The organism is Wujia chipingensis, assembly GCF_014337155.1.
GTDB classification, from domain to species: domain Bacteria; phylum Bacillota; class Clostridia; order Lachnospirales; family Lachnospiraceae; genus Coprococcus_C; species Coprococcus_C hominis.
The window spans coordinates 437672-495342 of the sequence record NZ_CP060632.1 but is presented as its reverse complement, the minus strand read 5'-3'; the positions used below and the strand labels follow the sequence as shown (position 1 = coordinate 495342).

Annotated in this window: 56 protein-coding genes, 2 tRNA genes and 1 riboswitch (2 of these 59 running past the window's edge); of the genes, 7 read left to right on the top strand and 51 right to left on the bottom strand. The window is 42.4% G+C overall.

The window, feature by feature from the left end:
• Window positions 1-1091, bottom strand: partial view of a metallophosphoesterase family protein gene (locus tag H9Q76_RS02435; RefSeq protein ID WP_249321504.1) — the 5' portion only. The gene continues 535 nt to the left of window position 1, outside the view; 1091 of the gene's 1626 nt are visible here — the first part of the coding sequence; the start codon lies at window positions 1089-1091; its stop codon lies beyond the left edge, outside the window.
• 268 nt (window positions 1092-1359) lie between these two features.
• On the opposite strand from H9Q76_RS02435, the gene H9Q76_RS02430 reads away from it, so the two are divergent.
• The 4 genes from H9Q76_RS02430 to H9Q76_RS02415 all read left to right on the top strand — a co-directional run bounded on the left by H9Q76_RS02430 (window position 1360) and on the right by H9Q76_RS02415 (window position 5941).
• Window positions 1360-2532, top strand: a complete 1173-nt coding sequence (locus H9Q76_RS02430; RefSeq protein WP_249321501.1) for a glycosyltransferase — start codon at window positions 1360-1362, stop codon at window positions 2530-2532.
• A gap of 36 nt (window positions 2533-2568) precedes the next feature.
• The gene (locus tag H9Q76_RS02425) at window positions 2569-3528 is read left to right on the top strand and encodes a glycosyltransferase family 2 protein (protein WP_249321499.1); all 960 of its coding nucleotides are present in this window, start codon (window positions 2569-2571) and stop codon (window positions 3526-3528) included.
• Window positions 3529-3624: 96 nt separating this feature from the next.
• Window positions 3625-5235, top strand: a complete 1611-nt coding sequence (locus H9Q76_RS02420; RefSeq protein ID WP_118671408.1) for a CTP synthase — start codon at window positions 3625-3627, stop codon at window positions 5233-5235.
• Window positions 5236-5368: 133 nt separating this feature from the next.
• A complete protein-coding gene (locus H9Q76_RS02415; protein WP_227573363.1) occupies window positions 5369-5941 on the top strand; it encodes a phosphatase PAP2 family protein in 573 nt (190 codons plus the stop codon).
• A gap of 55 nt (window positions 5942-5996) precedes the next feature.
• Here the strand turns inward: H9Q76_RS02415 and H9Q76_RS02410 are convergent, their stop codons facing one another.
• From H9Q76_RS02410 to H9Q76_RS02390, 5 genes are all read right to left on the bottom strand, one after another.
• Window positions 5997-6971, bottom strand: a complete 975-nt coding sequence (locus tag H9Q76_RS02410; RefSeq protein WP_242995502.1) for a glycosyltransferase family 2 protein — start codon at window positions 6969-6971, stop codon at window positions 5997-5999.
• A gap of 57 nt (window positions 6972-7028) precedes the next feature.
• A complete protein-coding gene (locus H9Q76_RS02405) occupies window positions 7029-8054 on the bottom strand; it encodes a branched-chain amino acid aminotransferase (RefSeq protein WP_117781301.1) in 1026 nt (341 codons plus the stop codon).
• Between the two features lie 127 nt (window positions 8055-8181).
• Window positions 8182-8562, bottom strand: coding sequence for a RidA family protein (locus H9Q76_RS02400; protein WP_117781302.1), 381 nt, complete (start codon window positions 8560-8562; stop codon window positions 8182-8184).
• 109 nt (window positions 8563-8671) lie between these two features.
• A complete protein-coding gene (locus tag H9Q76_RS02395; RefSeq protein WP_021984624.1) occupies window positions 8672-9511 on the bottom strand; it encodes a CvfB family protein in 840 nt (279 codons plus the stop codon).
• Window positions 9512-9553: 42 nt separating this feature from the next.
• The gene (locus H9Q76_RS02390) at window positions 9554-9904 is read right to left on the bottom strand and encodes a hypothetical protein (protein ID WP_021984625.1); all 351 of its coding nucleotides are present in this window, start codon (window positions 9902-9904) and stop codon (window positions 9554-9556) included.
• A 262-nt stretch (window positions 9905-10166) separates the two neighbouring features.
• Here H9Q76_RS02390 and H9Q76_RS02385 point away from each other — a divergent pair.
• Window positions 10167-10239: transfer RNA gene (locus tag H9Q76_RS02385), tRNA-Gln, on the top strand.
• Window positions 10240-10671: 432 nt separating this feature from the next.
• On the opposite strand, the gene H9Q76_RS02380 is transcribed toward H9Q76_RS02385, so the two are convergent.
• The 9 genes from H9Q76_RS02380 to rpmG all read right to left on the bottom strand — a co-directional run bounded on the left by H9Q76_RS02380 (window position 10672) and on the right by rpmG (window position 15269).
• Window positions 10672-10745 (bottom strand) — tRNA-Arg (locus H9Q76_RS02380).
• Window positions 10746-10906: 161 nt separating this feature from the next.
• Window positions 10907-11632, bottom strand: coding sequence for a 4'-phosphopantetheinyl transferase family protein (locus tag H9Q76_RS02375; RefSeq protein ID WP_182432453.1), 726 nt, complete (start codon window positions 11630-11632; stop codon window positions 10907-10909).
• A 1-nt stretch (window position 11633) separates the two neighbouring features.
• The gene (locus H9Q76_RS02370; protein ID WP_021984626.1) at window positions 11634-12689 is read right to left on the bottom strand and encodes a hypothetical protein; all 1056 of its coding nucleotides are present in this window, start codon (window positions 12687-12689) and stop codon (window positions 11634-11636) included.
• 18 nt (window positions 12690-12707) lie between these two features.
• Window positions 12708-12953 carry an acyl carrier protein gene (locus tag H9Q76_RS02365; protein WP_021984627.1) on the bottom strand — a complete coding sequence of 82 codons (246 nt, stop codon included), beginning with the start codon at window positions 12951-12953 and terminating at the stop codon, window positions 12708-12710.
• 149 nt (window positions 12954-13102) lie between these two features.
• Entirely contained in the window at window positions 13103-13792 is a 690-nt protein-coding gene (gene rplA, locus H9Q76_RS02360) for a 50S ribosomal protein L1 (protein WP_021984628.1), read from the bottom strand.
• A gap of 55 nt (window positions 13793-13847) precedes the next feature.
• Window positions 13848-14273 (bottom strand): 50S ribosomal protein L11, encoded by a 426-nt coding sequence (gene rplK, locus H9Q76_RS02355; protein WP_021984629.1) that lies wholly within the window; start codon window positions 14271-14273, stop codon window positions 13848-13850.
• 21 nt (window positions 14274-14294) lie between these two features.
• Window positions 14295-14882 carry a transcription termination/antitermination protein NusG gene (gene nusG / locus H9Q76_RS02350; protein WP_021984630.1) on the bottom strand — a complete coding sequence of 196 codons (588 nt, stop codon included), beginning with the start codon at window positions 14880-14882 and terminating at the stop codon, window positions 14295-14297.
• A 12-nt stretch (window positions 14883-14894) separates the two neighbouring features.
• Entirely contained in the window at window positions 14895-15104 is a 210-nt protein-coding gene (gene secE / locus H9Q76_RS02345; protein ID WP_021984631.1) for a preprotein translocase subunit SecE, read from the bottom strand.
• 15 nt (window positions 15105-15119) lie between these two features.
• The gene (gene rpmG / locus H9Q76_RS02340) at window positions 15120-15269 is read right to left on the bottom strand and encodes a 50S ribosomal protein L33 (protein WP_021984632.1); all 150 of its coding nucleotides are present in this window, start codon (window positions 15267-15269) and stop codon (window positions 15120-15122) included.
• A gap of 204 nt (window positions 15270-15473) precedes the next feature.
• Between rpmG and fliD the strand changes: the two genes are divergently transcribed.
• Window positions 15474-16733: a flagellar filament capping protein FliD gene (fliD, locus tag H9Q76_RS02335; protein ID WP_021984633.1), complete on the top strand. Its 1260-nt coding sequence runs from the start codon at window positions 15474-15476 to the stop codon at window positions 16731-16733.
• 6 nt (window positions 16734-16739) lie between these two features.
• Here the strand turns inward: fliD and H9Q76_RS02330 are convergent, their stop codons facing one another.
• The 29 genes from H9Q76_RS02330 to H9Q76_RS02190 form a co-directional block, all read right to left on the bottom strand.
• Window positions 16740-17543, bottom strand: coding sequence for a TraX family protein (locus H9Q76_RS02330; protein WP_249321497.1), 804 nt, complete (start codon window positions 17541-17543; stop codon window positions 16740-16742).
• Window positions 17544-17601: 58 nt separating this feature from the next.
• Window positions 17602-18249, bottom strand: coding sequence for an HAD family hydrolase (locus H9Q76_RS02325; RefSeq protein WP_118374446.1), 648 nt, complete (start codon window positions 18247-18249; stop codon window positions 17602-17604).
• A gap of 122 nt (window positions 18250-18371) precedes the next feature.
• On the bottom strand, window positions 18372-19724 hold the full coding sequence (locus tag H9Q76_RS02320; RefSeq protein ID WP_249321879.1) for an MATE family efflux transporter: 1353 nt from the start codon (window positions 19722-19724) through the stop codon (window positions 18372-18374).
• Between the two features lie 57 nt (window positions 19725-19781).
• Window positions 19782-20369, bottom strand: coding sequence for an HD domain-containing protein (locus H9Q76_RS02315; protein WP_117781304.1), 588 nt, complete (start codon window positions 20367-20369; stop codon window positions 19782-19784).
• 75 nt (window positions 20370-20444) lie between these two features.
• Entirely contained in the window at window positions 20445-20756 is a 312-nt protein-coding gene (locus H9Q76_RS02310) for a DUF308 domain-containing protein (RefSeq protein ID WP_021984638.1), read from the bottom strand.
• 121 nt (window positions 20757-20877) lie between these two features.
• Window positions 20878-21915: a sensor histidine kinase gene (locus tag H9Q76_RS02305; RefSeq protein ID WP_249321494.1), complete on the bottom strand. Its 1038-nt coding sequence runs from the start codon at window positions 21913-21915 to the stop codon at window positions 20878-20880.
• A gap of 57 nt (window positions 21916-21972) precedes the next feature.
• Window positions 21973-22662 carry a response regulator transcription factor gene (locus H9Q76_RS02300; protein ID WP_118735054.1) on the bottom strand — a complete coding sequence of 230 codons (690 nt, stop codon included), beginning with the start codon at window positions 22660-22662 and terminating at the stop codon, window positions 21973-21975.
• Window positions 22663-22767: 105 nt separating this feature from the next.
• Window positions 22768-24048 (bottom strand): ABC transporter permease, encoded by a 1281-nt coding sequence (locus tag H9Q76_RS02295; RefSeq protein ID WP_249321491.1) that lies wholly within the window; start codon window positions 24046-24048, stop codon window positions 22768-22770.
• Between the two features lie 226 nt (window positions 24049-24274).
• Entirely contained in the window at window positions 24275-25231 is a 957-nt protein-coding gene (locus H9Q76_RS02290; RefSeq protein WP_118546128.1) for a COG1361 S-layer family protein, read from the bottom strand.
• A 109-nt stretch (window positions 25232-25340) separates the two neighbouring features.
• A complete protein-coding gene (locus tag H9Q76_RS02285; RefSeq protein ID WP_021984643.1) occupies window positions 25341-26009 on the bottom strand; it encodes an ABC transporter ATP-binding protein in 669 nt (222 codons plus the stop codon).
• Window positions 26010-26040: 31 nt separating this feature from the next.
• On the bottom strand, window positions 26041-26361 hold the full coding sequence (locus H9Q76_RS02280; protein ID WP_249321488.1) for a hypothetical protein: 321 nt from the start codon (window positions 26359-26361) through the stop codon (window positions 26041-26043).
• Between the two features lie 34 nt (window positions 26362-26395).
• The gene (locus H9Q76_RS02275) at window positions 26396-28618 is read right to left on the bottom strand and encodes an ABC transporter permease (RefSeq protein ID WP_249321486.1); all 2223 of its coding nucleotides are present in this window, start codon (window positions 28616-28618) and stop codon (window positions 26396-26398) included.
• A 480-nt stretch (window positions 28619-29098) separates the two neighbouring features.
• Entirely contained in the window at window positions 29099-30580 is a 1482-nt protein-coding gene (locus tag H9Q76_RS02270) for a hypothetical protein (protein WP_249321483.1), read from the bottom strand.
• 48 nt (window positions 30581-30628) lie between these two features.
• Window positions 30629-31114: a sigma-70 family RNA polymerase sigma factor gene (locus H9Q76_RS02265; RefSeq protein ID WP_021984646.1), complete on the bottom strand. Its 486-nt coding sequence runs from the start codon at window positions 31112-31114 to the stop codon at window positions 30629-30631.
• A gap of 86 nt (window positions 31115-31200) precedes the next feature.
• Window positions 31201-32397, bottom strand: coding sequence for a cation:proton antiporter (locus tag H9Q76_RS02260; protein WP_021984647.1), 1197 nt, complete (start codon window positions 32395-32397; stop codon window positions 31201-31203).
• A 47-nt stretch (window positions 32398-32444) separates the two neighbouring features.
• Window positions 32445-32516: riboswitch (Fluoride riboswitch) on the bottom strand.
• Window positions 32517-32563: 47 nt separating this feature from the next.
• Window positions 32564-32944 carry a hypothetical protein gene (locus H9Q76_RS02255; RefSeq protein ID WP_195541493.1) on the bottom strand — a complete coding sequence of 127 codons (381 nt, stop codon included), beginning with the start codon at window positions 32942-32944 and terminating at the stop codon, window positions 32564-32566.
• Window positions 32945-33052: 108 nt separating this feature from the next.
• Window positions 33053-34462: an MATE family efflux transporter gene (locus H9Q76_RS02250; RefSeq protein ID WP_249321480.1), complete on the bottom strand. Its 1410-nt coding sequence runs from the start codon at window positions 34460-34462 to the stop codon at window positions 33053-33055.
• 41 nt (window positions 34463-34503) lie between these two features.
• Window positions 34504-34944 carry a MarR family winged helix-turn-helix transcriptional regulator gene (locus tag H9Q76_RS02245; RefSeq protein ID WP_249321478.1) on the bottom strand — a complete coding sequence of 147 codons (441 nt, stop codon included), beginning with the start codon at window positions 34942-34944 and terminating at the stop codon, window positions 34504-34506.
• A 133-nt stretch (window positions 34945-35077) separates the two neighbouring features.
• Complete coding sequence (rbr, locus tag H9Q76_RS02240; RefSeq protein ID WP_249321475.1) at window positions 35078-35617, bottom strand: rubrerythrin; 540 nt, start codon at window positions 35615-35617, stop codon at window positions 35078-35080.
• Between the two features lie 440 nt (window positions 35618-36057).
• On the bottom strand, window positions 36058-37050 hold the full coding sequence (locus tag H9Q76_RS02235) for a helix-turn-helix domain-containing protein (protein WP_118374747.1): 993 nt from the start codon (window positions 37048-37050) through the stop codon (window positions 36058-36060).
• A gap of 420 nt (window positions 37051-37470) precedes the next feature.
• Window positions 37471-38235, bottom strand: coding sequence for an ABC transporter ATP-binding protein (locus H9Q76_RS02230; protein WP_249321472.1), 765 nt, complete (start codon window positions 38233-38235; stop codon window positions 37471-37473).
• 39 nt (window positions 38236-38274) lie between these two features.
• Window positions 38275-40638 carry an ABC transporter permease gene (locus H9Q76_RS02225; RefSeq protein ID WP_249321470.1) on the bottom strand — a complete coding sequence of 788 codons (2364 nt, stop codon included), beginning with the start codon at window positions 40636-40638 and terminating at the stop codon, window positions 38275-38277.
• An 85-nt stretch (window positions 40639-40723) separates the two neighbouring features.
• Window positions 40724-41872 carry a sensor histidine kinase gene (locus tag H9Q76_RS02220; RefSeq protein WP_249321469.1) on the bottom strand — a complete coding sequence of 383 codons (1149 nt, stop codon included), beginning with the start codon at window positions 41870-41872 and terminating at the stop codon, window positions 40724-40726.
• Between the two features lie 67 nt (window positions 41873-41939).
• Window positions 41940-42602, bottom strand: coding sequence for a response regulator transcription factor (locus H9Q76_RS02215; protein WP_249321467.1), 663 nt, complete (start codon window positions 42600-42602; stop codon window positions 41940-41942).
• 8 nt (window positions 42603-42610) lie between these two features.
• On the bottom strand, window positions 42611-43489 hold the full coding sequence (locus H9Q76_RS02210) for a DUF4097 family beta strand repeat-containing protein (protein WP_249321465.1): 879 nt from the start codon (window positions 43487-43489) through the stop codon (window positions 42611-42613).
• Window positions 43490-43492: 3 nt separating this feature from the next.
• On the bottom strand, window positions 43493-44086 hold the full coding sequence (locus H9Q76_RS02205) for a DUF1700 domain-containing protein (RefSeq protein WP_249321463.1): 594 nt from the start codon (window positions 44084-44086) through the stop codon (window positions 43493-43495).
• Window positions 44079-44414 (bottom strand): PadR family transcriptional regulator, encoded by a 336-nt coding sequence (locus tag H9Q76_RS02200; protein ID WP_021984661.1) that lies wholly within the window; start codon window positions 44412-44414, stop codon window positions 44079-44081. Before H9Q76_RS02200 ends, H9Q76_RS02205 begins: the two co-directional genes overlap by 8 nt.
• 126 nt (window positions 44415-44540) lie before the next feature.
• The gene (locus H9Q76_RS02195) at window positions 44541-45299 is read right to left on the bottom strand and encodes a hypothetical protein (RefSeq protein WP_118374753.1); all 759 of its coding nucleotides are present in this window, start codon (window positions 45297-45299) and stop codon (window positions 44541-44543) included.
• Between the two features lie 20 nt (window positions 45300-45319).
• Window positions 45320-47002, bottom strand: a complete 1683-nt coding sequence (locus H9Q76_RS02190; protein ID WP_118374754.1) for a methyl-accepting chemotaxis protein — start codon at window positions 47000-47002, stop codon at window positions 45320-45322.
• A gap of 426 nt (window positions 47003-47428) precedes the next feature.
• Here H9Q76_RS02190 and H9Q76_RS02185 point away from each other — a divergent pair, with 426 nt between their 5' ends.
• On the top strand, window positions 47429-47671 hold the full coding sequence (locus H9Q76_RS02185) for a hypothetical protein (protein WP_117781324.1): 243 nt from the start codon (window positions 47429-47431) through the stop codon (window positions 47669-47671).
• A gap of 52 nt (window positions 47672-47723) precedes the next feature.
• Here the strand turns inward: H9Q76_RS02185 and H9Q76_RS02180 are convergent, their stop codons facing one another.
• From H9Q76_RS02180 to H9Q76_RS02150, 7 genes are all read right to left on the bottom strand, one after another.
• On the bottom strand, window positions 47724-50378 hold the full coding sequence (locus tag H9Q76_RS02180) for a TrlF family AAA-like ATPase (RefSeq protein ID WP_188332055.1): 2655 nt from the start codon (window positions 50376-50378) through the stop codon (window positions 47724-47726).
• A gap of 78 nt (window positions 50379-50456) precedes the next feature.
• Window positions 50457-51608: a PIN domain-containing protein gene (locus H9Q76_RS02175; protein ID WP_118546146.1), complete on the bottom strand. Its 1152-nt coding sequence runs from the start codon at window positions 51606-51608 to the stop codon at window positions 50457-50459.
• A gap of 26 nt (window positions 51609-51634) precedes the next feature.
• A complete protein-coding gene (locus H9Q76_RS02170) occupies window positions 51635-54178 on the bottom strand; it encodes a BpuSI family type II restriction endonuclease (protein WP_249321460.1) in 2544 nt (847 codons plus the stop codon).
• Window positions 54178-55275 (bottom strand): DNA cytosine methyltransferase, encoded by a 1098-nt coding sequence (locus H9Q76_RS02165; RefSeq protein ID WP_118546150.1) that lies wholly within the window; start codon window positions 55273-55275, stop codon window positions 54178-54180. The genes H9Q76_RS02170 and H9Q76_RS02165 overlap by 1 nt, the downstream gene beginning before the upstream one ends.
• Window positions 55275-56729: an Eco57I restriction-modification methylase domain-containing protein gene (locus H9Q76_RS02160; RefSeq protein ID WP_118546152.1), complete on the bottom strand. Its 1455-nt coding sequence runs from the start codon at window positions 56727-56729 to the stop codon at window positions 55275-55277. Before H9Q76_RS02160 ends, H9Q76_RS02165 begins: the two co-directional genes overlap by 1 nt.
• 21 nt (window positions 56730-56750) lie before the next feature.
• Entirely contained in the window at window positions 56751-56942 is a 192-nt protein-coding gene (locus tag H9Q76_RS02155; protein ID WP_117781424.1) for a helix-turn-helix domain-containing protein, read from the bottom strand.
• Between the two features lie 191 nt (window positions 56943-57133).
• Window positions 57134-57671, bottom strand: partial view of a plasmid recombination protein gene (locus tag H9Q76_RS02150; protein ID WP_118546154.1) — the 3' end only. Its footprint extends 836 nt past the window's final position; 538 of the gene's 1374 nt are visible here — the last part of the coding sequence; its start codon lies beyond the right edge, outside the window; its stop codon occupies window positions 57134-57136.

Sequence of the window (57671 nt, the reverse complement as noted above, 5' to 3'; positions counted from 1 at the left end):
TTCGTCGTTCCCGTCTGATCCGGACACGCCAGAAGCTTTTCCTCAAGTTCCGCCTGTTCCTGCTCATTTGCGGCAATTTCCTGCTGCAAGGATTGCAGTCCCGCCTTTAACTGTGACTGCTGCTCCGCCCACGCCTCTGCAACCTGTGTCGGTGTGTATGTGGATAATGCCTGTTTTCCCGTCAGCTCCTGCAAGCTTGCCAACATGCCGTCCGCATATTTCTTCTTTGCCATCTGTGCCTGCTCCGTCTGCTTCTGGTCAAACGTCTGCAGACATTTACCAAATGCATTCTCCCGGTTAAGTTCCTGCAACAGCTCATAATCAAACTCCGCTTTTTCTTCCTTCTTCTCCTCGAATCTGCGCATCGCGATTGGAACAAATTTCACACTCGTCAACTGCTTGTCGATATATCCATAGATAAACCCATGTTCTCCGGTTTCGTCCTCATTGATCGGCTCCAAACTTCCCGGATAATATACATGTTGCTTCTCAAATGCCAGATATTGATGCTTATGTCCAAGCCCGATATACCCGAAATTCTTTCCTCCAAAATCTTCCACATCAAACGGGCAAACCCTTGCACTTCCTCCATGTCCAAGAAAGATATTGACTGCCCGGAGATTTCTGGCATATACACTGTCAAAATCATTTCGTTCATTCTGCGCGCTATACTGGCAGATTCCGTAGACATCAACATTATATTTTGCAAAATGCAGACTATCCATAATCCCTTCCGCATAGGAATTCCGTTCCGCACGTTCCCCTTCTGGCACATGATTATGGATTTCTTCACAATTCAGCAGATACATCCGTGATACAAATTCATAGTTCCAAAGAACACTGTCCCTGGCAAGATAATCGCACTCTCCCGTGACATACAGGATATCGGTCTTCGGCAGACGTGCCAGCTGCGTATCAACAAACATGATATCTTCCTTCGTTGGCACATGATCAAACAAATCTCCGGTAATAAAGATCATATCCACCGGATGCAGTTCCATGTAGTCAATAAAATTTAAAAATCCGTCATACAGATACGGTGTTTCTCTTCTCGTCCCCAGATGAACATCTGCAATATGTGCAAATTTCATAGTATTTCTCCTTGTATAACATAACTATTGTAATTTCATTTGTTGATCCAATCTAAAAGTATAGCATATTTTTTTATTTTGCTCGCAGTTATTTTATACATTATTTCCACGACGCACACTGTGCACATTATTCCGATGTCTTGCATTGTATTGAATTGTATTGAATTACATTTTGTAGTATAATTTATATTGATTACGGAAATCTGTATCACGGATTTTCCCATACGACTACAATGAGATTATAAGAACACAAACAGGACATTAGTATATGGAAAAACATGCCTTATTGATTGCGAATTCCGCATCAATGATCGACCATTTTAATAAAGATAATATCCGCATCTTACAGGATATGGGCTACACGATCTCCGTTGCCGCGAATTTTCAAGAAGGAAATTCAAGCACGGTGGAACGCATCCATGCGTTCGCAAGCGAGCTTGCTGCACAGGATATCGAGATCATCGATCTGCCGATTCCGCGGAAGATCACAGAGCTTGGAAAAGCGTTTAAGTCCATCCGGATTCTGAAACGCTATATGCGGAACCACCCTTGCCAGATCGTGCATACACAAACACCATTTGGCGGTGTCGTCGGTCGGCTTGCCGCGAAGAAATTCCGTAAAGATGGCACAAAAGTAATCTACTTTGTCCACGGTTTTCACTTCTTCCGTGGTGCGGGTATCAAGAATTATCTGCTTTATTACAATGTTGAAAAATGGCTGTCCCATGTAACAGATTGTCTGATTACCTTAAATCAGGAGGATTATCAGGCGGCGAAACGACGGTTTCATCACCCAAACGTCCATTATGTACCAGGCGTTGGCGTGGATACGGATACGATTGCTTCCATCTGTGTTGATAAAGCGGATGTATGCAGACGATTCGTTCTGCCATCCGACAAGAAGATTATACTGACGGTTGCGGAATTGATTCCACGTAAGAACGTAGAGACTTCAATCCGCGCATTTGCCAAGTCCAACCGTGATGATGCAATCCTTGCGATCTGCGGCAAAGGCATTCTCGAACCATCGTTAAAGGAACTAGCGCAGAAACAGCAGGTTGGTGACCGTGTATTTTTCGCGGGCTATCATACGGATGTGCTGGATCTGTATCACTGCGCGGATTTGTTTTTATTTACAAGCTTTCAGGAGGGATTATCCGTCGCTGTCATGCAGGCGATGGCTGCCGGACTTCCAATCATCGCTTCGGATATCCGCGGAAACCGCGATCTGCTTGCCTCAGAGCCACATACACGCAGCAAGCATTACCTGCTTCCAACGAAGGACGCAGACGCATATGCAGCAAAAATCAATAAAATTCTCAATGATCCGGCACTTGCACAGGCACTTGGTGAAGAAAACCAGACAAACTGCAGGAAATATTTTGATATTTCGCTTGTACACAAGCTTATGACTACGATTTATACAGAGTTGACCGATTAACGGTCTACGACATTGCATTTATAAAAGGAGACTATTATGTATACAGTTCAGGTTCTGCTATCTACTTACAATGGCGAAGCTTACTTGAAAGAACAATTAGACAGTATCTTGAATCAGAAAAATGTTGCCGTGAAGCTCTTCGTCCGCGACGACGGTTCTTCCGATGGCACCGTGGATATCCTGCGCGCCTATGCCGCGCTCCACGATAACATTTGTTACCTATGTGGCGAAAACTGCGGCGTGGTCGCTTCTTTCTTTCGTCTGTTCGAATTATCTGACCCGGATGTGGATTTCTATGCCCTCTCCGATCAGGACGATGTGTGGGACGAAGACAAGCTTTCCACCGCCTGCCAGAAGCTTGAACAGATGCGCAAATCAAAATCCCCAAAGAAAAAGAAGAATGATTCCCAGATCCGTACATTTGCCACACCACTTCTCTACTGTTGTGATGCCTGGAACACGGACGATGCACTGAACCTGCTTCCGGAATCTATGCAGACCGCAGGCAAAGAACTGATTCCGGACTTTCGGAACGCATTGATTGAGAACATCGCCCGCGGTGCAAGCATTGTATTTAATCAGGCACTTATGTCTTATATCCGAATCAGTATGCCACAGGATATCTACATGCACGACTGGTGGCTCTATCTAGTTGCGTCCTGTTTCGGCGAAGTTTACTACGACAGCGCCGCTCATTATAAGTACCGCCAGCATGCAGGAAATACGCTTGGTGCAGCAGCTCCTTCCGGCTGTTCCAAATTCTTCCGCCGCCTGAAGCAGAGCCGTACAAATGGCGGTCACATCTCCAGACAGGCAAAAGCCTTTGAACGAATCTACCATGTGCCAGAGGAGAAACAACAGTTTTTGAACATTGTAACGAAGTATCAGGACGTGAAATCCTACCGCAAAATGGGAAAATCCGGCAAATATTTGTTCCGGCAGAATAAAAAGGATAACCGCGTCTTTCAGCTTATGTTTTATTCTAACCATTTGTAATTGACTTCGTTTTCCTTTTCGTTTATAATGATTTTTGAATTTTTCTAAAGCAAAAAGAATGATAATATAAAAATCAAACGGAAAGAGGAATGAGCTATGGCAGTAAAGTACATTTTTGTCACTGGCGGCGTTGTATCCGGTCTCGGTAAAGGAATTACCGCGGCATCACTTGGACGTCTGTTGAAAGCGCGCGGATACAAAGTGATCAGCCAGAAATTTGATCCATATGTCAATATGGACCCGGGAACCATGAACCCAATTCAGCATGGCGAAGTATTTGTAACAGATGACGGTGCAGAAACCGATCTGGATCTTGGACACTACGAGCGTTTTATCGATGAGAGTCTGAACAAGGGTTCTAACGTGACAACAGGAAAGGTTTACTGGAGCATCCTGAACAAGGAGCGCCGTGGCGATTTCGGCGGTCATACGGTTCAGATCATCCCTCATATTACAAATGAAATCAAAGATCGTTTCTATCGTAATCCAGATGCAAAAGACGATGAGATTGCGATCATCGAAGTTGGCGGTACTGTCGGCGATATCGAGAGCCAGCCGTACATGGAAGCCATTCGTCAGTTTCAGTTGGATGTCGGACATGAGAATTGCATCATGATCCACGTCACACTGATTCCTTACTTAAAATCATCCGGCGAACTGAAGACAAAGCCGACACAGGCAAGTGTAAAAACTTGTCAGTCACTTGGTATCCAGCCAGATATCCTGGTTTGCCGTTCCGACCTTCCGTTAGACAAAGCAATTAAAGATAAGATTGCCAGTTTCTGTAACGTTCCTAGCGAATGTGTCATCCAGAATCTGGACGTGGATGTATTATATGAAGTGGTACTTGCTATGGAGCACGAGAAGCTTGCCGATGCGGCCTGCAAATGCCTCCATATCCCATGTCCAAAGCCAGATCTTGACGACTGGATCGCCATGGTTGACAACTGGAAGCATCCGCAGAAGAAGGTACGTGTCGCTTTAGTTGGAAAATATGTCAGCCTGCACGACGCTTACATCTCTGTTGTAGAATCCCTGAAGCATGCCGGTGTCGCACATCGTGCGGATGTTGAGATCAAGTGGGTAGATTCCGAACTTGTAACAAAGGAAAATGTTGCAGAGATCCTAGGTGATGTATCCGGTATCTTAGTTCCAGGTGGTTTCGGCGACCGTGGTATCGAGGGTATGATCGAGGCAATTACCTATGCACGGGAGAACAAGATTCCATACCTTGGCTTATGTCTTGGTATGCAGCTTACCATCGTGGAATTCGTAAGAAATGTTGTCGGCTATCCGGATGCGAACAGCTCCGAGTTCAACCCTAGTTCCAGCCATCAGGTCATCCATATCATGCCTGACCAGAATGGTGTCACAGACTTAGGCGGAACACTAAGACTTGGTTCTTATCCTTGTGTACTTGATAAGAGTTCAAAAGCATACCAGTTATATGGTACGGACCACATCAACGAACGTCACAGACATCGTTATGAGGTAAACAACGATTATAGAAAGGTTCTGACCGATCACGGCATGCTCCTGTCTGGTTTATCTCCAGATGGTCATATCGTAGAAATGATCGAGCTTCCAGATCACCCTTGGTTTATCGGAACACAGGCGCATCCAGAGTTTAAGAGTCGTCCTAACAAAGCTCATCCATTATTCTTAGGATTTGTTGGCGCTGCGATTGCACATTCTGAGGAAGCATGATATACTAACTCCTGTCGGCAAACAGATTTGTGACACAAAAGAAAAAGAAAGGTTTTCACACCCCCTTATGAAGGCAGGAAAATTCATCAGAAAATATAACCACATATGGACACTACTCTACATCGTTTTCTACATGCCATGGTTTATGTGGCTGGAAAAGACAGTAACTACGGATTTTCATCTTGTATCGATGCCAATCGACTACAAGATTCCGTTCTGTGAATATTTTATTATTCCGTATTTTATGTGGTTTTTGTTCGTCCCGGCGATTGTCGGCTATGAATTTTTCTATTCCAAGAAAGAATATTATCAATGCTGTGCGTATCTGTTCAGCGGCATGACGATTTTCCTGATCATCTGCACCATCTGGCACAATGGTCTGGATCTGCGGCAGGATATCTCCTACAACAATAACCTGTGTGCAAAACTCGTCAAGATGCTGTATAAGACAGACACAAGCACGAACGTATTCCCAAGTCTGCACGTATTTAACACACTTGGTTGTCTCGTTGCCCTGTACAGGAGCAAGGGCATGAAAGATAAAACATGGATCAAGGTAATCGCAACAATCATCGGCATCCTGATCATCTTATCTACCATGTTTTTGAAGCAGCATTCCGTATGGGATGTCATCGGTGCATTTGCGCTGGCAGCAATCCTCTATCCGATTGTCTATGTAATCCCTTGGGGCAGAAAGAAACAATGATAAATAAAAAATTCCGAAGTCTGATATAAACAAACTTCGGAATTTTTTTATTTGTCTAATTAAATCCAAACAACTTCTGGAACAGACGATATCCGGTTCTTGCAAACCATCTGCCCGTTGGTCCGTGCAGATTGAATGTGATTCCAAACAACGTTGTTCGAAGCTCCTTGTATAATTCTGCATCCGTATCCTTCAGATACTTCCACAGCTCTTTTTTCTTCTTATACAGCTCCTTGTCCTTCGATACAACACAGATACTCGATGCAACACACATCATCATATCTAAGTACTGGAACAGGAAACGGTACATCTGTGGAGGGAGTTCTTTTCGGTTCTCACTGAAAAACTGGATCAGCGTCCGATTGACAAGCATCTGCTGATCGATCCGCTTCATCATCGTCTTTTCATTGACCGACTGTCCTTCTCTGCCAATATAATAGTGATACAAGTCGACATTTAAGTACATCAGCTTCTTCACATGGATCATCGGTTCAAAGATATAGAGATTATCCACATAAAATGTATGCTTCGGAAGTTGCAGTCCGCAGTCCTTCAGCAGCTGTGTCCGGTAAATCACCGAATGCATCAATACATACTGAAACTTGTTGAACCGAATCCGGCTGTCTTCCCAGCTTATGATCCGTTTCTCCGGCAAAGCACCATGATAACGCATGACACGCTTCTTCCGGCGTTCCACCTTATCATAGATATAGTTGGAGAGCAGGACATCTAAATCCTTCTCATCTTCCACAAGCTTCTTCAAGACCTTCAACACCTGCTTATAGGCTTCTTTATCAAGCCAGTCATCACTGTCAACGACCTTGAAATAGACTCCGGTTGCATGAGCGATACCGGTATTCACCGCATCGCCATGCCCACCATTTTCTTTATGAATTGCCTTTACGATCGTCGGATATTTCTCCGCATAGGCATCTGCGATCTTCGCGGTGTCGTCTGTAGATCCATCATCCACAATCAGTATTTCTACCAGTTCGCCACCAAGCAATGCGTGATCCACGCACTTCTTCATATAGTCCTGCGAATTATAGCAGGGAATTGTGATGGTTAATATTTTTTTATTCATAAATTATTTGATTACCTTAATCCAGCCTTCTGGTGCCTCGATACGTCCCATCTGGATACCTGTCAGAGCGTCATACAGCTTCTTTGTATATGGTCCCATCTCTTCCATTCCACTTGGGAAGCAGATTTCCTTGCCGTGGTCGTTAATCTTTCCAACTGGAGAGATAACTGCAGCTGTACCACACAGACCACACTCTGCGAAATCCTTAACCTCATCGAAGTAAACCTCTCTGTGCTCCACCTTCATGCCAAGGTACTTCTCCGCAACTACCATCAATGAACGACGTGTGATAGAAGGAAGGATACTGTCTGACTTTGGTGTTACCAATGTGCCATCCTTTGTAACGAAGATGAAGTTTGCTCCACCTGTCTCCTCTACCTTTGTACGTGTTGCAGCATCCAGATACATATTCTCAGCGAAGCCCTGATTATGTGCATCTACGATTGGATATAAGCTCATAGCGTAGTTCAATCCAGCCTTGATATGACCTGTTCCATGAGGTGCTGCACGGTCATAATCACTGACACGGATTACGATTGGCTTTGCACCGCCCTTGAAGTAAGGACCAACTGGTGTACAGAATACACGGAACTGATACTCATCCGCTGGCTTTACACCGATAACCGGGTTGCTGCCGAACATATATGGACGGATGTACAGGGTTGCACCGGAACCATATGGTGGTACCCAGTCAATATTCGCCTCTACTGTCTTTACGACTGCATCAACCCACTTATCCTCCGGATATACAGGCATCTCCAGACGCTTGCAGGAATCTGCCATACGGGATGCATTTAAGTCAGGACGGAAAATCACGATCTGTCCCTTCTCTGTTGTATATGCTTTCAAACCTTCAAAACAGGTCTGTGCATACTGAAGAACTCCGGCACACTCACTCAGATTAACTGTTGCATCCTCGGTCAGTACACCATCATCCCATGCACCGTTCTTATAGTTTGATACGAAACGCTTGTCTGTCTGCACATAGCCAAAGCCGAGTGAAGACCAATCAATATTTTTGCTCATGATTTATTACTTCCTTTCCCTCATGCGTATTATCTGCCCTTTATTTTACCACTCATATGTAATTATGCAAGCAGAAAATAACATAATCGAGCGTTTTCACTTGTTTTTACTGTTCAATATACTTATTATATTATTTTTTGATTGCGATTGCTTCGATTTCAATCTTCACATCCTTTGGAAGTCTTGCAACCTCCACACACGAACGTGCCGGACAGTCTTTCTCAAAGAACGTTGCATATACTTCATTCACTGCCGCAAAATCATTCATATCTTTAATAAATACCGTCGTCTTTACCACATGCTCCGCATCGCTGCCTGCCTCATTCAACAACGCAATCAGGTTTCCGATTGCCTGCTTCGCCTGTGCCTTAACATCGCCTGTCTCAAGCTCGCCCGTTTCTGGAATGATTGGAATCATACCTGATGTATAAATCATATCTCCAACTGCAATCGCCTGTGAATATGGTCCGATTGCGGCTGGTGCCTTTGGTGTCTGAATCACTGTCTTCATAATATAAGTACCTCCTTTGTGGTGTTGCCCCCTCACATTCGTTCGGCGGCATGTCGTCGGCGCATCCTGAATATGTGCTTCGCACATATGCGCCTCCTATAAATGTTATCTAATCAACGAGTTCGATTGTCTTCTCCGTAATGCGGATCTTTCCCTCTTTTAAGAGACGTCCACAGGCGCGCTTAAACGCGTTTTTACTGAGTCCGAACTCCTTCTTGATTATATCCTTATCTGCCTTATCTGTAAACGGCAAAACGCCCTTATAACTCTTTATAACGGCATATACCATCTCACTGTCCTCTTCCATCTGCGCATACGCAAGCTTCCGCAACGCGAGATCTGCCTTTCCATCCGGACGGATCTTTACGATTCTGCCATGTACTTCATCGCCGACCCTCACTGGCGCATACAATTCACTTGTATAGATGAGTCCCGGATATTTGTCGTCAATTGCCACAAATGCACCAAAATCCTTCTTGAACTCATACACGGTTCCAACGAAATCCTGTCCTTCTTCGTAGCCTTCGATTGGCTGCAATTCTTTTCCTATCTTCATTGACACTGCCAGACGTCCGGATTTATCCACATACATCCGCACCAGATAGGACTTCCCAGCCTCCACCTTCGCCGTCTGTTCTTTAAATGGAAGCAGCACGTCACGTTCCAGCCCGCAGTCCATAAATGCACCTAAGCTTGTCACGCTCTTTACCTGCAGCTTCTTTACCTCACCGACTGTGATCAATGGTGTATTCGTTGTCGCAATGATTCGGTCCTGTGAATCACGGTAAATAAAGACGCGCAGGGATGCACCGGCTTTCACACCCTCCGGCACCTGTTTTCTCGGAAGCAGCACCGTCTCTGCCGTCGAGCTGTCCTCTTCACCAAGGTATATACCAAAGTCTTTCGAGCGAATGACTTTCAGATCATTCCATTTTCCAATTTCTATCATTTTTTCCTACTTTCTAAAAAATAGACCACAAACATGCGTGGTCTATTTTTTCTTGTCCTTATTCAACTTCAAAACTTTATTCTTTATAAATGATGCCTCTGTATCATCCGCTTTCTGGAAGCCCAGATTTTCCAATACATCCTGTGAATTGGTAAGTGAGAACACAGACATGCCCTTCTCATTCATCTTTTCCTTATAGCCATTGAATACATCCACAATCGCATACGTATCCTTTGTTCTGCGATCCGGACTTGCAATCACGTTTCGGATGCACCATGAATTAAACTCACTGCCCTTCTCTGGCACCTGTACATCGTCGCCCTTGACTTTCTTCACATATATGCTTTCTGTATCACAAATGGCCCACGGAACCACATATATTACGCTGCTCATAATTACTTCCTTTCAAATGGTTGTTCACTACGCAATCGATTTACATAAATCTTTGTTTTCTCCTAGCGTTCAACGTAAGCAATCATATAGTATTTGTTTCCGTTTGTCAAACAATTATTTATCCAATTCCTGACAAGTAGGCGGAATTGTAGTATGTTTCAACTTTTTGTAATTTTTTTTCAAAAAAGGCTTGCAATTTCAAAAGACATGTAATATAATACCATCTTGTGAGACACAAAAGAGTCTCCAAACTTCATAATGATGGGCTATCGCCAAATGGTAAGGCACTGGACTCTGACTCCAGCATTTTCCAGGTTCGAATCCTGGTAGCCCAGCTTATAAGACGGTCGAGGTTCGATCGTCTTTTTTATTTTGAATTGCGAGCCCCATTTATCCTACGGATAATATATGCAACAGAATCCTCCGCAGACGCGCTCTCGCTCGGTTCAATACATAACGGTACTAAATTCGCAGCAGCAAAATTGCTGCCGCTCATTAAGTGCCGATGTATTTCAACGGTCTGCTTGAGTATTTGTTGCATATATCATCCGTATCTACACTTTGGTTGCTCGCATATTAACTATAAAATTAAAGATTGAATCTCTCGTCTTATCTGCCTTATTATATTATATATAGCACTGCACACTCACATTCCGCTTCGCTCCATGTTCGTGTCGCGCTGGCGCGCTATACGCGTGCATGCAGGTGTGCAGTGCTTGTAGGAACGCGCAAAAAAGCTTCCCGATTGCTCGAGAAGCTTTAAGTTATGCGGCCGAGAAGATTCGAACTCCCGACACCTTGGTCCGTAGCCAAGTGCTCTATCCAGCTGAGCTACGACCGCATCTGTGTTGTGTCTCACAACAGATGATATTCTATCGTAGTTTCAACTAAATGTCAAGCGATTTCTTAACAAAATTGAATTCAAATTTCAAATTTCAAAATCCTCAAAAGTCCAAACGTACAAACCCGGATGTCTCCATAAGATCGGCATAACCGACCATCTCAAAAACGGATGCAGGAATCCAGCCTGTATTCCACGGTACAATCCCCCTCCGCACACACAGAAATCCAATAATCATCCATCCGAAGCATAAAATACCGGTACGATGTACCAATGACGGTTTTCTGCACCGGATCGATTTCAAAGGAATTGAGCGGCACACTGATTCCATCGCCTGTAAGCTTCAGATATGCCTCTTTCATCGTCCATAGATAGAAGAACCGCTCTGCACACAAACTGTCATCCGGCTCGAACCCCGATTTCTCCGCCACCTCACCAGGCGCACCTGCCGTCTCCTGAGATACCACCTCTTTTTGTCCGGATACATAAGCATACTCCCGCTCGGTAAAGCAACGTCTGGCAACACGCAGATTATCCTTTTCCCGGATCTGCTCGATATCGACCCCCAGGGGCACATCACCGTGCGCCAGCACGACATAATCACCCGCATGGGAGAGATTGAAATAAAACGCTGGATGTCCCTGTACCGTTGGCTTTCCATTCTCGTTTTTTTCAAGCACCAATGCCTGCGGGGAGATACCAAGCTTTTCTTCTACAAGTGTCTGCAACAATAAACCTGCTACGATCGATGTATATGCTGGTTCCCGCCTACGAAAAGCCAATACCCGGGACTTTCGTTCCGGGTATAAGCGTTCGACCAATTCATCAAAATGTTGTTCTAAGTATTCACGATTTACTTTTACAACCGATACATGAATCTTTGTCATATTATTTATCTTCCAGTTCTGCAAGAATACGGAAGAGAATGCTGATTTCCTTCTCCTTTGCTGCATCGAGGTATGTCTTGAATCTGACTGAAGACTCAATCTCACCTGTGATAGAGATACGGACAAGCAGGTTACGAGCGGTCAGCATATTACGAACAACCGTCTGGTACTCATTGATCGTATCCTCGTTGTATTTCAGGAATCCGTGATTCATCAGATACTTAATACGCTCTAACATCAAAACCTTATGGTCATACATTACATGCAATGCACGGATATCGAAATCTGGCTCCTCTGCATGCAGCTGCTTCTCGATCTGTGCAAGCACCTTGTCATAAACCTTGATACCAAATGTTGTATCATCAAAACGGTTACGAAGCATACGGAAATGATCCTTTGTATCCTGAGAATTCAGGTACTCACTGATTGTCTGCTTAATCAGCTCTATATCCACTTCATAGATTGGATGCTCGGTGTTCTTCATAACAACATACAATCCACGGCCACCCTTGTGATCATCCTTAAATACATGGTCATCCTGCTCTGTGATAACTTCATAGCCACGCTCCAGATCAGAGAAGCTGACTGTGTTATATGAATAATGATCCTGGAATGTGAAGTCTCCTACATAGAATACTTCCTCGTCACGGTTGTATCCATAGATGAATAACTCATGAGGGAACTTGTAATCTACCTCTGCATCACACAAAATCTTTGCCTCATCAAATACGCCATATACATATCCATTCAGGTCGATAGTCTTGATAATGAAATCAATGATGTTTCCACAATAGCTCTGAATCTGCTCTTTCGTAAGAAGTGAGAACATCAGGTATGGACACTGCTTCAATGCGCTGCTTCCTGGCATCATATCTGCGAGAAGCATATCATCGCCTGTGAAGATCTCCTGAATGTTGTAGCAACGAAGCTGAATGTAGTTGCTGAAAATCCATTTCTTTGCATTCTCATCATCTGAGAGAATGGAAAACAGTGTTGCATGCCACTGCCAAGATGTAATCATTGGATATGTTACTGGTAATTTTTTCATATCTGCCATTTTACTGTTCCTCCCAATCTATGCTAATTTTTCCGCTATCACTGCTGCAATATCGCTGAACGAATCGTAATCGCTGAGTGCAAGCTCATAATCGGTAAATGAAATATCAAACTTGCTTTCTGCTGCTACGAGCAGGCGAATCAAAGATACGGAATTCACGCCATATTCGTTTACCATATTTGCATGCATATCTACCTCATCCAATTCCGGTAACACATCATGAATCACTTCCGTAAGTTTCGTTACAATCTGTTCCTTTTCCATTGTCTGTACCCCCTTGGTATAAATTACTTTCTCGATGTCTCAAGTACTTTAATTTTACTATTATTGCGTCTGAAAAGCAAGAAAAAAAGAGTGCGCATGCACTCCGTGTCGGAATCCATTCACACTCTTTTCTCTGTTACGGCTAAATCTTAGTACTTTGTAACGTTCAGCTTTACGCCAGGACCCATTGTAGAAGCTACTACTAAGCTCTTAATGTACTGTCCCTTTGCTGCTGCAGGCTTAGCCTTAACAACTGCATCTATTAAAGTCTGGAAGTTGTCTGTTAACTGCTCCTCTGTGAAAGAAGCCTTTCCAATTGGCACGTGGATAATGTTTGACTTATCAAGTCTGTACTCAATCTTACCAGCCTTAATATCGTTGATTGCCTTTGTTACGTCCATAGTAACTGTACCAGCCTTTGGATTTGGCATCAAGCCCTTTGGTCCAAGGACACGTCCAAGACGTCCAACAACACCCATCATATCTGGTGTAGCAACAACAACATCAAAATCCAACCAGCCTTCGTTCTGGATCTTTGGTACAAGCTCATCTCCACCTGCGTAATCAGCGCCTGCTGCAAGAGCCTCGTCTACCTTGTTACCCTTAGCAAATACGAGAACCTTTACAGTCTTACCTGTTCCGTGAGGAAGAACAACTGCACCACGAACCTGCTGGTCTGCATGACGACCATCTACGCCCAAACGGAAGTGAGCTTCGATTGTCTCATCAAACTTTGCGCTAGCTGTTTTCTTAACGAGTGCAACAGCCTCTTCTAAGTCATATGTTTTTGTCTTTTCAATAAGCTTTGCAGCTTCTGAATATCTCTTACCTGTTTTCATTCAAATAAACCTCCTGTAGTTTTTGCGGGAGCGACCCTCCTACGATTATTTCTTATTAGTCCTCAACTTCGATTCCCATAGAACGAGCTGTACCAGCGATCATGCTCATAGCAGCCTCAAGGCTTGCTGCATTCAGGTCTGGCATCTTCAGCTCAGCGATCTCCTGAACCTTAGCCTTAGAAATCTTTGCAACCTTTGTCTTGTTCGGTGCTGCAGATGCTGACTTAAGGCCGCACGCCTTCTTAAGCAGTACTGCTGCCGGTGGAGTCTTAGTTACAAAGCTGAAACTCTTATCTGCATAAACTGTGATAACAACAGGGATGATCATATCGCCCTGATCAGCAGTTCTTGCGTTAAACTCCTTTGTGAACTGTACAATGTTTACACCGTGCTGTCCAAGTGCAGGACCAACAGGTGGTGCAGGTGTTGCCTTTCCTGCAGGAATCTGTAATTTAATATATCCTTCTACTTTCTTAGCCATTATAGCTACCTCCTAAACCTCTTACATCTTCTGGATATCTCCAAATCCAATCTCAACAGATGTAGCACGTCCGAAAATGTCAACGTCAATGGTTACGGTTCTCTTGCTCTCGTTAATTGCCTTAACAACAGCAACATTGCCTTCCCAAGCTCCGGTAATAACCTTGATCTGATCGCCAACTTCCACATCAATGTGAACCACTGGTGCCTCAGTCACGATACCCATCGCACGCATCTCGCGCTCTGTCAAAGGAACCGGCTTGGATTCCGGACCTACAAATCCTGTAACACCCCGTGTGTTACGAACTACATACCATGTAACATCGTTCATATACATATGAACCAGAACATAACCCGGAAACAACTTTCTCTGAACTGTCTTTTTCGCGCCTGTCTTTGTTGTCTCAATTACCTCCTGAACCGGTACGGTTACCTCAAGGATTTGCTCTTGAAGCTTTCTGTTTTCAACAGTCTTCTCGATATCATTTTTCACCTTGTTCTCATAACCTGAGTAGGTATGAGCTACATACCATCTTGCCTCACCATCGGTCGGAATTCCGCTTTCTGGTGTTCCAGATGTTGCAGCTTCGTTTTCGAATAGTTCTGACATACATTCACCTACCTAACCAACAATATAAGTTAAACCGATCTGTAACAGGTAATCCACACCTGCAATGATAAATCCGAGAATTACGGAAATCACGATTACAGCCGCAGACTGTCTCACGAGCTTGTCCTTTGTCGGCCAAGTGATCTTGCCGAACTCTGCTTTCAGCTCCTGAAACCAGCTTCTCTTCAAGGAAGGTGAAGAAGTCTCTTCTTTTTTTGACATAGACTACTCCTCCGATTACTTTGTTTCCTTGTGCATCGTGTGCTTCTTACAGAACTTACAATACTTCTTTGTTTCCATTCTGTCTGGATGCGTTTTCTTATCCTTTGTCATATTGTAATTACGCTGTTTACAATCCTGACATGCCAATGTAATTTTTACACGCACAACTGTCCACCTCCATATTTATTTTTTCACAGATGACATCTTAGAATCCTCTTTTTTCGTGCAAAAAAAAAGGACCTCTTCCATCGCAAGCTTTAGAATAACAAAACCTGCATATAAAGTCAAGGAAAAAGTTGAATTTTTACGATATTTATAATATATTTAATTATAACAAAACCATTATATTGGGAAAGGAGGCCTTCTTATATGAATATATCACAAGTGTACAATTATTTAAACCATGATCTTGTACCGAAGCGTCGCACACGCACGCACAAGGCTTCCGAACTCAAAGCGGTTTACAACAGTATTTCCAAATACAATCAGTCATCCCCGCTCTATCTGGTTTCCCTCTCGGAATCGAGACAGGAGCATATGATTGATATCAAGGAACAGGCGCTAACCCTGCGTGACATCACCGACCAATTGGCGAATCCAGACAGTGAGCTTTACACAAAGAAGCAGATCTTCACAGATAATCCAGATGCGGTATCTGGTTCTTTCCGTGCACATGCGTCTGGCGAACTCCCGGATCATATGACTCTGCAGATCGACCAGCTTGCCAACGAGCAGGTAAATGTCGGCACTTACCTTGATTCCGACGGCACGGCACTTGCACCGGGCAGCTACAGCTTCTCCATGCAGACGATACATGGCAATCTCCCATTTACATTGTCTGTCTCCGGTGCTGATACAAACCTGTCTTTGCAGGAACAGCTTGCCGATCAGATCAACCGCAGGCATATTGATGTACGCGCTTCTATTATAAAGGAAGGAAATACGAGTGCACTTATGCTCGCTTCTGCGGATACAGGTACGCCAGAGACCGTTTCTTCCTTATATTTTACATTTGATAAAAAACAGGGTGCCGAAGTAGTTGATACTTTCGGACTCAATCAGATACAGACCTATCCGGAAAATGCGCGATTTTACATCAACGATCTGGTGCATTCCTCAACCTCCAATCATATCTCGATCAATCAGGTTGCGGAATTTGATTTTCATAAGGTCACAGATACACCAGTAAATGTGCAGTTCACACCGGACAAAAGTCTGCTTGTCGATCAGATGACAAATTTCACTGATGCATACAATCAGTTAGTTACCCTCTCCGAGGAGGGCGAGCCAACCTCGATTGGAAGCCGCAACCTCTATCACGATATCTCTGGTATTGTCACACGTCATGAGGAACAGCTTGCCTCCATCGGCATTACCATTGGCGAGGATCATCGCATGCAGTTTGATGTTGCACAGGCAAACGGCATTTCGTACGATACATTAAATACACTGTTTGGAGAAAATTCCAGCCTTCGGGCAGATATTGGAAAGACAGTGAATCGTCTGACCTTAGATCCGCTCGCTTACATCGACCGCCTGATTGTGACATATCCGAACGCAAAAGAAAAACAGACCGCAACCTATACGCAGTCTGTTTACAGTGGTCTGATGTATAACAATTATGCATAATATTTTCTATTTAAAAAGCAGCACGCAGATGCCAGCAAGAATCAGCAAATGCAGCGGATAGAATATGTAAAATACCCATTTTAATTTCAACCCGCGTTTTTCATTGTAAAAATGGACAATGCCTGCATCCACAAGTGCGCATAATTCTGTCATATTTAATACTGATAATACAACACAAGGAGCTGCCATCCGCAGTTCCTTTTTTTGATTCCGGAATCCATATGCCGTACAGATCGCCAGAACGCCGACTGCACCATAATCTGTATGCAGCGCATATGCAAGCGCCGCCCCAAACGCAACCACACCAACGATCAGAATTGTTTTCAGAATCGTATCCATTTGCAGGGTACGCAAGCCCTCCAACGCGGTCAGTACAATCATACCGATTGCCAATGTGAAGAATACATTCTGGCTGGTAAATTCCAATACATGCCCTTTCAAGACGCTATTCGTCGACAGATTCACTGCCAGATCAAACGGAATCTCAGAAATGATCGCAAAAAGCAACAGTCGTCCAATATAGAGAAACCGGTTATGTGTATACTGAAATCCCTCTAGCAACAGAAAAATAAAAATGGGAAATGCCAATCTGCCAATGCCACGCAGAACATAATACAGGATAACCATCCCTGTCATACGCACATTTCCAAATGCATCAAAATTATCCGAATTGCGCTGGACAAGCTGTAACACAATGGTTGCCCCAATGTGATCAATCAGCATTGTGATTATAGCAATGATCTTGAGCGTACTGCCTGTAATTCCCGTGCGTATATCCTCTGTTTTTTCTGCCTGCATCGTCTGTTCCAATCTACCAGTCTCCCTCTTCTTTCATTGTGCGCACATTCGTCATCCTGTTCTGTGGCAGTTACGCTTTCATCTCCTGAAACACTCTGGCAGCCACTTCCGGAAGGTCACTGAACTTCTCGATTTCTGCAACTTCTGTATTGATCGTTCCAAATCCATATTTTGCGTGAATGAAAGTCGCCCCCGCCTGCATTGTCGCATCATAATCGCCCTGGATATCCCCGACATAGATGGTCTGCTCCAGACCATTTCGCTCCATCACAAGACGGATGTTATCCCCCTTGCTCTTCTCGTTATTTCCATAACATTCAATATCTTCAAAATACTGTCCAAAATTATAATAGTCCAGAAATGCCTCGATATAGCCACTCTGGCAGTTACTTACGATATACAGATGATACTGTTCTTTGAGCTTTTTTAATGTATCCTCCAGATCTGGAAACAGTTTCCCACCATTTCTGCGGAGATACTCGTTCTCCCAGTCACAGCATTTCTCCAGAAGTACCTGCTGCGCCTCTTTATCAAGCTCTGGAAATACAATCTGTGCGATCACATCCATTGTCTTTCCCATCACAGATTTTACATCCGCTTCTGTGATATCCATGTCTTTCTTATACTCATTGTGAATCACCTGTGTCCATGACTTTGCGACACCATCCGCAGAATCCCACAATGTGCCATCCATGTCAAATATGATACCCTGTTTCATCGTAAGTCTCCTTTATATTAAAATTTATACCTTATTTATTCCCAGAATTATTTTCTGCATACAACATGTACCATCCGCATGATCTGCATCATCAAATACCGCATGCCAAATATGTTTGTGCGTTACTGTGCCATGCTCTGTGTCTTCAACCGCCTGCTTATCCTACGACGCACAATCACAAAGCAAACCACGTGTGCGCAGATCGTGATGATCCAGCTTACCGGATAGGTCAGATACAGCGACTGCGGTGTATGGAACTGCTCGTATATGCGGAAAAATGTAAATATCCACAACAGTCGGAGTCCGCACGCACCAATCAGAGATACGATCGTCGGCATCACGGAATACCCAAGTCCGCGCAGTGAGCCAACCATGACATCCATAATACCACACAGCGCATAAACTGTACATATAATCCTCAGACGATTCATACCAGCCGCTTTCACAACCGCACTTCTCGTATAAAATCCAAGCAGATCCGGTCCGAAGAATACCGCCAGATTGCCAAGCACCAGACCGGTCACAATGACACATGCCTGTGCCGTAAATAAAATCTTATTCACACGCTCGTATTTGCCCGCGCCGACATTCTGACTCGTGAAGCTGATCGTACCCTGATAAAATGAGTTCATCGATACATACACAAAGCCCTCGATATTGCTAGCCGCAGAATTCCCGGCAACGACCGTCGATCCAAAAGAATTGACGGACGACTGGATAATGACATTTGATATCGCAAAAATCACGCCCTGCAGACTCGCCGGGAGTCCGATCCGCAGAATCTCTGCAAACCGCTTCGGATGAATGCGAAGCTTTGATGGCGTCAGACGGATACTGCCCTTCTCCTTCATCATACAGCGGATGACCAGACTGGCAGAGATCGTCTCAGAAATAACCGTCGCCAGTGCAACACCTGCCACGCTCATACGGAACACGATTACAAAAAGCAGGTTCAGTCCAATATTGATAACACCTGCCGCCGACAGGTAGTAAAGTGGTCGTTTCGTATCTCCGACCGCACGCAGGATGGCACTGCCGAAGTTATATACCATCATGGATGTCATACCTATAAAATAAATGCGCAGATACGTTGTCGCAAGCGGAAGTACATCCTCTGGTGTCTGCATCCAGATCAGAATCTGTCTCGCTCCGATACAACCGATCACAGTCAGAATGATGCCGCTGAAAACACTCAAAAGCATCGCCGTATGTACGGTATCGCTGACATCTTCCTCTGCCTTCGCACCATAGAACCGCGCCACCAGTACATTTGCACCAATTGACAGTCCTAGGAAAAAGTTCGTCAACAGATTGATGAGCGCTGTGTTGCTTCCGACTGCTGCAAGCGCCGTATCCCCTGCAAAGTTTCCAACAACGATGATATCAGCTGCATTGAATAAAAGCTGCAGCACGCTCGAACACATCAGTGGCAGCGTGAACGCCAGCAGCTTCGGCAGGATGGCACCGTTGCACATATCAATCTCATATTTTTTCTTACTTTTCGTCTCTCCGGACACGATGTTTCGCCTCCATTACTGTAGATTTCCATTCTCAATATTCGGCTTAAGGAAATTCTCGTATGCATAATCCCACAACGTCTTCGAACCTTCCGGCGTGATCTCGTTGCGCTTCATTACCTGTTCCGCACGCACGCCCCGGTCTTTCCAGTCAAATCCACCTGTACTTGCAGTGAGCATCATCGGCTGCAGGTTATCCATCGCGCGTGCAAACTTCGCTTCCGGCGTCTCCTTCGCCTCGAACTCCAGCCAGATATCATACAGTTTCTTCGCCTGATCCGCTGGAAGCAGATTGTAGATGCGGTCTGCCGCTTTCTTCTCCCGCGCTTCCTGCGTCTTCTTGCCTTCCTCATCATAGGCGTAAGTGTCTCCCGCATCGATTTCCACCAGATCGTGGATTAAGAGCATCGTGACTGTCCGCAGCACGTCAATCTTCTCATTTGCATATTCGGAAAGCAGAATCGTCATAATTGCCATATGCCATGCGTGTTCTGCATCATTTTCCCGACGCTTTCCATCAGTTAACTTCGTCATCCGGGTAATGAATTTCTCCTTGTCGATCTCCCGGATGAAATCCATCTGTTTGTCTAATCGTTCGTTCATTTTACGTTCACTCCATTTTTATATAAATGAAAAACATGGCTGGACTTTCGCTCCCTCCATGTTTTTATTTTTGCTTTATGATTCTTTGGTTCTTCCGCTTGTGAACAGCACAACTGCTGCAATCAGATCAATAATACCCTCTGCCAGATAAAACCAATGATGTCCCTGAATATTCGGGATGATATGTATCACGCTCATCAACGCCAGATACGCGCCGGTCACATAATTCATATATGGCACGCCCTTGATGATCAGAAATGCAAGCACACCACTGATCAGCAGCGTCACAATATTTCCAACCGAAAATCCCAATATCAGATTGACAATTCCTTTTACGATCATGTATGCCCCGATCAGAGACATCCATTTTCCACCTGTCTGTTCCATATCTACACCTCATTTATTTGCTTTTCAACAATACTTCTCTATGAGTGTAACACTTTGATTGGAATAACTCAAATGTTTTCTGTTAAATCTGTCTATGCTTACCACATCCCCACAAATATATTTATGTATGCACAAACGTCAAGATAAACTGCGTATAGCTTCCAAACTCGCTTCGTACCGAGATCTTACCACCCATGCCCTCGACGATGGATTTCGTCAGGGAAAGACCGATTCCGACACTGTTCGGATTGACCGCTTTGTTGATACGATAGAAACGTTTGAAAATATTTTTCAGTTCAGACTCCGCGATGCCGCAGCCCTCATCCTTCACATAAATGCGCGTGTACATCGGATTGTCTTCCGTCCAGATATGGATCGTCGTCTGCTCGCTGGAATAGTCTGATGCATTTTTCAGCAAATTAATGATTGCTTCCGTCAGCCAGTCTCCATCGCAGACAAGCATCTGTTTCTCGTCGATCTGCACATCAATCTGCTGCCCGCGTTTCTCCGTCAGATATGCGACGCTCTCCTTCGCCTGCGCCACAATCGCATATAGACTGCACGGATGCTTCTCAAACTGAATTGCCCCCGCCTCAATTCGTGCAAGCTTCAGCATGGACAGCACCATCCATTCCATACGGCTGACCTGATTTTTTGATTCCAAAAGCATCTGCTTCTGTTTGTCAACATCTGGCACGCGTCCATCATACAGCAGATCTAAAAATACCGTGAGCGACGCAAGCGGTGTTTTCAGCTGATGGGAAATATCCGACATGATATCCCTCAGAAAGATCTTCTCCTCTTGCTCCTTGCGGTTACTCTCCTTTAACGCCTGCACCAGCTTGTACAGATTCGTATATAATTCTCCAAGTTCGCCCTGCTTATATGGTTCTGCCGGAACCTGTTCCGGTGCTTCGAGAATCTGGTTCATAATATCTACGATTGCCCGTAGCTCCCGGCTCATAGTACCGATTGAACGACGCCCTGCCACGTAAGCACTTCCAAGCAGCAGACAGCCAAGCAACAATGTCACCCACAACTGCCAGCCACGCAGCCACAAAACCAATGCAGCAAAAACAGCGTAGACAAGGTACGCAATTCCGCCGTATATGAAAAATCGTTTATGAAATTGTTGTAGTTCGTAACTTTTTGCCTGCATATTTATATTTTTACAATCGCTTCTGAACCGATAACCCACGTTATTTGTGCATCGCTATCACTTCCGGAACCGGTACCCCATTCCACGCACAGTCTCAATATAAGCTCCATCTTCCCCTAATTTCTGTCGAAGCCGTTTGATATAGACCGAAAGTGTATTGTCCTCGAAAAACTCTCCATCAATATCATAGAGCTGTTCCATGATTGCACTCCGACTGATCACCTGTCCACGATGCTGCAATAAAAATCGCAGCAACCGCAGCTCGCTCGTCGTACAATCAAGTTTCTCTCCATGCTGTGTGAGAACAAATGCTTCCCCATCGAAGATTGTATTTCCAAACGTCACAACACGATTGCTATTTTCTTGGCTCGTCTGCCGTGCCTGCGTATAACGCCGAATATTCACTGCTACCCGCGCCAGCAATTCCTTCACGCGATACGGTTTCGTCACATAATCATCCGCCCCAAGCTCCAGCCCTTGAACAATATTTGCTTCCTCTGCAACCGCTGTCAGAAATATAATCGGGACATCGCTGTTCTTCTCCCGAAGTTCCTTGCAAAACTCAAATCCAGTTCCATCCGGCAGCATCACATCCAACAGCACAAGGTCGATGCTATCGTCGAATTTCTCACGCGCCTGTGCCAGATTTCCTGCGGTTGTCACCGCATAGCCTTCCGAAGTAAGCGCATATTCCGTTCCCATTGCGAGGGCAAAATCGTCCTCCACCATCAATATCTTATGTGCCATAATCCCAGATTCCTTCTATATTACTTGGTATTCTTACGCTTATTATACCATCAATATGAAAAAGACGCACCACCATTTCAGATGATACGTCACATCTCTTATTTATCAATCTCTCCGCATCGCTGTAAGCGGTGAAAGCTTTGCCGCCCATCGTGATGGGAAATAACCTGCAATTGTTCCAAGCAGCATCGCCATTCCGACTGCTGATAATGCAAGCTTTGGCGTAATCACAGCAATCTTCGTACCTGCTTCTAAAAGCAATGCAGATACTGCGATTCGGTTGATAATCTTCCCAAAAAGCAGTGACAATACCACGCCACACGCACCACCAACAAGTCCGTAGATACCTGCTTCCAGCAAGATCATTGCCATCAATTCCCGCTTCTCACAGCCGAGTACCTTCAAGGTTCCAATCTCCGCAACCCGGTCATAAACAGCGGTTGTCATTGTGTTGCTGATACCGATTGCCGCAACAAGGAACGAAATAAGTCCGATGCCACCCAGCAACAACTCCAGCATTCGTACTGTACGCATCGCTGTATCACGGTACTCCTTCATATTCGTTGTCTGATATCCCATATCCTGTAATTTCTTGACAACAAACTCAACGTCTTCCATCTTACCGACTTCGACAACCACGCTTGAATACACCCACGAGGTGTATGCATTTCCGTTCTTGTCGAGTGGCTGTCCAAGCACATTTCCCTGGGCTGCATGTTTCTTCAGATATGCGCGCAGCACATCAATATCGCAATAAATGCTCTGCGACTGCTCACTGAACTCGTCTGCGTCCCCCTGCATCACTCCCGCGATCGTCAGCCGATCTGTGATTTCATTTTCATCAAGTCCCAGTGAAACCTTCGCCTTCTCGCCAATCCATGCGTTCAGGTCTCCATTTCCATCCTGGTAGCTGGTCATGGTGTTATCATGGAAGAACATATATCCCATCCCATTTCCGATCACCATCTCCGGCTTTCTGGCATGCTCCGACAGGCTGGACGTATCAGTCAGTGCGATTGCGGATAACTGCTCTGCGGGGATGCCAACCAGATTCGTATAGGCGGTGTATTGTCCAACTTGAATATTCGCGAATACTTCATAGCGCGGATAGACATTCGCAACCTTGTCAAGCTTTGCAAGTTTCTCTATGGTATGGTCCGTCAGGAGCATTTTCTTGTTCCGGTTGTTCTCCGGTGTCTGCACAGTGATCTGACGAATCGAGGCATCGTCGCCATAGCCTTGCAGGAGTTCCCGCTTCACGCCCATTCCGAGCGACAGCAGAGAGACAACTGCTACCACACCGATCATCACGCCAAGGAGAGTCAGGATGGTTCGCACCCTTCTACGCTTGATATTTTGAATTGTTAAATGCATGATAAATTTCATGGATTCCTCCTTTTCGCAAATCCATATAGTTTATCGTGAGTTGTTCAGAAATACAATTCTATGCAGACACACTCTCGCTCACTTCATCACGCAATGGTACTAAACTCACGTCAAACAAGTTTGCCGTTCGCTAAGTGCCAGCGTGCTTCAATGGTCTGCTTTAGAATATGTATTTCTGAACAACTCAATTTACACTTTTGGGGATTTGCGATTTCTCCATTTCACCTTATCGTGAACGTTTTTTGTTAATAGTTACACCCACGAATACACCGACTGCAAGCACGCAGGCGCAAATCAGGAGAATCTGCCATGTGACAGGTCCGGTCTTCTCCGGTGCTTCCTTCAAGACCTCCAGATCTTCGTAATCGACCGTCTCAATGTAGAAGGATACATCCACTTTTTCTTCGTGCTTATTGCCATTCCGGTCTTCGTAGGTCACAATGATCCAATCCTCCGGTTTTGCCATCTCTTCAAAATCAGTTACCATGACTGCCTTTGCCAGAAGATCTACGTTGCCGCTTTTTCCTGTGTCAATATTGCCGATGTATGTCTCCTGCTTCTCCACGTGTTTTCCTTCCACGCGGGCATTTACATTGTAGAGCATGCCCTCGCCGAGGTTGTTGACCTGCGCGGTAATCTCCACCTCGTCACCGACCTTCGCATCATCTGTCATAACATCTGTCACAGATATGCGCTGCTTCAGATATACTGGCAGATACAACGTATCCTCCATCTCAAATGCCTCGCCGGAAGTATTCTCGTACCCCATCTTCACAGAAAGCTTGTACGTCTTCTCTGCAAGTCCCGCTGCCGCCTGCATGGAAAATGTCTGCTCACTGGTTTCATTTCCAGCAATCTCTGCCACATAAGCACTTCCTGTTCCAGTAACCGGGATGATCTCGCCACCTTCCGAAGCGACTGTCACTTTCATATTTTTGACTTTGTTCTTGGAAGTATTCAGAATCTCCAGAGTCAGATTAAAATTATCTCCGGAATAGATCGTCGCGGCTGATACTTTGTAACCGGAAACCAATACCTTCGGTGTCGCCGCCTGTGCGGAATACGGACATACAGTTGCAGCTACACTCAAAACCACCAGAATAGCAAGGATAATCTCTCTTAAATGGTGATTTCTTCTTTGATGTTTGCTTTGTTGATTTTTCCATCCTGACTTATTTGCCATCATTTTCTCTCCTTTAATTCTGCCCTGTTTTTCCCTGTCTTTTAGGCATCTCACAAAGTTCTCTTCACCTATCTAAGTCCGTCTTTCTAACAACCTATCGTTTTCCTGCTCACTCCTCGGTCAGCTTACCATCTGTGATCCGCACGATGCGGTCTGCCTCTCTGGCAAGATCGATGTTATGTGTGATCAGCACAAGGGTCTGATTCAGCTTCTTTACAGAGTCCTGCAGCAGCGCCATAACTTCATTTCCATTTGTAGAATCAAGTGCTCCGGTCGGCTCATCGGCAAGAATCAGAGACGGGCGGTTTGCAAGTGCCCGCGCGATTGCCGCGCGCTGTTGCTGTCCGCCGGACAACTGGTTTGGCAGATGCTTCCGTCTGTCTTTCAAACCAAGCATCTCAATGACATGGTCGATGTACTCCCGATCCGGTTTCTTATGATCCAACAGAATCGGCATCTGAATATTCTCCTCCACAGTCAGAACTGGAATCAGATGATACGACTGAAATACAAATCCGATTTTTCTCCGGCGGAACACCGACATTTCCTCATCCTTCAATGTTGTGATATCCCGGTCGTCCACGATTACTTTTCCATTCGTAACCGTGTCGACACCGCCCATGACATGCAGCAGTGTGGACTTGCCGGAGCCAGACGCTCCGACCACTGCCAGACTTTCTCCTTTTTGCACGGTCAGATTCACATCATCGAGCGCCCAAACCCGTGTGTCTCCGCTTCCATATATCTTCGTGACATGTTCCATCTTTACAATATCCATGTTGATTTCCCTCCTGATATCTTTATTTTTGTTATTTTATTTCTTTCTGTTGGAGCAATTCTTCTTTTTTCTGTTTCTTTACTCCTACCTGTTTTTCTCTTCTTTTCTTCCTGTTGGAGCAAATATCCTGTTTTTCAGCTTTTCCCCCAATCCAGCCTGCTTCTTTCTTCTTCCCGTTGGGGCAAATATTCTGTTTTTCAGCTTTTTCCCCCAATCCAGCTTGCTTCTTTCTTCTTCCTGTTGGAGCAAATATTCTGTTTTTCAACTTTTCCCCCAATTCAGCTTGCTTCTTCCTTCTGCCCGTTGGAGTAAATATTCTTTTTTTCAGCTTTTTGCCCCAATTCAGTTCCAATCCAGCCCCAACCCGGCTTCAATCCAACCCCAAATCAATCTCCGGTTGCATTCAGATCATCCGCGATCCGGTTTGACATCCGCTTCATCGGTATATAGATGGACCCACACATCACAAGTACCGAAAGTACAAATCCAATCACTGCTCCGATAATCGGGAATGTAAGCTTCACCATGAACAGCACCAGCGCTGCTTTCGCAAGCGGCATCATAACCGCAAAGCCCAGCACATCGCCAACGATATTCGCACAGATAACGGAGATCACACCTTCGAGCATTACCATCTTCCGAAGCTCCCGCACCGATACACCGATTGCGCGAAGCTGTGCGAATTCCTGCCGACGCAGATAAAGATTGCTCGCTGTCGTATTGATGATATTCAGAGAACTCACACATAAAATCACAATCACAAATGCAAGAATATATTTGATTGCGCTGATGGATGTACTAAACAATGCCCCGGAATAAATGGCATCCGGATACGAGTAATCTCCCATTGAGTTATCCAGCACGTTCACCAGCTTCGATGTCAGCGAAGCGGAGATATTGTCCGAACGAAGCTTACATTTCACACCTGTGGAATCCGATTTTTCAAGTCCGGTCATCCGGAAATAATTTGCCAGTGGTACAATACACTTTACAAATCCTTTTGTCTGCAATTTGTCCTTATCTATCCGGACAATGCCCTGAATCTCATATGTTTTCTTCTCATTTCCCCATTTCAGCTCGATCGTGTCACCAAGCTTATAATCCGTCGCCGGATATTCCACCGTTGATGCAATCAGATCAATCGCATCATAGGATTCATCATCCATGCCTTCATCCAACGTTGCTTCCACATTCTGTACAAGCACAATTCCGTTCTCATCGACATCCAGCGTTCCTTCGACCAGATACGATGCATATTCCTGATACTCGTCCTCTCCGTATCCAATCACGCTCACACGGTCCACCGGTGATGCACTGTCTTTATATTTCTCACCTGTTTCCAACCGTTCAACGATCTGCCCCTCCAACGTTTCCTGCCGGAAATCCTCTGTGAAATGTGTCCGGAATTCTTCGAAGTCCGCAGCCTTCATAGTCGCTGCATATACTGCTTTCACGTCCTTCACTTCTTTGTTCTGTGCAATGTCTGTGAGTGTCTCTTCGTTTGGGAGTACTGATTTCACTGCATCTATGGTCTCTTCATCATTTGCCTCGTTGAAGAAATACACCTGATACTCTCCGTAAGAAGGTGCAATCTGCTTCTGCATCTGTACAAACGAAGTGAAGATTGTCGCGATCGTGATAAATGCCGCGATTGATAACGCAAATGTTGCAATCGTCTTTAAGAACCGACGCTTGTTGCTCATCAGATTCTTGTATGCATAATCGCCCTGCACGCCGAAGATCTTTCCGAAAATGCTTTGCTTACGTGCCTTAACCTTCCGTGTTCCGCTTGTCTGCCCGCGCACCGCCTCGATCGGTGAAATCTTCTTTACGAGTTTTCCATTCTCATCCATAACGAAGAACAGATCTCCGATAAAGACAATCAACACATACAGAAATGGAAGCACATGCGGGAGAACCTTGATATTCATGGATAAGCCAACCAGATATGCAATTGGAAATCCGATTACGATTCCGCCAAGGATTCCAAGCAGTTCCTGCATGCATCCCATTCGGAATATCACACTTTTTAACTGTCCCTGTGTTGCTCCGATACAACGCAGGATTCCATAATCTTTGATCTGTTCCATCGTATTCAACTGGATCGTTGTCCGGATAATTCCAACTCCGATGACTGCGATCACGAACGACAAAAGCAGGAACATCAGAAGAATAATGTATGTATCATTTCCGGTGTCGCCCTGCAGATAGTAGGATGCGAGCTGTTGGTTTAATTGCGCCTTCACACCGTAGGTCTGCTCGATCGTTTCCATATTCGCGTCCAACCGGTAAGGATTTTTCACATTAATGTAGATTGCATTTTCAATATAGGAGTTCGAATAATAATCGTAGTATTTTCCACGATACGCCGTCTTCACGAAGTCCTGTTTGAGCAATGCCGGGACATCCTGATTTTGCTCCGGCAAAAGCACGATCTCGTAATCTGCCTGCTTGCGAAGTGCATCGCGGGTATTGATGAAGTTACTGAAATACAAGGTTAATATCACGAACAGAATTCCTGACGCTAAAGCGACACCTAAGATGGTCAGGATGGTTCGCTTCTTCTGAAACTTTAGATATTTGATTGAAAGTTTGGTGTAGTTTTCCATATCGCTCCCCCGTAGTTTGTATTTATTCAAATAATTGCAAAACATAAAATTTATTAACATATATTTTTATCTGGTTCATTCTATATACAATGTATTGGAGCTAAGAAGTTCTAAATGTTCTAATCTACATATTCGCAAGCTACGCCACCACCGCCAATTCGCCATCCATGGCTCAGTGTCGGTTTGTTTGGACATCGTGTCCAAACATGGCTTGCATATTTATAGAACATTAAGAACTTCTAAACTCCAAACATATCGTATATGTAGAATGAATCCAGATAAAAATATATGACCCAAGTAATTGTATATGTTTTGCAATTATCTGATGAATATATCTACACTATATCAGACATATATTACGGGGGCGTGACAAACTAAGTGACAGTTTTGTCACTTTCAAGCTTTATAACAAAAACGCTGTATACATTCCTGCATACAGCGTTTTCAACTTCCACATATTTTTCCGTATAACAATTCAAACTACTGACGAATATCTACATATCCATACAGCAATGCCGATTGACGAAATTGTGTATAGTCGCCATTTCCAGAGAAAAGATCAAGATACAGATATGGCAGTTCGTCCTCCGTTACAAGGAATGCCAACGTGACCGTTCTTGTTTCACCCGGCTGAACCCGGATCAGATGATTTTTCTCCTCTGCACTTTTTCCGTTATAGTAATAAAGCGGTACATTGGAAATACGATAATTCTGTCCATAGTAACTATCATAATCCACATCATCCTTCGCATAGACGTCAACCGTTTCATAGCCATCTCCGGTTTCCTTCGCCCAGAGCAGGCCGCATTGGAACATGGTATCTCCGGTCTGTTGGTCACTCGTGTTCGTATACGCAACCTCGATATAAAGGATCTTTTCCTTTACTTCCTTCGTCTCTACAACCTCATCTAATTGATCTATACCATTCCCACATTTCTCATAGGCGATCACATTGTTGAGCAACTTTCCTTCCGCATCCGTTTTGACCGGATCGAGCGCATAGGCTGCATCAATCGCATCCGGGGAATCCAGTAATTCCACCTTGGATACCTTTGCCGTCAGGGAAGACTGCGGTACATTGAAGCTATCTCCGACCTGATGCATATGTTCTTCCATTGATTCTTTCGAAGTTTCCGTAAATCTGTTCTTCTTGCCAGCGTTTTCGTCTGCCTCATAAACAGGCGCTGCGGCAGTTGCTTCCTCCTGCCCTGTATATTCTTCCGCCACGATTCTGCGTTTTGCCTCCGGATCATCGGTTGCGGTAAGCTTCAATCCTTTTACAATATCTATGGCAGTATCAAGTTCGGTATCGTCATACACAAACATTCCTAACAGATAATTGTTTTCATATGTGACATACAGCTCATACTGAATCTGTCGTCTGGCTGATTCCAGAACCTGTCTTTCTATCACAATTGCCTGTCGGCCATCGATATCCAGTTCTTTGGTGGAAATAACATGTGTTTGATCAAAGGAAACCTGCTGATCCGCCGGCATTTTCAAAAATGTAAACGAAACGCCTCCCATATATGGTGTATCCTTTTTATAAACTGAAACTTTTTTCACATAATTATTTCCATCTGCATAAATATCATCCAACCCATCTACCGTCATACCTTCCGGTACGTAGGAAACATCCAACGTATACAGTGCATTCTGATTCACTTCCGCGTCGGTATCCGTCGCATCGGTATTGGTTGCCTCTCCATAGATCAATGTAGAGCCATATTTCCCCTGCTGCTCCAGATGCATTTTGTATAACTTTGTAGCCGCCAGTGTGGTTCCTCCGCCCACGCAGGCAAAAGCAAGAATCGCGGCTGCAACTCTCCACATTTTCTTACCGTAACGCTGTTTTTTCTTCAACTGCTGTTCGACCGTCTCCTCGATCATATCCCGGATATAATCCGGCATTTGCAGACACTCTGATTTCATCTCATTGATTTTATTTCTATCAATATCCATAACACATTACCTCCTTTACCCGTTTCAATCATCCCGGTGTTCTGACCTTCATGCCGATTTTGCCTTTAATATTCCTCGCAAATGCTCCCTTGCCCGCACCAGACGTTTCTTGACTGCCGATTCGGTAGACTCGAGGCATTGCGCGATTTCCCGAATGCTGTACTCCTCAAAATAATACAAAATAATGCAGGTCCGCTCATTCTCCTTCAGCCGCATGATGCTTTCATACAATTCCGAATACTGTCCGTACCCACGTATGTATTCCGCTTCCCGGCCTTCTTCCTGATATTCCTCCCAAGTTACGACCTTCTTATTCTCTCGTATGACCTGATGACATTCGTTGATCAGAATTCTTATAAACCATGTTTTCGCATACTTATCATTGCGCAGGCTGTACAGATTCTCAAATGCATGCACGATCGCATTTTGAATCGCGTCAGCACAATCCGCATCATTGCATAAGTAGCTTTTGGCGATCCGGTACCAGCTTTCCTGGTTCGAAATCACAAGTTCACCAAAGGCTTCTTTCTTCATGTGTTTCACTCCCTTCCCTCCGGAGTTTTATATTCTGTATGTCCATACACCTATTAGATGATTTAGGGCACGGAAAAGTCCCATGTTTACTCTTTTTCCAGTAAATGTTTATATGTGCTGTCGATACTGAGCGCGCCGATCGGTGCTGTAATCACGATTGCCATGACCGCAACTGAAAGCACAAGTGTACCGCAGGAAAGCCCGGCTGCCAGAGGAACTGACCCAATCGCCGCCTGCACAGTAGCCTTCGGAAGATACGCAATGATACAGAATAGCCGTTCCTTCCATGTAAGCTTCGTACCAAGCATGCAGATGCAGACACCGACTGCGCGGAACAGCAGCGCTGCCCCAATCATCAAAAGCGCCATTGCCCCAGCCTTTGCCATATACCGGATATCAACTGCCGCTCCAACCAGCACGAACAGGATTACCTCTGCGGCAATCCACAGCTTACCGAATTTCTCTGACAACCGTTTCGACACAAATGTCGTGCTCTTCACCTTAAGCATACATGCCATACTGACAACTGCCAGAAGTCCGGACACTGCCACATATGCAGACACCCACTCCTCGATTGCAAGCAGCAGACACGACATACCTAAGATCACAATCAGCTTCGTTGAGTTACGAACGCAGTGATTCTTCTTATACGCAAGCTCGAAGAACCGGTACAGCAGATAGCCGACGATACAACCGAGTACGATTCCTAACACGATTGAGATCGGGATATTGATAAAATCCTTCGCATTTGCATGTCCGCCCTGTGCCATCTGCAAAAATGTTGTAAATAACACGATCACGAAGATATCGTCGCACGATGCCCCCGCCAGTATCATCTGTGGGATACCTTTCTTCGTTCCATAGCCTTCCTCCATGAGTTTCACCATACGCGGTACAACGACGGCTGGGGAGACCGCACCCATGACGGCACCCATAACGGCTGCCTCGACACGTGTCACGCCGAGGATCATCGGCGCAAACAGAATATACCCACAGATTTCAAACGATGCCGGCACAAACGACATCAGGATTGCCGGGCGTCCCACCTTCTTTAAATCCGAGAGGTTCAACGACAATCCTGCCTTGAGCAGAATGATGATAAGCGCTAATTTCCGCAGATCTGCGGAGATTCCAAGAATCGACGGGGACAACAGATCCAGCACATAGGGACCGAGTACGATTCCTGTCGCCAGCATGCCGATGATGCCCGGCAGGCGGATCTGTTTACAGATGGCGGACATCGCAAGTCCGACCAGAAAGATAAGTGCAAGTGATGTTAACATATTTTTCCTCCTTTTAAGCTCAAAAAAAGCTGACACCTTCTGCGATCAATATCGTAGAAGTCATCAGCTTTATAAGCAGTTCCGGTTACCCGAGGGAGAACCTCATTCCCTTTTTCTGTATGTAACTATACGCCCGTATTGCCGGTCTGTCAATCCTGAAGTTTCATCACTTTGTTTCGAACACCAGACGCATGCTGTCGCTCCCTGAAATCACGATTGTCATCTGTTTTCCGGAAATCGTCGCTTCCATCGTTTTGTTCGAATCACTGTAATGCAGGATGTATTTTTCACCTGATTTTTCCAGTGTTCCCGTGTGCGCCTTTCCACTGTTTGTAAATGTAAAATTCGTTCCATCCGCACACGAAAACTGTGGTGCCTTTGCATCCCGGTTTGAATCATCATATGTCATAGACTTCCCATTTACTGTCATTTCGACAATTGACCACGCAGATGTAATCTTCGCATTTTTTGAATCCGAACCTCCACATGCTGCAAGACACAACGCCATCGCAACAACCATTACAACACATAATAACCTTCTCTTCATCTCATTTCCTCCCCTGTTACTTATTGCTTTTCAGTGTACCATATCAAGATTATATATTGCAAGCAATCTCATGTTAACTATATGTAAATCATTCATGTTCAGACACAATTATGAAATCTCCCGCAAGGCTTTCTTAAACTGGAACGAAAACAGGATTGATGTAAATGTCACCGCAAGCACGTCCGCGATCGGCTCTGCCAAATAAACAGCCATCGTCTTATCTGCTGTAATGATATGCGGCAGAATGAAAATAAGCGGGAGCAGGAGCACAAATTTACGCATAATCGCAACAAGAATGGATGCCGGTGCATTTCCCAGTGCATTGAATGTCATCTGACAGGCAATCTGGATACCAAACATGAATAATGCTGCAAGGTAATAACGGAGCGCATCCTTGGTAAATGCAATCAAGGCTGCATCTGTCGTAAAAATCGATGCAAAAACCTTCGGGAAGCATATGATAAACAACCACAGAATCGTGGAATATAGCAGGCTGACCTTCAGCAATAGTTTAAATGCAGCCCGGACTCTGGATGCATTTTTCGCACCATAATTGTAGCTGATAATCGGCTGGGCACCCTGTCCCAAGCCCTGCAGGGGAAGCATCGCAAACTGCATCACACTTGTTAAGATCGTCATCGCACCGACTGCGATATCCCCACCGTATTTCAGGAGAGAAGAATTAAAGCACACCGATATAATACTCTCGCTGCCCTGCATAATAAAGATCGCAGAGCCGAGTGCCAGACACGGAAGGATGTACGCTGCCTTTAATCCCATGTTTTTGCCACGGATACGGAGTGTCGTCCGCTTCCCGAACAGAAAGCTTATTACCCAGACGCAGGAGCAGCATTGGGAAATCACTGTCGCAAGTGCAGCTCCCCGAACACCCATATGAAGTCCGAAGATAAAGATCGGATCCAATATAATGTTCGCGATTGCACCGATCAATACAGAGAGCATGCCTTCCTTCGCAAAACCCTGCGCTGTGATAAACGCATTCATACCAAGAGTCAGCTGAACAAAGATCGTTCCGAGTGCATAGATATTCATATACGATGCCGCGTACTCGATCGTGTTGGCACTTGCACCAAAAGCGAGCAGGAAATCCCGGTTCCAGATCAGCAAAACTACCGTCAGAATAACGGATAAGAGTATCTGCATCGTAAAACAGTTGGCGAGTATCTTCTCCGCATCGTCTTTCTTATTTTTACCCATGAAGATCGTCGCACGAGGTGCGCCGCCATTTCCAACCAATGCCGCAAAGGCAGTTATAATCATGATCAGTGGCATGCAGACGCCCACGCCGGTCAGTGCCATCGCCCCCGTATCCGGGATATGTCCGATATAGATACGATCAACAATGTTATATAACATGTTAATCAACTGTGCGGCGATTGTCGGCAGTGCCAGCTTCGCAAGCAGCTTTCCGATTGGCTCGGTCGCTAAGAATGTACGGTCGGATTGTACGGACACGGATGTTGCATTCGATTCTTCGTTTTCATTTTGTTGTTTCATTTCTTTTCCTCATTTCTACTATATACTTGATAATTTTTCCGTTATTTCAAATGTGACATTACATTTTGATACAGCCGCTCATTGTACGCTGCAAAATTCTTCTTTTCATCCTCCGAAAATCCCGCAAAGATGCACGATACAAGGGCTTCCTGTTTTTCTTCAATAGCACGGACAATATCGTCTGTCTGTCCCGTGAGTTTCAGGTGTATGATCCGCTTGTCATCCGGATCTGTATATCGTGTAAGATATCCTTTTTTCTCCAGAGTATCGACAGCCGCAGACACATTTCCCCGCTGTAGCATCCGGAATTCCACAATATCCCGCGCAGAATCATAGGAAGGGTTATTGTGCAGAAACGTCAGAATAATAATCTCGATGCGGCTGAGATTAAACTCATACCGCACACTTTCCAGATATTTCTCCTGTAGTTTCATCAGACATTTCGTCATGTCAAAGACATTGGATGGCGTCTGAAGTTTCATTTCTCGGTTCCTTCTTTCAATTAGTTCTTTTTAGAACTATTATAGTAGTAAAAAAGAAATAGTCAACCACTATTTTGGAAATAAAAAAGAGCCGTCGCCACATATTAAGCAACAGCCCTTTTCCACATTCTATTTAATAATTCTCAGCATGTACCTCAAAGTAAGACTGTGGATGTGCGCATACCGGGCAAACCTCCGGTGCCTTCTCGCCAACTACGATATGTCCGCAGTTTCTGCACTCCCATACCTTGACCTCGCTCTTCGCAAATACTTCCTGCATCTCCACATTGTGCAGTAGTGCGCGATAGCGTTCCTCATGCCGCTTCTCAATAGCACCAACGAGACGGAACTTCTCTGCAAGCTCTGGGAAGCCCTCTTCCTCAGCCGTCTTTGCAAAGCCCTCATACATATCAGTCCACTCGTAGTTCTCGCCCTCAGCCGCCGCAGCCAGATTCTCAACCGTGCTTCCAATTCCATTCAATTCCTTGAACCACATCTTTGCATGCTCTTTCTCATTGTCTGCGGTCTTCAGGAACAGGGAAGCGATCTGCTCGAATCCGTCCTTCTTCGCCTTGGAAGCAAAATACGTATATTTGTTTCGAGCCTGTGATTCGCCCGAAAATGCCTCCAATAAATTCTTCTCTGTCTGTGTTCCTGCGTACTTATTTGCCATAACTCGTTTCTCCTTTCAAAAGTAGTAATTATTACTATTTCATATATTATACAAAAGAAATTTTATTTGTCAATTAGGTTTTTATATTGAACGGTTGTTCGATTTATGATATGCTTTTATTGTGTAATTGAAAAGAAAGCAGGATGTGATTTTCCGATTATTTGATGCCCTCTAGTTTTACGAAGGAGGGTGATGCCCTATGAACACGCTTGAAGTTTTAACTTTATTGCTCGTTGTTTTCGCGGCTTTGTCTTACATAGACGATCATAATAAAAAGAAATAGCATCCCACCGACCAAAGTGAATGCTATTTCTAAAATCTGTATTTACTGAGGGCAAATCGGATATTACATCCGATTACCTTTCTAAGTAGATTATACACGAGGGTACTTGATTTTTCAAGTGCCCTTTTGAGTTACATTGATGCATACCTTACAATGGCTATTTTTCCTTACTGCATACATGCTCCACAATCACACGTACAGCCGCATACAATACGCCGACAATCGGCCATACGATCCCAGCATCTTTCCAATCGTTCGTGATAAAGCTGATACCAAGAAAAATCGCTGTTGAACCAAGCCAATACGCAAGTGAAAATGCGCCCATCTTGTCGCTGATTTTCTTTTTTGCCCTTGTATAATCGCCTTCTTCAAGAAGTTTCTCCATGGCAGCCATCTGCGTTCCTCCCAGCACAAAGAAATATACACCACAAGAAATCAGAAACAGCATAATCCCTACCATACATACAATCGGGAAGTCCCGATCACCGAATATAGCTATACCGCCAAAAAGCGGAATCACAGAAAATATACACAATGTAACACCAATCACATTGTAACGGACATATCGCTCATGGAACTGTTCTTTGCGTTCCTTCACCATTCCTGTCACACCATATTCTGTCTCGAAGCATTTTGTCTCTAAGAATTCAAATTTCTTCTGTTTCATATCGGTACATACAAAAATTGCAACCGCAATTCCAACCAGTATGAACATCACACACATTCCAACTCCACCTGCAAAGTCTTCTCCGATTCCAAACACTTCCACTTCGCTGGCTGCCCCTAACACGATCAGGCAGATTGGTGATATCACGCAGAGCCATGTTGCAAATGCGATTCTTTTTGCAGCCTCTTTTATGATCTGCAAAAATTCACTTGCCATTTCCATTGTCACTTTATACTGTGGTTTGTCTTCTTCATAAGAATCCTCCCCGGTATAAATCTCCTCTTCCATCTCATCTTTAATGAGATAGTCCGTCGTCACACCAAAGATCTGACTAAGCTTCAATATTTTATCCAGGTCCGGAACTGCCTGTGCCCCTTCATATTTGGAAATGGATTGTCGGCTGACTCCTAATTTATGTGCCAGCTCTTCCTGAGACCAACCATTCTTTTTTCGCAAGTTAATAATCTTATCCGCTAATATCATAAGCGCCTCCTCCTGCCATCCGCATGGCATATTTGATGTTCTTATCGTACGAATTTTCTCCGTTACACACAAGAAAGCCGCACGGACAATTTGTCAACCGATGGTTGCAACCCCTGATTTTTAGCCATTTTTTATGCGCGAACTAGAAAATCCGCAGAAGCACCATATAACAGACTGTCCCAAGCAGGATGCTCAAAAATGTATTGTGCTTCCATTTGTAACTGACTGCCACGCCCAAGCCAATAAGTGCCGGCTTGTGACTCGTCGCAATATTTTTCTCTTTTGTTTGCTCATCTTAACTATTGATTCCTTTATGTTTATTTGTCGTGCGACAAATAGATTCCATTCCTAAGTATATTTATTTTTATATCGCGCGTCAAATAAAAAAGCAGATACCCTATGATATCTGCTCTTCTAACTCTACCACCCCAGATCCAGCAGCCAGTTCTGTAATCTGCGTTCGCGGTCTGCATCCGATAAATTCTCATCCTCCGGGGCTTTGTATTCCCCTTTGATTGTTCCATCCAATATATATAAGACTCTCTTGCAGCGGGATGCAACCTTGGCATCATGTGTTACCATCATAATCGTCGTTCCTTCGCGATTCAGCTTCCCAAGCGCATCCATAACCTCTGTTGATGCAGCCCGGTTCAATGCACCGGTCGGTTCATCTGCAAAAAGAAGCTTCGGATGATTCACCATGCTTCTGCAGATACACGCCCGCTGCAGTTGTCCCCCGGAAACCTCATTGATATCATTGTCTGCAACCTCTATGATTGACAGTTTCCGCATCAATTCTTCCGCAAATGCAACCTTCTCGGCACGCGACCGCTCATCCTTTTTACTCTCCATTGCCGGAAGCAGAATGTTATCCAATATTGTCAGATTCTTCATCATATACATCTGCTGGAAGATAAATCCCATCTCATCCAGCCGCACCTTCGCAAGCTCCGTCTGTGACAGTTTCGCAATATCCCTGCCTGCAAAGCAAACCGTTCCGCTTGTCGGCACATCCATACCCGATACCGAATAAAGCAGTGTCGACTTTCCGGAACCAGAAGGTCCCATGATTGCTACCATATCGCCCTCTTCCACTTCAAAGTTCACATTTCGAAGAACGTTATTCTGCCGCTTGTCAATCACATATGTTTTGCACAAATCTTTTACTTCCAATATATTCGCCATAATTTACACCCTTTCCGATTTCATTTTCCAAGTGCACTCCTACTCTACATTTACAATGTCTGTGCCACGAATCCTGCGTATATGAAATGCGGTCACGCTGACTGCAATCCATGTAATCGCAAGCACGATACCCGGATAGATCAAGATGATTCTTACCGGACTGAAATAATAATCTACATTTGTCGCTCCCATCATCGCCCAGATCGGATCACACCACAGTTTCGTAATTGGTCTGGTCAGTACAACTGCAAGGATTTCTGCAAACCCAGCAACCAGCATGAACCGTATTACATGCCACCAGAAGATGCTTCGATTAGAAAATCCAATCGCTTTCAAAAGAGCAATCTGTCCATGTTCCGTAGATATAAACGACCGTTCCATCAAAACCGTCACGAGAATAACGACGATTCCTGTTATCGCCAAAAGCAGCAGACAGACCGTATCCATCGTATCCCCAACGCCCATGCAATCTACGCAATATCCCGCAGCATCAAACACTCCGGTAATTCCATATAATTCCTTGATTTTCTTTACACGCGTCCGAATCTCCTTCTCATCTGGATGATCTGAAAAATCAACCTGAAAGCCCGGCATGGTCGTCGAATACTTCATTGAAGTCGGTGCCTCTTCATGGAGCCGTCCAACCTTTCCCAACTGGTTCATTGTCTGAAATAACGCTGTCACAACACAGTCCCGTTTCTCCGTTCCAAAATCAATCGTAACTGTATCTCCGATTTCCACGCCAAGCTGGTCGGCAATCATTGGCGTAATGGCTATCTCATACGCATTTTGTGGTGGAGTTCCCTTCTCATATGTATAATCCGTCGTATGCGTCTCTGTATTCTGCTGGAATAACACAGAATATAACTTTCCATTTGCCTCACAGGCATACTTGTACCAGACTTCCATGCTTACCTTATCCACCGGCATACCTGCAGCTTCCAACTCATCCGCAATCGCCTGATAGTTCTCCTGCAGGACGGGCTCTTGATCCTTATCCACAAGAACCGTTTTCATCATTTTAGGATCTGTGATATAGATATCCGACTCCTTTCCAAAACAGGTGATCATACTCTTACTCTGCATCGTCGATGTCACCATCACAACGCCAAGCATAAATACCGAGCAGATAAAAAATGGCAGCACGATTGTAATAAACCGGCGTGGTGCACTCAATATATCATTCAGTGCCATATAAAATGGTGTACGCGCGCGACTTTTACTTAACCGGTATATCGTTTTTTTGTGATACCGTTCTCCCGTCTGTCCGTTTCGTATCGCGTCAACCGGTGTCAGCTTTCTGACCTTTCCTGTGCAAAGATACGCAAATCCAACCATCAGACCAATCACAGCCAACACGCCGATTGCATTAAAGAGATACCCACCCTCATTGCCAAGCACCATCTTTTTCGAGACAGATGCGATCAGCAGATTGCCAAATGGAATGCTCACGAAAAATCCGACTATTCCGCCAACGATTGCCATTGCCAGATATTTCACAATATACAGGCGCCGTATCTTCGCATTTCGGATACCGATCGCCTTCATCACGCCAATCTCGCGAAATTCCTCCCGGATGGAAAATGTAATCACAAATTTCAAAATCACGAAGGATACGATGATCAGGCAGATACTCAGCACAAGCACAAGCATCGCCAGAATCATATCCATAACATACGACAGGCGGATTGTAGCTCTCTCTGAAGAAAACAATATATTGGTTGCGCTTGCCAATTCCGCCGAAAGTGTCCCTGTATCATCCGTCTCCACCTGAAAGATTCTCCCAAGATAAGGTTCCAACGATTTGTCCGCTTCATACGCTTTGAAATCATTTTCGCTGAGCAGAAATCTTGTATTTCCCATAAGGTCAGAACCAAGCAGCGCATCTTTGATTTCGCCCGCTACTCGAAATGTCTTATCTGTGTTTTTCATCTGAATCCGGATCGTATCTCCGACGTGCATATCATTTCTTGCAAAACTTCCAGCAGTAATATAGATTTCTCCGTCCGCAATCTCCGTCAACTCCTGATTATCTTCCAGAAAATAATGAAACTGCGTCGTATCCAGCGATTGTATCAACAAAGTATTGTTCTTTACCTTCAGTTTCTCGCCCTGATATGTGATATCTCCATTCGTTCCCCAGATACATTTTTCCATGCTGTAATCCTTTACACATCCCGATGTTTTCAGGATCTGCTCTACGCCGCCATCCCCGTTCTGCGTGAACAACACATAATCTTTGATCCCGGCTTTTTCAAAAAAATAATCAGTTCCATTCATAACCGTGACCACATTGTTCAGACCACTTGCAACAAAAACCGCCGCCAGAATTGTGAACAATAACAGGATCACATTCATCGTCTTTTTCCGTTTGATATCCCGCTTTAAGATATTCCAGTACATAAATCTGCCCCTTTCCTTGTTTATGGCTCAATCATAACAGGGAAATTATTAAATAATCCTTAAAAAAGAAAAATGCAGGAATCACCTACATTTTTCTAAGTACAATCGTAACTGCAAAGCCTGTTTCCGGCGTCTTTGCATAGATATCTCCATCCATCTTTTGAAGCAGTTCCTTGCAGATATATAAGCCCAATCCGCTTCCGCGGACACCTGCGTGATTACTTCCACGATAAAACGCATCAAAAATATGTGGCAGTTCCTCTTCTTTGAGACCTGCACCAGAATTTTCAATCGTAATCAGGCTGTGGTCTTCTTCCTCTGAAAAGAAAATATGCACGTATTTTCCATCGCCATATTTGATTGCATTCTCCAGCACGTTTTGTCCCACTTCAACTGCACGGTCCAGATCGCCATATAACAGACAATCTGCATAAGACTCCATCTGAAAGTCTGTATGTAAATCCGCGAATTTTTCTTTGTAATAGAGTTTCAACGCCTGCATCATCTGCGACAGATAAAACTCTCCGTGCTGCACGTCCAGCTTCAGGAAATCTTCCCGTGCCGCTTCCGAGATCTCGCCTACATATTTCTTAATTGTCTCTGTGTTTTTGCGAATCCCGCCAATCGCCTGCTGCCTTTTTTCTTCATTTTCATACAGATTTTCCTCCAGTGCCTGCGAGTATAATTCAATCGCCGAAAGCGGTGTGCGTATATCATGCGACAACGACAATAAGAGTGTCTTCTTCTCTTTCTCCAGCTCCAGTCTTCTTAACTTATCCGCCTCCAGCTTTTCCCGCAGCATATCCAGGCTCCACAGGAATTTTCCGAAGAAACGGCTTTTTTCTGCCTTGATTGGTACGGACAGATTTCCTTTTGCAAGTTCTGTTGTTAGTCCTTCCATCGACGCAAACGGGCGAACCAGTTTTCTTCCGAGCAGTATCAGAAATGCCGCTGTACAGATCCACAACGCACCCAGCACCAGATTCAGTTTCCATATACTTCCGTACTGCACCGTGCGTCTGTAACAAAACCGATACAGCTTGCCCTGCACTTTCTCCACACGATACTCTTCGTTGCACACTTCCTGCGCATCAAAAATGCTTATCCGCGTAAGTGTCGGATAGTCTGACAACTTAATCTGTTCCAAAGGAATTCCTGTTTCCAGCTCCTGTACACACCTTGCCACATCCACCCGGTACGAATATTCATCCTTGGATTTCAGAGCTTGTACCACGAAAAGGTTGCTAATCCCTATCAGACAGATTTCCAACAATAAGAAAATTATTACAAATCTACGATATTTATTCAAACCGATACCCCGTTCCCCATTCCGTGATAATGTGCTCCGGATGTTTTGGATCTTTCTCTATTTTCTGTCTGAGCCACTTAATATGTACTGTCAGTGTCTGCATCTCCGATTCACTGTCGCTGCCCCAGATCGTGCGGAACAAATATTCTTTTTTCAGTGTCACGCCTTTATTTTCCATCAGCAATTTCAATAGCTCAAATTCCTTCGCTGTGGAATCAACCTTTTGATCTGCCACATAAATCGTCTGTGTCGCCGTATTCAGACGGATCGTTCCGGAGATCAATTCCTCCTGTGCGTATTTGCGTTTGAAGATACCATGAATCTTCGCAAGCAGGATATCCATATCGTAAGGCTTTTCAATGTAATCATCGGCACCCAGATTCAAGCCTTTTAATTTGTCGTTTTTTTCTGTCCTGGCACTCACAATCAGAATATGTGCATTGGACGTCTCTCGAATCTTGGAGCAGACTGCAAAGCCATCCATCCCAGGCAGCATCAGATCTAAGATTACAAGCTTCGCTCCGTATCGTTCAAAAAGCTCCAATGCAGCCTCGCCATCCTTCGCAACACTTACAATATAATTTTCTTTCCGCAGAAAATCCGAAAGCAGCTCGCCGATTTCATGATTATCCTCTACTATAATGATATCTAACATATATACCTCTACTTCTGCTTCACATCCACATCTCCACTCGATGTTACAATCTTGCACAGATAGTCGGAATCCGCATCTCCATCCGGAACATCCACAGCTCCGCTATTGGTTTTCGTCTCAAACCGATATGTGCGTCCCGCTGTAATCTCCATATCGACATCACCGCTCGATGTTGTGATATCGAATTTCTCAGCATCACAGCTCTCCAGATCTATGTCTCCGCTGGACGTCGACATACGCAAGCTTTCTGCGGTTATATCCTGCATCTCAATATCTCCACTATTAGCTCCAAGTTCTATCTGCTTTGCTGTTGCATTTTCCAGATCAATATCTCCGGAAGAAGATGTTGCCATAATGGAATCCGGGACATTTATATTCTTCATATATAGATCTCCACTGGATGCAGATACATTTACAGTTTCTGCATTCACATCCTGAATTGTAACATATCCGCTCAAGGTTGTTACAGAGATTTCTTTGTATTCCGCATCTGCCAGATACAACCGTGCCGTCGTATCTTTTCCAAATCCCAGTGATACAACCGCTTTATGTTTGCCCTTGTCGTCCGTTGTGAATTTCAGCACATGTTCCTTCACATCCACATGACTTGTCCAATCATCCGTATCATAATACTCCACATAATTCTTACCGGTCTTTGATTTGCAGATCTCGATATCCATGCTGCTTGCCCCGGCTATCTCTATTTTATCAAATGCATCCGCAATCTGCACGGTTTTCTTCTCGGCATGAAGTGCTTTCATCGTGGTCAGATCGACCGCTCCATTCGGAAACTTAAATCCACCTATTGCAATTCCGATAAATCCTATAATCACACCGATACCGACTAGCACGGAACCAATGATGACCGCTTTTTTAGTTTTGCTCATATCTTAGCCCTCCTTTACGAACTTTCTTTTGATGCCGCTCACAGCTGCCTTACACAGATTCCAGAATCCAACCGTTACCGGCTTCACTGCGACAAAGAACAGAATCGTAAGTCCGACACCTGCGAATCCGCACCCAAGCATAAATACCGCTGCCGGAACATTGCTGATCATCAGGAATGGAACCACAGCTAAAACTCCCGCAATTCCCGCGACTGCTGCTGATATGACTACTGCATAAAATGTAATCAATAGTGAAAATACAACAACTAACATACTTAATACCAGAATTCCGGCTGTAAGCAGAAGCGGCACCCAGACCGGAGAACCAAGTACAATCAGAACAATCTCCCATGCACGCAGGCGATGCGTCGGTTTGATCTTCTGCTTAACGATTTTGCTAAGTGGCGTATCTTCCAGAATCTGATCCACGGCTTCATCCGGTGTATCCATCGTGGCAACCGCCTCTTCCTCCGTCATGCCATCTTCCATCCGGTCATCGATCATCTCACTGTAATAAGCGATGAACCGCTCCATATCTTCCGTCGGCATCTTCGGAATCCGCACCCGGATTGCCGACAAATATTCCTGTTTATTCATGGTCTTGTGCCTCCTTCATAGGTTCTTCCCGAACAATAAACCGATAGATGGATTCCAGTTCCTTCCATTCCTCCTGAAACTCATCGATTCGCGCCCGTCCTGCGTCTGTAATATGATAATATTTCCGAAGTCGTCCGTTATGCTCCACCGATTGTACCGTCAGATACGCATTTGCTTCTAAGCGTCGTAAAATCGGATACAGCGTCGACTCCGAAATCGTCACATACGGTTTCATATCTTTGATGATCTGATATCCATAGGAATCTTCATCTTTGATTGCCGCCAGCACGCATACATCCAACATGCCTCGTTTTAATTGAATATCCATATGTATACCTCCTTATGTCACATACTATACGCCGCATAGTATTATATGTCAAGTAGTATTTTAATCTTGAACATAAAAAAGAGAACCTGAAAATTCAGGTTCTCAAATATCCGTTCAACTATTTTATCATATTAAAATTAACGCTAATAAGATACACAATACAGCCAGCAAACACATTATTATACCTATAAACGTAAAATATATGTCCTTTCGACCTTCTAAACGATTATTACATAAATCGTATGCCTCATGCATGGATCTGGAATATGAAAGTGTATATTTTTTTCCAATTGGGTATTTTTTTAACTTAAAATCCTGTCCTAACACAATTCTTTTCTTACATAGCTCATATGGATCATAATACTCAACAATCAGCCTTCCATAGCCATGCATCGCTGTAGCATAACCATTCACTACATCGACAACCGTCCCTTCTATCTGCATATCCTCCATATTGTTCTCACGAATTCGAATTTTCCTCTTTATTTTCCGGAATTGCAGCAATGCAATCCCGCCTAACAACAAAATCGTTGCCTCAATAAATACCCATTCTGATTTACCATGTATATCTGGAATATATCCAAGTTCCATCATTTTTCTTATCATACTGACTATAACTACCAGAAACGATAAAATCTCAAATAATAGTATCCAGTATATTCTCTGCGGATCTTTTTTCAACCGGTATTTTGGATTCACATCCAACACCATTTTGTCAAATTCAGAACCAATCCCTCCCATTTGATTTACCATATCCATAATGGGATCAACCGATCCATCACGTTCTCTTTGTTTGCGTGATCGGATCATCCATATTGTAATAATAATAGCAAATAACATTACCAGAAGGAAAAATCCTGTTTTAATGAAATAAAATACACTCATACTTCATCCTTCTGATATTCTTATTCAAAATACTTCATCATTTCTGCCAGTTCATCCGACACCTTGCTGACATGTCCGGTTGCCGTGTTCATCTGGTCGATTGCTTCGGCAATACTTGTCACATTCGCAGATACTTCCTCGTTACTTGCCGCATTTTCTTCGGAAATCGCACTGAGGTCAGTAATATTGGCTATGATGGACTGCTTGATACCATCAAGCTGCTTTGACTTCTCGCTGATCCGCGTTACTGCCACAATATTGTCACTAATCGTCTTGCTGAGTGTTGCAAAGCTGCTGCATGTTGCAGAGATATCATCCTGCTCTTTTCTGAGCAATGTCTGCACATCATGTACCATACTCACACACTCATTTGATTTCGCAAAGATATTATCAGCCACCTGTTTGATCGTATCCACACCCTCGGCACTCTGCTCTGCCAGCTTCTTGATCTCACTTGCCACAACCGCAAATCCGCTTCCCGACTGTCCGGCACGTGCTGCTTCGATTGATGCATTTAACGCAAGCAGACTTGTCTGTCCGGTAATATCCATAATCAGGTTGACTGCCTCATTGATTGACAGAATCGCCTGGTTTGTCTCTTCAATCTGATTTGTGATCCGCTCAATAATCTCTGCCGACTGGTTTGAGCTGTCCAGTACAGTCTCCATGGACTTGGTTGCTGTGCTGTTCGCCTTGCCCATCTGCTCAGAATTTGCACTTAATACCTGCACATCATTATCGATATCCGTGATTGCATTTCCCATCTCGATGGACTTCGCATTGACATCCTGCACATTATCTGCCAGTGTCACCGCGGTCACAGACAATTCCTCCATCGCCTGACTGATCTGTCCGGCACCCTCATTACTGAAATCGGCACGCTCATTCAGGGAAGATGTATCCTGCTGCAGATTCACAACATGATCATTTACACTTGTTACAATATTATTCAGTTTTTCCTTAAGTATCTTTGAGGAATCAATCAACGTGTCAATCTCCGCAATTGCCGAAGAGCCTTCCACGTCTTCTGAAATACTTCCGTTCGCAATCCGTTCAATATGTGCTGTTGTCTTCGCCAGTGACTTCCGGATCTTCAACGCAAGGAGAATCAGGGCACCCAGGTATAGAATGCCTATCGCCACAGAGATCAGTAACAATGTACGCACAAGTCCCTTCTTTGCTGCGTTGACAGTCGCTGTTTTCTCGCCGGCAAATCCCATACCGATCACATCACCGGCATCGGAATACACCGGTGTGTAGTATACATAGTAATCTGCACCTGCAATCTGTACACCATCTGCGTGGTAATCCTTGCCCGCCTGGACAGTTTTCCAGATTGCAGCATCTGCCTTTGTTCCCTCCGGACGGTTTCCATTCTCATCAACAACCGAAGTGATGTATCGTTCATCTCCTTCAAAAAATGTAAGCTCGATATTGTCCTTTTTCAATGAATCGATAAACTCGTAGCTGACATCGTCCCTGCATAAGATGTCTTCGCGGACATCCCACTCAAAGTATTTCTCTACCGAAACCGCACATGCCTTTAGTCTTGCATATGTACTGTCTTCAAGTTCCTGTTCCATTTTTCTTGTAGAATAAATTGTCAGAATCAGAATTGCCGTGAGCAGCGGAACGCTGCCGATCAGGATAATCACCCATAAGATATTTAATCGTTTCCCTTTTGTATTTTTGATAGTTCCCATACATTTTCGGAAGATATAAAATCTCCCTCCCCCTTTTCTATGTATTTTCTATTTATTATACTCGATTTTTTCGACGGGTTCTATCAAATATTTGAGGTTTTCGTGGTAGTTACTTGCGGGGATTGCAAGTCAACTTATACGGATTATCTGCGAATCTAGCACATGAACCTCCTCTACGCTTCGCTACGGCTCGGTCATCATCAATCCGCCAATAATCGCAACAAAAAAGCTCCAAGAGAATAAATTCTCTGGAGCTTTTTGCATGCGATTGCTCGCAAATTATCTCTTTGTTAACGTTTAGATATCTTGAAAAGCCCGAAAATACAGGGTTTGGTGCAGATGGTGTTGCATACCTGAATCTTACGGGAGGCTGTCCATTACTGCTCACAACTACCAATAACGCTTTTCAAAGAAAGGATAATGACTATGAGTAAAATAATATCTGCACTATATAACCACAAAACCGACTGTGTCGAAGTCACCCTTGATAATCAATTCCATGCTATCTTCAACTGCCAAAACTGCAATGCACAGGTTAAACTGGCAGACCCTCTTGATGTTTCTTATCTTACCTGTCTTGCAAGAGAGGAACCGGGATTCTATGCCAGCCTTGCTTCGAGGAAAGGTGGTCTGCAAGGGTATGTGGAGGCAATGGGGGAGTGGAATTAAGGCTCCTCCATTGTTGCTTATATATAGTGCACTATTTTACATAAATCCATTATCACTTTTTCAAACCATACTTGCTTTCTCTTTTCTTAAAGGCAATATCACCACCTTCAAGTAAATCACATACATGTTCTCTAATTCCTTGGCTCAACAAAACGGTTTTAGTTCCATCTCGCTTATACGAGTTTTCTATCGCCCCAGAACGATATTCGAATTTGACCCCATCTTGATTTTCGGTATGTGCTCCATGCTGATTAGCCACAATTATTTCTTCAGCATCAGTTCCAACAGTAATATTAGGATTATGAGTAACCAGAATAATTTGTCTTTCAAGTTTCTTATTTCGAATATATGTTACCAAATCATTATATATTGCTCTGTTATCCAAATCATCTTCTGGCTGATCAATTAATATAGGGTATTTATTTTCATCAAAATCTAAAAGCAAACGTAAAATTACAAAAGCTTTTTTCCCTTCTGACATTGAAGATAATGTATCTCCTTGATAAACAACATTATACATAAAATAGTAATAATTCGTTGACAAAAGTTCTACTGCGGCTTGCTTTTTATCTTTGCCACCCTTAAGTGGTACTATCCCTTTTACAATATTATCAAAAGCATTTGTTAAAACATTAATTAACGACTCATTATCAATTATGTCTGCTTCCTGCATTGCTTTTGCTAACGGATTTCTTGCATTCAAATACGAATCGACAAACATCTGTAGCTTTTCTTGATTATATGAAAGCTTTGGCATAATACTCAGTTCATCTTTTTCCAATTGAATTTGTCCACATATTTGCTGTCCCAACTCATAATACATTCTTTGTTTTTCGAAAATTCTTTCTTTTGACAAAGATATTTGTTCAATTATTTCCGTCTGTTTTGTATTTATTTTCGTCAAACGTTCTTCCTTCTTACGTTCTTCACTCAATCTAATACTCATTTGTTTAATAGTTTCATTCTCTTTATAATATTTTTCGCCATTAACATACTTTACATCAGATTCAATAACTTTAATACGTTGTTTTTTGTCAGCCACCAAAGCTTTTAAATTATTTTCTTCATTTGATACTAATTCTTCCCAGCGTTTTTGTGTTGCTTCAACTAATTCATCATACCCTGAGATTATTACACTTTTGACAGCTTCTGGCAAGCCAATCAACTCTGTCTTAATTTCCCTTACCAACAAGAAATTTTTAATTTCTTCCAATTGTTTCTGTGCACTTTCAAATGATACGATCTCCTGATACAGAATTTCTTTTTCCTTTTTTAATTCATCATATAGTATTTCGTCATCTTCTGAGATTTTAGTGCTTGAGTTACTTTTTACTTGTGATATTTCACTTTCAATTTTTGCTATTTCCTTCTGTACTCCTCGTATATCACCAATTTCTTTTGCTTCTTCCTGCATCTCTTCGAGCTTATAAAATAATTTGAAATAATTTTCAATCTCATTTGTTATTTCAAACATGTTTTTACTATTACAATTATTATATGTTTCAAATACCTCCCGACGTTTCTCGTCCTCTTTTAGTATTTTTTCTATTAAAACTATCGTTTCTTTAGAAGTCGAAGCTAATTTATTGATATATGACTGTGGAAAATACTCAACCTTATGTACCAGTCCTTCTGTATCATCTCTCCATTTCAATTTCATATTCTCTATAATATCATCAATATATTTATTGTAAGCCTCATTTTCTAATTTCACTAATCCACTATAATTTGCCAACTTTGCAATACATCCCAACAAAATCGACTTACCAGAAGACCTTCCACCAATAATGACATTCAAATCTTGATTAAATGGAATTACCTGTTCCCCAAAATCCTCGCCAACAATTTTGATAGCGTCAATAACTTGATAATCACTTTTGTTATCCGGCATATTCTCTTGAATTCTTGCACGTAATTCAGGTTCATAAACAATCTGTCGCAAGCCTTCAAAAGTCTTATCTGCCTTTATCCATGTGTATAATTTTCCTACCTCATCTATTCTATGTGCATCTGAAGCAACTATTGCTGGTTTACCAAATTCACTAATATAAAACGACGCATTCTTATCTTGTAAACTTCCCAATTCACAAATATCAATGTAATACTTTAATAATTCATTTTTTACTGGGCCTAAAGAATCTACAACATCCTTAACATTACTTGCCCCTCTCCCTTCATGCTTCATTTCTTCTATACTATTTGCTTTATTCCCTGCATGAACCGATATTAGTCCTCCATACTTATGAACTAATTCTGCCGCTTCTTTGAAATTCACCTGAACAAGAAACATACCTTTCTTAAAAGCTTGCTCATCTGTAAGAGCACTATCTTCCTCTTTACCTTTAGTTTTAATTATAGTTTCTGACAAATTAAGCGGAACTAGAATAAGATCATTTAATGCTTGCTGCGTCAATTTTATTCCATTATACTCATCTGGAAATAAACCTATCATATGTACAGACTTAGAACCATACTCTGTTCTGAATTCAATCCCACTTATAACTGTTATATTATTTTCATTCCCTAATTTTTTTATTTCATCTATATTTTTAACTGTATGATGATCTGTTAAGGCAATTACAGATAACCCTTTTTCTTTTGCCTTCTCTATTATCTGCTGTGGAGTTCCATTTCCATCAGACGCATTTGAATGTATATGTAAATCCCATTTTGCCCATTGAGAGCCTGCATAATTCAAATCTTTCACTATATATCATCTCCTTCTACAAAACCAAAATCACTTCTTAATTTTAATATTTCCACTTTTATACATTGAAAAATATTCTTATCCTCTTCTACTATACCCTTTATCCTCCCGCAAGCATCTTAAAGCCATTTCATCCTCATCAATAGGAGTAATCTCTGCATTCACACAACTTACATAAATATATCCCCTATTATTGAATTTAAATCTATCTACTCGTGCAGTTTCCTCCAAATTATCAAAATCAAATTTTATACTAATCTCACATTCAATTTGTGCTTCACCATCATCAAAATCTATATCCGAGTATTCAATTATAAAATATTCTTTGTCTTCATTATCCCACACAGATCTGTCTTCATCAAAAATCTCTCCATATCCAGCTACTCTTACGTTTGCTATAGTTTTTATCAGTATCATATCTCTAGATATTTTTAAAGGAACAAAGGAATCCTCCACTTTCACTACCTTTACTGAATCAATTTCTAGTTCCTCATATAATTCATAATCATCTAAATAATAATCTTCTAGTTCTGCACACCTCTGAGCCTCTGATAAAATTTCAGTATAAGCACCTTTAAATATTTTTATTAGCATATCCTCGCTCAATATACTCTCTATACTGTTAATCTTTTTTATAGCCTCAACAATAGATTCACACATGATTACATTATCTACTCCCCAAAATGACTTAACCCAATCATTATCCTTTGAAACAACCAATAAAACATCATTGGGGTGTTCATTTATATATTGTTTAGTAGCTTCAATCACAAATGCATCCGGAAATTCACATTTTTTCTTACCAGTTGATGCAAATGGAGGCTTTGACAAAAAATATAGTTCAAAAATAAGTTCTGGGTTCGGATAATCAAGCTTTACTGCATTTTTATAATATTTCTTATATGCTCTAAAAGTTTGATTTTTTATATTATAATCCGCAATTTTTGAAAATAACTCTTCATCACAACAATTTGCATATCGAAGAACATCTTTGCATTTATTTATATGAGATACCAGACTCTGATAATCTTTATAGATACCAGAGTCTTCAATATGCTTTTCAATCTCTCTTTCCAAGATTGGATGCGTTAACAAAAGTATGTCTTTTTCTTTAATGACAGAAAAGAAGGATGGTAAAAGCATTGAACTAATACCAATAAAATCACTATTTGCGTCCCTAAAAGCACACGTATCTACCAATATTGTTGTTATTCTTTCATCAACTGACATACGCATTTCCTTTCTTGCCTCTTATCTTATTGTGGATTTCGTCTATTTGCCAAAAAGCGTAGCAATCGCTGTGCCTCTGTCACATATTTTTCAGAGTTTGAACCAAACAATATTTCAGCCCAAATTTTATCTATTTTTCTTATCTGTGGTTGACTTAAATTCAAAAATACAATATTGGGAATTTCATTCTTTATAATATTTCTTGCTTCTTTTGTGATTAAATCCACTTTAGGAACATAAGTTTTTATAATATCTCGCATATCTTGTTTTCTAACACCCGCATGCACTTTTGCTTGTATTTCACAATCTAATTGATAAAATACTGTTGTCATATAACTAGCAATAATTTCTGCAGTCTCTGCATTTTCATATGAAAATACAGTAAAATTACTCGATACATGCAACGGAATTCTCGCCAAATGAATTCTACCGCTTTTCCTTATTTTTGTTGGTACTAATACAGAATTTTCTGGAAATTGAGCACGACCTTTTGTTCTAAATATTTTATTCCATTCTGCAACAGATTTTACCGTTCTCTGTTGTTTCCCTGATTTTCTTTGCAGAGGAATGAAATCGTTTATTATCGATATAGATAATGAATTTGATAAATTATTAAAATTTATAAACTTATTTGTTCCCTTATATAATTCAAAATCATCACTCTTGGCTACTCTCACGCCTTCATCTAGTGGAACACTTTTATATTTATTTGCTAAAGTCTCAAATGTTTCAAAATACAATAAATCTGTTCCACCACCCCTATCAGTAGAACCACACTTTTTGTTTGAAGTACTATCCGACAAAGGTATTAGCTTATCATTCATCCAAAAACTTTTATTAGCAAAATCAATAGCTTCTGACATTTCGCTACATACCATTCTCCATCCATCTTCAACTGCTGTATCCAGTTCCGACCAATCGAACACCCTAGCCTCTACACCTGGAAAAACTGTTGCAAAATCTTTTCTGCAATAACCACTCGTAACACTCTGCAACGCATGAAGATCTATATCAGCCACTTTTACATCACTTGAATACACAAGCACTTCTTTTGTTTTCTGCAAGACTTTTCCAACAAATATACATGTTTCTTCTGTAACAGAATCAAAAAGGCCTTCTGCCGGATAATTAAATATGGTATGCAAGCCAAATAAATTAAGTAACATTCTCCTAAATGCAACTGCTTCTTCACCTCGCTCTGTCAAATGTGCCTTTGGAAATATACAAACTATTGTTGTTCCTACATTTACCAAATGACAAACCGTTTCAAGAAAAACAGCCCCTAAATTCATTTGTCCAACCTTTGTAATTGCCTCCGAACCTTTTAATGACTTAATTTTATTGTAAAATGGCACTTTTCTATTTACACAGTTAATCCCAGCTACAAAAGGTGGATTTAACAATACTACATCCACATCTTTAAAATCTGATTTATTCAGATTTACAATATCTTCCGTCGTAATTTGAGCTACATTTGGTTTTGCAATTACTTTAGGAAAACTCAATCCCAACCTTAACGATAACAACTCAATTAATTTCGGATTGATATCATTTGCTATTAATTGATTTGGTTCTGCATTAAAGATATTAATAGAGGAACATATCAAATTTCCGCTTCCTGCAGCAGGATCACATATTTTCTTTCCATTAGCCAATGCGCCATTCGACATTTTAGCCAATACTGCTGCCAAACTTGCCAATTCCAAATCTGTTGCGACTTCACCCTCATGATGCTTATCTTCAGATACCATATTGTGCAAAGCATCGGCAATTGCGTCTCCAGATATATTTACATTTCCATATTTGTAAATATCTGCAAGAATTGATGCAGACATAGTAAGCCGAGGTAGATATTTTGCACTATCGTATGCAAAAATCCCGTCAAAATCTACTGAATTTGCTTCGATACATATTTGTTCAATATCATTATGAAATTTATGAACATCATATCTAATTTCAGTTCTTCTAACTGCTCTAAATGCACCTCGTATATATTCATACATCAACATCGCCATACTGCTCTTCCATTTTTTATCATCAGCAATAGTTGAATTCATATAACCTAAAAACTGTTCCAAAGTAGTCAAATACTGATATCTATCATTTCTAAACTCATCAATTAACCTTGTAAATATTTTTGCAAGTTTATTTACAATTTTGTGTTCATCATCCATGGAAAAATCACATACATTTTCCAAACCTGGTAATAACATTTGCTGATATACACGTGGTTTTGTAGTGTCATATCGAAAACTTATCAGCTTCTCTAAATTTGTTAAAATATAGAATGGTTTTTCATTCTCCGGAGAATTCATCTGTACATACGATTGTGCTTGAACCTGATAACGAGTACTTTGCACATCAGCAGGGGTTCTTTTCACCTCAATAACACAAAGATATTTTTTTGTACGACGATTCCTAACAACGTAATCCATCTCTAACGTTCCTGTGTATTGATGATGTAACACTTCATATTCACTGTTCAAACTTAGATTCTTTAACGCTTGATTAAGTGCATCCTCACACAACGGATGAAATATTTTCACTTCTGAATCTACATAACTAATCATTATATTTCCTCCTCTACATACTTCTTTAACTCCTTTGCCATAACTTCTGCCAACATAGGTGGAACAGCATTTCCTACAATCAAATTTCGGCCTTGCTTGCTAGATGAAACAACAACATACGAATCTGGAAACGACTGCAATCGTAAAGCCTCTCGAACTGTAATCAACCTATCTTCTCTATAATGTATATTACATCCAACATTAGGTCTGTTGAAATATGTATTTATTGTATAAGACGGCTCGTCAGGCTTCATCCTACCATAACAAGTTGTATGTCCACCCTCCCTCTGCAAACGTCTTATCCTACTAGATTTCACGTCAGGCGGAATGTCCATATAGTTTCCCCCTGGCTTTACATGTTCTACAATATACTTATCCAACTCACTCATTTGAGGCATAAAATGTTCTGTGACCTTTTCTACATTACGCATCCTTTTCTGATATTCTGTTTTCGGCATTTCTAAATAGTCCGCACTACCATTTTCGTCATAAATCACTTTAGGCAAATCATCTAATGCTTCCTCTACACTTACATACTTCTTTAACCCTACTCCCGATTCATTATGTGTAGCTTTCGGAAATGAAAATCTGCTTTCTCCTTTTACGCCAACAATAATAACTCTTTTTCTTCTTTGTGGCACACCATAGTCTGCCGCATTTACCACTTGTGTAGTTAAAGTGTAACCGATATCTCGAAAAGCATTTTTTAATAAATCTATAATCTTTTCTCCTTTTCCATTTTTAGCCGACAGAAGACCTGTTACATTTTCAAACAAAAATGCCTTAGGTTTTATTTCTTTTATAATACTGATGTACCTCCATACCAATTGCCCCCTATCATCTTCCACATGCCTATTTCCAGCAAGGGAAAATGACTGACAAGGTGGTCCACCTATAACAACATCTGCATGTGGGATGTTATTCACATCAATTTTGTTTATATCATCGCATATAATATGGTCACCTATATTTGCTTTATAAGTATTAACAGCATTTTGGTTATTGTCTATTGCCCAAATTATATTAAACCCTGCAGATTTAAATCCCAAATCCAAACCACCGCCACCAGAAAAGAGACTAACTACATCTATTGCCATCACTCTTTTCCCTCCAATCTAAATTTTCTAATTTTTTCATACATATTTGTAATCATATCAAAACTCTGTTCTGAATACTTTGCCATAATTTCTGTTATTTTTATGATATTAACCTTATTTCCTGTATGCGCTAAATCTTTTGCCAAACTAATAAGTTCTACCTTATCGTCAACGGAAAAGCAATTGATATCAGGAAACTTCAATGCCTCAATGTCATATCTTTGAAGTTTTAATAATCCCGCTCCATATTTCTTTCCTTTTTTTTCTAGCTGATAATAAGTATAATAATTATTCAACAAAGCAAACATTAAATATTCATCGATTTGCGCCTTAATAATGTAAAAATTATCTCGAACCAGATACCCTAAGTTATTCATAATAAACTTCATATCATTACGAACAAAATAACTAAATACAATTCCTTTACCATTTACGCAATTAATCTTATACCAGTTCTTATCCTTTTGCATTTTTTGATATAAAGTTTTTGGTGCTTTTGTATTTCGAATATTTTTCTCCCACTTCTTAATATATTTTCTTACTTCATCCGGTATATTCTCACCATCCTGGACATACAATAAGTTGTCAACAGCAGCATCTTTTGTTTCATAACCAACTATCGATTTGGGGCTCGATATGATTGAAACAAGATGCACTTTTGACTCATTTTTTTTAAATGCTGGATTTATATACATAGCATTATATCCTGTAGTAAGTCCTCTGCGAACAGAAGCATATTTTGAAAATGGTATATCGAATTCTATGTCTTCATAATCAACCGCTTTTAGGACTTCACATATACTATCACCTCTTGCTTCTAAGTATTCAACCTGACTTTTACACTTAATACTCCCCTTCTTTAATTTCAAAATTACAACTTCTACTAATGCAGACTTTTCAAATACCTCTCCTGAAATATGCACCTGCTTAATTATTGTTGCACGTGAATTTAATGCCATTTGAAACGCTTTCCCACTTCTTGCATCCATCCAACTACTTGGAAAAATAACTACCATTTCCCCGTCAACTTTCAATAAATCTAATGCCTTGAAAATAAAATACATATACATATTTGCAGTACTTGGCAACTGCTCATATATTTTATTTTTTCTGAGTTTGTTTTTTGTAATCCCCAGTTTCTCTAAGTCATCTATTTTTTCCTGCCTTATATATGGTGGATTCATAATAATTCCATCATACTTTCTTGTATTGGATACTTTTAAGAAATCTTTGTTATATAGCTTAAATTGAGAAAATTGCTTTTTTACTTTTTCATATAGTTCCTCATCTATTTCATAACCTTCAATATTTGTAAATCCCTGCAGCATACCAGCTGTCAAAAAGGCACCTGCACCAAAACAAGGATCTAAAATAAGGGCATCCTTTCCCAATTCAAACATAGATACCATATATTCTGCGACAGTTTTATTTGTAAATACTTGTCCTAAATCCATTGCCACTCTTCCTCACAATTTTTAATCAATTGCACTTTTTCCGCTCTTAATCCAAGAATCTAATTCTGAACGCTTGAATTTCCATAACTTACCTATTTTATGAGCTGGAATATCTGTCTTTTTTATCCAATTTCTAACTGTATCTTTTGTAACATCCATATATTTTGCAGCTTCATCTATTCCAATCCAACCATCAGTATATGTATTATCCATCCTATCCTCTCTCCGTTTCTATAACATAAATATCCACGCATAATTTTAGCACATATGTTCTAGTATTTCAATGTATTTCATATGATTTCTTAGTATTTCTTTTACTTTCCAAAAGATTTCTTATCATATTTCCAACACTCCATATCAGCAAAAACGGATGCTATTGCCACCTCGCAATAGCATCCGTTTTATTATTCCCTTCCCCTTACTCTCGTCCTCTCCACCTCTTGCACCATCTCCTCCGCTGCCACAATCCCTTGTTCCAACTGCTCCAGCGTACCGATTCGGTTCTCTGGCTTGATTTCTTCCTGAATGCTGTCAATGCTGTACTTTTCTTTTGTTACAACATTCATATAAGCTTTCAATCGATAATCATAACCTTCATTCTTGTAGTCCGAGAATACCGGTGCAACTTCTCCTTTACTCGTTTCCCATCGCATAAGTCTCGGAAACCAACACACACCATCAACAATCAATTCTTTAAATGCTCTCAGGAATTGCCCCAATGCATTTAGTAGACCTCTGAAACTGTTTCCGGCTTCAATATCCTTCTTATGCTCTACACAATTTGCAAATTCTTCAATTAGCGGCGATAGAGGAAGATATGCTGAAATATACTCTTTAAGCATTATCAGTGTATTCTTAAACTGTTCCCACTTGGATATCTCATCATCATATTCTTTCAGCTTATCCCGCTTATACGAAATCACATAATCCAGTTTCAAATTT

Excerpts from the sequence above, each read along its gene's own strand:
- H9Q76_RS02430 (WP_249321501.1), top strand. The coding sequence starts at position 1,360 with ATGGAAAAACATGCCTTATTGATTGCGAATTCCGCATCAATGATCGAC.
- H9Q76_RS02425 (WP_249321499.1), top strand. The coding sequence starts at position 2,569 with ATGTATACAGTTCAGGTTCTGCTATCTACTTACAATGGCGAAGCTTAC.
- H9Q76_RS02420 (WP_118671408.1), top strand. The coding sequence starts at position 3,625 with ATGGCAGTAAAGTACATTTTTGTCACTGGCGGCGTTGTATCCGGTCTC.
- H9Q76_RS02415 (WP_227573363.1), top strand. The coding sequence starts at position 5,369 with ATGCCATGGTTTATGTGGCTGGAAAAGACAGTAACTACGGATTTTCAT.
- H9Q76_RS02410 (WP_242995502.1), bottom strand. The coding sequence starts at position 6,971 with ATGAAGAAGTGCGTGGATCACGCATTGCTTGGTGGCGAACTGGTAGAA.
- H9Q76_RS02400 (WP_117781302.1), bottom strand. The coding sequence starts at position 8,562 with ATGAAGACAGTGATTCAGACACCAAAGGCACCAGCCGCAATCGGACCA.
- H9Q76_RS02395 (WP_021984624.1), bottom strand. The coding sequence starts at position 9,511 with ATGATAGAAATTGGAAAATGGAATGATCTGAAAGTCATTCGCTCGAAA.
- H9Q76_RS02390 (WP_021984625.1), bottom strand. The coding sequence starts at position 9,904 with ATGAGCAGCGTAATATATGTGGTTCCGTGGGCCATTTGTGATACAGAA.
- H9Q76_RS02375 (WP_182432453.1), bottom strand. The coding sequence starts at position 11,632 with ATGACAAAGATTCATGTATCGGTTGTAAAAGTAAATCGTGAATACTTA.
- H9Q76_RS02370 (WP_021984626.1), bottom strand. The coding sequence starts at position 12,689 with ATGGCAGATATGAAAAAATTACCAGTAACATATCCAATGATTACATCT.
- H9Q76_RS02365 (WP_021984627.1), bottom strand. The coding sequence starts at position 12,953 with ATGGAAAAGGAACAGATTGTAACGAAACTTACGGAAGTGATTCATGAT.
- rplA (WP_021984628.1), bottom strand. The coding sequence starts at position 13,792 with ATGAAAACAGGTAAGAGATATTCAGAAGCTGCAAAGCTTATTGAAAAG.
- rplK (WP_021984629.1), bottom strand. The coding sequence starts at position 14,273 with ATGGCTAAGAAAGTAGAAGGATATATTAAATTACAGATTCCTGCAGGA.
- nusG (WP_021984630.1), bottom strand. The coding sequence starts at position 14,882 with ATGTCAGAACTATTCGAAAACGAAGCTGCAACATCTGGAACACCAGAA.
- secE (WP_021984631.1), bottom strand. The coding sequence starts at position 15,104 with ATGTCAAAAAAAGAAGAGACTTCTTCACCTTCCTTGAAGAGAAGCTGG.
- fliD (WP_021984633.1), top strand. The coding sequence starts at position 15,474 with ATGAATATATCACAAGTGTACAATTATTTAAACCATGATCTTGTACCG.
- H9Q76_RS02325 (WP_118374446.1), bottom strand. The coding sequence starts at position 18,249 with ATGAAACAGGGTATCATATTTGACATGGATGGCACATTGTGGGATTCT.
- H9Q76_RS02320 (WP_249321879.1), bottom strand. The coding sequence starts at position 19,724 with ATGTGCAACGGTGCCATCCTGCCGAAGCTGCTGGCGTTCACGCTGCCA.
- H9Q76_RS02315 (WP_117781304.1), bottom strand. The coding sequence starts at position 20,369 with ATGAACGAACGATTAGACAAACAGATGGATTTCATCCGGGAGATCGAC.
- H9Q76_RS02310 (WP_021984638.1), bottom strand. The coding sequence starts at position 20,756 with ATGGAACAGACAGGTGGAAAATGGATGTCTCTGATCGGGGCATACATG.
- H9Q76_RS02305 (WP_249321494.1), bottom strand. The coding sequence starts at position 21,915 with ATGCAGGCAAAAAGTTACGAACTACAACAATTTCATAAACGATTTTTC.
- H9Q76_RS02300 (WP_118735054.1), bottom strand. The coding sequence starts at position 22,662 with ATGGCACATAAGATATTGATGGTGGAGGACGATTTTGCCCTCGCAATG.
- H9Q76_RS02295 (WP_249321491.1), bottom strand. The coding sequence starts at position 24,048 with ATGAAATTTATCATGCATTTAACAATTCAAAATATCAAGCGTAGAAGG.
- H9Q76_RS02290 (WP_118546128.1), bottom strand. The coding sequence starts at position 25,231 with ATGGCAAATAAGTCAGGATGGAAAAATCAACAAAGCAAACATCAAAGA.
- H9Q76_RS02285 (WP_021984643.1), bottom strand. The coding sequence starts at position 26,009 with ATGGATATTGTAAAGATGGAACATGTCACGAAGATATATGGAAGCGGA.
- H9Q76_RS02275 (WP_249321486.1), bottom strand. The coding sequence starts at position 28,618 with ATGGAAAACTACACCAAACTTTCAATCAAATATCTAAAGTTTCAGAAG.
- H9Q76_RS02270 (WP_249321483.1), bottom strand. The coding sequence starts at position 30,580 with ATGGATATTGATAGAAATAAAATCAATGAGATGAAATCAGAGTGTCTG.
- H9Q76_RS02265 (WP_021984646.1), bottom strand. The coding sequence starts at position 31,114 with ATGAAGAAAGAAGCCTTTGGTGAACTTGTGATTTCGAACCAGGAAAGC.
- H9Q76_RS02260 (WP_021984647.1), bottom strand. The coding sequence starts at position 32,397 with ATGTTAACATCACTTGCACTTATCTTTCTGGTCGGACTTGCGATGTCC.
- H9Q76_RS02255 (WP_195541493.1), bottom strand. The coding sequence starts at position 32,944 with ATGAAGAGAAGGTTATTATGTGTTGTAATGGTTGTTGCGATGGCGTTG.
- H9Q76_RS02250 (WP_249321480.1), bottom strand. The coding sequence starts at position 34,462 with ATGAAACAACAAAATGAAAACGAAGAATCGAATGCAACATCCGTGTCC.
- H9Q76_RS02245 (WP_249321478.1), bottom strand. The coding sequence starts at position 34,944 with ATGAAACTTCAGACGCCATCCAATGTCTTTGACATGACGAAATGTCTG.
- rbr (WP_249321475.1), bottom strand. The coding sequence starts at position 35,617 with ATGGCAAATAAGTACGCAGGAACACAGACAGAGAAGAATTTATTGGAG.
- H9Q76_RS02235 (WP_118374747.1), bottom strand. The coding sequence starts at position 37,050 with ATGATATTAGCGGATAAGATTATTAACTTGCGAAAAAAGAATGGTTGG.
- H9Q76_RS02230 (WP_249321472.1), bottom strand. The coding sequence starts at position 38,235 with ATGGCGAATATATTGGAAGTAAAAGATTTGTGCAAAACATATGTGATT.
- H9Q76_RS02225 (WP_249321470.1), bottom strand. The coding sequence starts at position 40,638 with ATGTACTGGAATATCTTAAAGCGGGATATCAAACGGAAAAAGACGATG.
- H9Q76_RS02215 (WP_249321467.1), bottom strand. The coding sequence starts at position 42,602 with ATGTTAGATATCATTATAGTAGAGGATAATCATGAAATCGGCGAGCTG.
- H9Q76_RS02210 (WP_249321465.1), bottom strand. The coding sequence starts at position 43,489 with ATGAGCAAAACTAAAAAAGCGGTCATCATTGGTTCCGTGCTAGTCGGT.
- H9Q76_RS02205 (WP_249321463.1), bottom strand. The coding sequence starts at position 44,086 with ATGAATAAACAGGAATATTTGTCGGCAATCCGGGTGCGGATTCCGAAG.
- H9Q76_RS02200 (WP_021984661.1), bottom strand. The coding sequence starts at position 44,414 with ATGGATATTCAATTAAAACGAGGCATGTTGGATGTATGCGTGCTGGCG.
- H9Q76_RS02195 (WP_118374753.1), bottom strand. The coding sequence starts at position 45,299 with ATGAGTGTATTTTATTTCATTAAAACAGGATTTTTCCTTCTGGTAATG.
- H9Q76_RS02190 (WP_118374754.1), bottom strand. The coding sequence starts at position 47,002 with ATGGGAACTATCAAAAATACAAAAGGGAAACGATTAAATATCTTATGG.
- H9Q76_RS02185 (WP_117781324.1), top strand. The coding sequence starts at position 47,429 with ATGAGTAAAATAATATCTGCACTATATAACCACAAAACCGACTGTGTC.
- H9Q76_RS02175 (WP_118546146.1), bottom strand. The coding sequence starts at position 51,608 with ATGTCAGTTGATGAAAGAATAACAACAATATTGGTAGATACGTGTGCT.
- H9Q76_RS02170 (WP_249321460.1), bottom strand. The coding sequence starts at position 54,178 with ATGATTAGTTATGTAGATTCAGAAGTGAAAATATTTCATCCGTTGTGT.
- H9Q76_RS02165 (WP_118546150.1), bottom strand. The coding sequence starts at position 55,275 with ATGGCAATAGATGTAGTTAGTCTCTTTTCTGGTGGCGGTGGTTTGGAT.
- H9Q76_RS02160 (WP_118546152.1), bottom strand. The coding sequence starts at position 56,729 with ATGGATTTAGGACAAGTATTTACAAATAAAACTGTCGCAGAATATATG.
- H9Q76_RS02155 (WP_117781424.1), bottom strand. The coding sequence starts at position 56,942 with ATGGATAATACATATACTGATGGTTGGATTGGAATAGATGAAGCTGCA.